The organism is Staphylococcus simulans (assembly GCF_002994445.1).
GTDB lineage: Bacteria > Bacillota > Bacilli > Staphylococcales > Staphylococcaceae > Staphylococcus > Staphylococcus simulans_B.
This window is the reverse complement of record NZ_MRZJ01000014.1, coordinates 1-47,763: the sequence shown is the minus strand read 5'-3', so window position 1 is coordinate 47,763 and position 47,763 is coordinate 1. Positions and strand designations below refer to the sequence as shown.

Annotated in this window: 44 protein-coding genes and 1 CRISPR repeat array; of the genes, 31 read left to right on the top strand and 13 right to left on the bottom strand. The window is 38.3% G+C overall.

Translation table 11 applies throughout. The features are described 5' to 3' along the window. Window positions 1–8: 8 nt before the first annotated feature. A CRISPR array of direct repeats spans window positions 9–834; the repeat unit is 36 nt; unit sequence GTTTTAGTACACTGCAATTTTAGGTATGAGTGATTC. A gap of 207 nt (window positions 835–1,041) precedes the next feature. The 11 genes from C7N65_RS11965 (at window position 1,042) to xylB (ending at window position 13,065) form a co-directional block, all read left to right on the top strand. Beyond that, entirely contained in the window at window positions 1,042–1,500 is a 459-nt protein-coding gene (locus C7N65_RS11965) for an LPXTG cell wall anchor domain-containing protein (protein ID WP_105994671.1), read from the top strand. A gap of 217 nt (window positions 1,501–1,717) precedes the next feature. Next, the gene (locus C7N65_RS11960) at window positions 1,718–2,791 is read left to right on the top strand and encodes a PTS transporter subunit IIC (RefSeq protein WP_105994670.1); all 1,074 of its coding nucleotides are present in this window, start codon (window positions 1,718–1,720) and stop codon (window positions 2,789–2,791) included. Between the two features lie 58 nt (window positions 2,792–2,849). Continuing rightward, a complete protein-coding gene (locus C7N65_RS11955) occupies window positions 2,850–3,920 on the top strand; it encodes a PTS transporter subunit IIC (protein ID WP_105994669.1) in 1,071 nt (356 codons plus the stop codon). 240 nt (window positions 3,921–4,160) lie between these two features. Further along, window positions 4,161–5,234, top strand: coding sequence for a PTS transporter subunit IIC (locus C7N65_RS11950; protein ID WP_105994668.1), 1,074 nt, complete (start codon window positions 4,161–4,163; stop codon window positions 5,232–5,234). 556 nt (window positions 5,235–5,790) lie between these two features. Next, window positions 5,791–6,522: a 5-oxoprolinase subunit PxpB gene (pxpB, locus tag C7N65_RS11945; RefSeq protein WP_105994667.1), complete on the top strand. Its 732-nt coding sequence runs from the start codon at window positions 5,791–5,793 to the stop codon at window positions 6,520–6,522. Continuing rightward, entirely contained in the window at window positions 6,512–7,522 is a 1,011-nt protein-coding gene (locus tag C7N65_RS11940) for a biotin-dependent carboxyltransferase family protein (RefSeq protein WP_105994666.1), read from the top strand. The genes pxpB and C7N65_RS11940 overlap by 11 nt, the downstream gene beginning before the upstream one ends. Further along, window positions 7,519–7,965 (top strand): acetyl-CoA carboxylase biotin carboxyl carrier protein, encoded by a 447-nt coding sequence (gene accB, locus C7N65_RS11935; RefSeq protein ID WP_105994665.1) that lies wholly within the window; start codon window positions 7,519–7,521, stop codon window positions 7,963–7,965. Before C7N65_RS11940 ends, accB begins: the two co-directional genes overlap by 4 nt. 17 nt (window positions 7,966–7,982) lie before the next feature. Beyond that, window positions 7,983–9,341, top strand: a complete 1,359-nt coding sequence (locus tag C7N65_RS11930) for an acetyl/propionyl/methylcrotonyl-CoA carboxylase subunit alpha (protein ID WP_105994664.1) — start codon at window positions 7,983–7,985, stop codon at window positions 9,339–9,341. 1 nt (window position 9,342) lies between these two features. Then, entirely contained in the window at window positions 9,343–10,101 is a 759-nt protein-coding gene (gene pxpA / locus C7N65_RS11925) for a 5-oxoprolinase subunit PxpA (protein ID WP_105994663.1), read from the top strand. A gap of 3 nt (window positions 10,102–10,104) precedes the next feature. Continuing rightward, window positions 10,105–11,334 (top strand): NRAMP family divalent metal transporter, encoded by a 1,230-nt coding sequence (locus tag C7N65_RS11920; protein ID WP_105994662.1) that lies wholly within the window; start codon window positions 10,105–10,107, stop codon window positions 11,332–11,334. A 234-nt stretch (window positions 11,335–11,568) separates the two neighbouring features. Then, window positions 11,569–13,065 carry a xylulokinase gene (xylB, locus tag C7N65_RS11915; RefSeq protein ID WP_105994661.1) on the top strand — a complete coding sequence of 499 codons (1,497 nt, stop codon included), beginning with the start codon at window positions 11,569–11,571 and terminating at the stop codon, window positions 13,063–13,065. Between the two features lie 89 nt (window positions 13,066–13,154). On the opposite strand, the gene C7N65_RS11910 is transcribed toward xylB, so the two are convergent. Continuing rightward, window positions 13,155–13,334, bottom strand: coding sequence for a VraH family peptide resistance protein (locus C7N65_RS11910; RefSeq protein ID WP_105994660.1), 180 nt, complete (start codon window positions 13,332–13,334; stop codon window positions 13,155–13,157). Between the two features lie 115 nt (window positions 13,335–13,449). On the opposite strand from C7N65_RS11910, the gene C7N65_RS11905 reads away from it, so the two are divergent. Next, window positions 13,450–14,025 (top strand): GNAT family N-acetyltransferase, encoded by a 576-nt coding sequence (locus C7N65_RS11905; RefSeq protein WP_105994659.1) that lies wholly within the window; start codon window positions 13,450–13,452, stop codon window positions 14,023–14,025. 111 nt (window positions 14,026–14,136) lie between these two features. Further along, window positions 14,137–14,745 (top strand): metallophosphoesterase, encoded by a 609-nt coding sequence (locus tag C7N65_RS11900; protein WP_105994658.1) that lies wholly within the window; start codon window positions 14,137–14,139, stop codon window positions 14,743–14,745. Between the two features lie 56 nt (window positions 14,746–14,801). Here the strand turns inward: C7N65_RS11900 and C7N65_RS11895 are convergent, their stop codons facing one another. From C7N65_RS11895 to C7N65_RS11875, 5 genes are all read right to left on the bottom strand, one after another. After that, entirely contained in the window at window positions 14,802–15,581 is a 780-nt protein-coding gene (locus C7N65_RS11895; protein WP_105994657.1) for a hypothetical protein, read from the bottom strand. Then, entirely contained in the window at window positions 15,571–15,909 is a 339-nt protein-coding gene (locus tag C7N65_RS11890) for a PadR family transcriptional regulator (RefSeq protein WP_105994656.1), read from the bottom strand. The genes C7N65_RS11895 and C7N65_RS11890 overlap by 11 nt, the downstream gene beginning before the upstream one ends. Before the next feature lie 147 nt (window positions 15,910–16,056). Further along, the gene (locus C7N65_RS11885) at window positions 16,057–16,233 is read right to left on the bottom strand and encodes a FeoB-associated Cys-rich membrane protein (RefSeq protein WP_105994655.1); all 177 of its coding nucleotides are present in this window, start codon (window positions 16,231–16,233) and stop codon (window positions 16,057–16,059) included. Between the two features lie 12 nt (window positions 16,234–16,245). Continuing rightward, window positions 16,246–18,240 (bottom strand): ferrous iron transport protein B, encoded by a 1,995-nt coding sequence (gene feoB, locus C7N65_RS11880; RefSeq protein ID WP_105994654.1) that lies wholly within the window; start codon window positions 18,238–18,240, stop codon window positions 16,246–16,248. Then, window positions 18,233–18,469 carry a FeoA family protein gene (locus tag C7N65_RS11875; protein WP_105994653.1) on the bottom strand — a complete coding sequence of 79 codons (237 nt, stop codon included), beginning with the start codon at window positions 18,467–18,469 and terminating at the stop codon, window positions 18,233–18,235. The genes feoB and C7N65_RS11875 overlap by 8 nt, the downstream gene beginning before the upstream one ends. 756 nt (window positions 18,470–19,225) lie before the next feature. On the opposite strand from C7N65_RS11875, the gene C7N65_RS11870 reads away from it, so the two are divergent. The 6 genes from C7N65_RS11870 to C7N65_RS11845 all read left to right on the top strand — a co-directional run bounded on the left by C7N65_RS11870 (window position 19,226) and on the right by C7N65_RS11845 (window position 25,472). Further along, window positions 19,226–19,930, top strand: coding sequence for a YveK family protein (locus tag C7N65_RS11870; protein ID WP_105994652.1), 705 nt, complete (start codon window positions 19,226–19,228; stop codon window positions 19,928–19,930). A 140-nt stretch (window positions 19,931–20,070) separates the two neighbouring features. Continuing rightward, window positions 20,071–21,954, top strand: a complete 1,884-nt coding sequence (locus C7N65_RS11865) for a polysaccharide biosynthesis protein (RefSeq protein ID WP_105994651.1) — start codon at window positions 20,071–20,073, stop codon at window positions 21,952–21,954. 226 nt (window positions 21,955–22,180) lie between these two features. Beyond that, window positions 22,181–23,047: a UTP--glucose-1-phosphate uridylyltransferase GalU gene (gene galU, locus C7N65_RS11860; protein ID WP_105994650.1), complete on the top strand. Its 867-nt coding sequence runs from the start codon at window positions 22,181–22,183 to the stop codon at window positions 23,045–23,047. A 144-nt stretch (window positions 23,048–23,191) separates the two neighbouring features. After that, complete coding sequence (locus C7N65_RS11855; protein ID WP_105994649.1) at window positions 23,192–23,614, top strand: universal stress protein; 423 nt, start codon at window positions 23,192–23,194, stop codon at window positions 23,612–23,614. Between the two features lie 130 nt (window positions 23,615–23,744). Further along, the gene (locus C7N65_RS11850) at window positions 23,745–24,662 is read left to right on the top strand and encodes a DUF5996 family protein (protein WP_105994648.1); all 918 of its coding nucleotides are present in this window, start codon (window positions 23,745–23,747) and stop codon (window positions 24,660–24,662) included. A gap of 69 nt (window positions 24,663–24,731) precedes the next feature. Next, complete coding sequence (locus C7N65_RS11845; RefSeq protein WP_105994647.1) at window positions 24,732–25,472, top strand: epoxyqueuosine reductase QueH; 741 nt, start codon at window positions 24,732–24,734, stop codon at window positions 25,470–25,472. 29 nt (window positions 25,473–25,501) lie between these two features. On the opposite strand, the gene C7N65_RS11840 is transcribed toward C7N65_RS11845, so the two are convergent. Further along, the gene (locus tag C7N65_RS11840; RefSeq protein ID WP_105994646.1) at window positions 25,502–25,960 is read right to left on the bottom strand and encodes a DUF3021 domain-containing protein; all 459 of its coding nucleotides are present in this window, start codon (window positions 25,958–25,960) and stop codon (window positions 25,502–25,504) included. Continuing rightward, a complete protein-coding gene (locus C7N65_RS11835; protein ID WP_105994645.1) occupies window positions 25,957–26,397 on the bottom strand; it encodes a LytTR family DNA-binding domain-containing protein in 441 nt (146 codons plus the stop codon). Before C7N65_RS11835 ends, C7N65_RS11840 begins: the two co-directional genes overlap by 4 nt. A gap of 1,263 nt (window positions 26,398–27,660) precedes the next feature. On the opposite strand from C7N65_RS11835, the gene C7N65_RS11830 reads away from it, so the two are divergent. The 4 genes from C7N65_RS11830 to C7N65_RS11815 all read left to right on the top strand — a co-directional run bounded on the left by C7N65_RS11830 (window position 27,661) and on the right by C7N65_RS11815 (window position 32,049). Then, window positions 27,661–28,032 carry a DUF488 domain-containing protein gene (locus C7N65_RS11830; protein ID WP_105994644.1) on the top strand — a complete coding sequence of 124 codons (372 nt, stop codon included), beginning with the start codon at window positions 27,661–27,663 and terminating at the stop codon, window positions 28,030–28,032. Window positions 28,033–28,349: 317 nt separating this feature from the next. Next, the gene (gene pflB, locus C7N65_RS11825; protein ID WP_105994643.1) at window positions 28,350–30,599 is read left to right on the top strand and encodes a formate C-acetyltransferase; all 2,250 of its coding nucleotides are present in this window, start codon (window positions 28,350–28,352) and stop codon (window positions 30,597–30,599) included. A gap of 88 nt (window positions 30,600–30,687) precedes the next feature. Further along, window positions 30,688–31,443 carry a pyruvate formate-lyase-activating protein gene (gene pflA, locus C7N65_RS11820; protein WP_105994642.1) on the top strand — a complete coding sequence of 252 codons (756 nt, stop codon included), beginning with the start codon at window positions 30,688–30,690 and terminating at the stop codon, window positions 31,441–31,443. 204 nt (window positions 31,444–31,647) lie between these two features. Continuing rightward, the gene (locus tag C7N65_RS11815) at window positions 31,648–32,049 is read left to right on the top strand and encodes a sporulation protein (protein ID WP_105994641.1); all 402 of its coding nucleotides are present in this window, start codon (window positions 31,648–31,650) and stop codon (window positions 32,047–32,049) included. Window positions 32,050–32,130: 81 nt separating this feature from the next. Here C7N65_RS11815 and C7N65_RS11810 read toward each other — a convergent pair whose 3' ends face one another. Beyond that, window positions 32,131–33,141: an NADP-dependent oxidoreductase gene (locus tag C7N65_RS11810; protein ID WP_199790692.1), complete on the bottom strand. Its 1,011-nt coding sequence runs from the start codon at window positions 33,139–33,141 to the stop codon at window positions 32,131–32,133. Window positions 33,142–33,314: 173 nt separating this feature from the next. Here C7N65_RS11810 and C7N65_RS11805 point away from each other — a divergent pair, with 173 nt between their 5' ends. Both C7N65_RS11805 and deoB read left to right on the top strand, forming a co-directional pair. Further along, on the top strand, window positions 33,315–34,616 hold the full coding sequence (locus tag C7N65_RS11805) for a pyrimidine-nucleoside phosphorylase (protein ID WP_105994640.1): 1,302 nt from the start codon (window positions 33,315–33,317) through the stop codon (window positions 34,614–34,616). Window positions 34,617–34,651: 35 nt separating this feature from the next. Beyond that, entirely contained in the window at window positions 34,652–35,845 is a 1,194-nt protein-coding gene (deoB, locus tag C7N65_RS11800) for a phosphopentomutase (RefSeq protein WP_105994639.1), read from the top strand. A 109-nt stretch (window positions 35,846–35,954) separates the two neighbouring features. Here deoB and C7N65_RS11795 read toward each other — a convergent pair whose 3' ends face one another. Further along, a complete protein-coding gene (locus C7N65_RS11795; RefSeq protein WP_105994638.1) occupies window positions 35,955–36,977 on the bottom strand; it encodes a PTS transporter subunit IIC in 1,023 nt (340 codons plus the stop codon). A 205-nt stretch (window positions 36,978–37,182) separates the two neighbouring features. On the opposite strand from C7N65_RS11795, the gene C7N65_RS11790 reads away from it, so the two are divergent. The 3 genes from C7N65_RS11790 (at window position 37,183) to C7N65_RS11780 (ending at window position 40,691) form a co-directional block, all read left to right on the top strand. Next, window positions 37,183–38,052: a fructosamine kinase family protein gene (locus tag C7N65_RS11790; RefSeq protein WP_105994637.1), complete on the top strand. Its 870-nt coding sequence runs from the start codon at window positions 37,183–37,185 to the stop codon at window positions 38,050–38,052. A 146-nt stretch (window positions 38,053–38,198) separates the two neighbouring features. Further along, window positions 38,199–39,629: a phosphate--AMP phosphotransferase gene (locus C7N65_RS11785; RefSeq protein WP_105994636.1), complete on the top strand. Its 1,431-nt coding sequence runs from the start codon at window positions 38,199–38,201 to the stop codon at window positions 39,627–39,629. Between the two features lie 84 nt (window positions 39,630–39,713). Beyond that, complete coding sequence (locus tag C7N65_RS11780) at window positions 39,714–40,691, top strand: cation diffusion facilitator family transporter (protein ID WP_105994635.1); 978 nt, start codon at window positions 39,714–39,716, stop codon at window positions 40,689–40,691. Between the two features lie 238 nt (window positions 40,692–40,929). On the opposite strand, the gene C7N65_RS11775 is transcribed toward C7N65_RS11780, so the two are convergent. Continuing rightward, complete coding sequence (locus C7N65_RS11775) at window positions 40,930–41,556, bottom strand: FMN-dependent NADH-azoreductase (RefSeq protein WP_105994634.1); 627 nt, start codon at window positions 41,554–41,556, stop codon at window positions 40,930–40,932. Between the two features lie 202 nt (window positions 41,557–41,758). Here C7N65_RS11775 and C7N65_RS11770 point away from each other — a divergent pair, with 202 nt between their 5' ends. Then, complete coding sequence (locus C7N65_RS11770; RefSeq protein ID WP_105994633.1) at window positions 41,759–42,058, top strand: hypothetical protein; 300 nt, start codon at window positions 41,759–41,761, stop codon at window positions 42,056–42,058. Window positions 42,059–42,107: 49 nt separating this feature from the next. On the opposite strand, the gene C7N65_RS11765 is transcribed toward C7N65_RS11770, so the two are convergent. Next, window positions 42,108–42,344: a hypothetical protein gene (locus tag C7N65_RS11765; protein WP_105994632.1), complete on the bottom strand. Its 237-nt coding sequence runs from the start codon at window positions 42,342–42,344 to the stop codon at window positions 42,108–42,110. Window positions 42,345–42,493: 149 nt separating this feature from the next. Between C7N65_RS11765 and srtA the strand changes: the two genes are divergently transcribed. Beyond that, window positions 42,494–43,102, top strand: coding sequence for a class A sortase SrtA (gene srtA / locus C7N65_RS11760; protein ID WP_105994631.1), 609 nt, complete (start codon window positions 42,494–42,496; stop codon window positions 43,100–43,102). Window positions 43,103–43,163: 61 nt separating this feature from the next. Here srtA and bioB read toward each other — a convergent pair whose 3' ends face one another. Next, window positions 43,164–44,177: a biotin synthase BioB gene (gene bioB / locus C7N65_RS11755; RefSeq protein WP_105994630.1), complete on the bottom strand. Its 1,014-nt coding sequence runs from the start codon at window positions 44,175–44,177 to the stop codon at window positions 43,164–43,166. A gap of 796 nt (window positions 44,178–44,973) precedes the next feature. Between bioB and C7N65_RS11750 the strand changes: the two genes are divergently transcribed. Continuing rightward, window positions 44,974–47,763: SdrD B-like domain-containing protein (locus C7N65_RS11750; RefSeq protein WP_105994629.1), on the top strand; the 2,790-nt coding region annotated here is incomplete at its 3' end.

The following is a 47,763-nucleotide window of genomic DNA, read 5'->3' as shown; positions in this document are numbered from 1 at the left end:
AGACCCGCGTTTTAGTACACTGCAATTTTAGGTATGAGTGATTCTTGAAGATGAAGATTATTACAAGGTAGCTGGTTTTAGTACACTGCAATTTTAGGTATGAGTGATTCAACCGAGGAACTGGAACAGCTTATTGATCATGTTTTAGTACACTGCAATTTTAGGTATGAGTGATTCTTATTAAATCGGTAGTGGATTGTAACGCATGTTTTAGTACACTGCAATTTTAGGTATGAGTGATTCATATACAAGCCGATTAATCAGAGAAGAAAGTTTTAGTACACTGCAATTTTAGGTATGAGTGATTCACTGATGAGATGAAGCGTGAAGAACAATTAGTTTTAGTACACTGCAATTTTAGGTATGAGTGATTCCAAATACTTTAATAATTTCTTGATGTTTTAGTTTTAGTACACTGCAATTTTAGGTATGAGTGATTCAGAGTTATGTGAGTTATTACCGAATAGAAGTTTTAGTACACTGCAATTTTAGGTATGAGTGATTCTTAGGTTTGAACTTAATATACAAAGCATTTGTTTTAGTACACTGCAATTTTAGGTATGAGTGATTCACGGCGGCGAAATTATGAATTTAAGCGGTGGTTTTAGTACACTGCAATTTTAGGTATGAGTGATTCTTATTTTGTGTGGAAATTCAGCGGAATACAGTTTTAGTACACTGCAATTTTAGGTATGAGTGATTCAATATCATTCTTTTTAGTCATTGGACAATGTTTTAGTACACTGCAATTTTAGGTATGAGTGATTCGAAAATCGAACGTACTGTGCTTGATAAAATGTTTTAGTACACTGCAATTTTAGGTATGAGTGATTCACAAGCAATGATAGAAAATAGTAATCCATGTTTTAGTACACTGCAACTTTAGGTAGTCAGTATTATATTGTTTGTTGGCAGCTTCGACTGTTTTTTTAATGTCTTATCAAGTTTGTATAGATACTGTAAAACAGGTTTATTCTGCAGGTTGTATCGGTTACTTTAGAAGTGTGTCATTATCATTATTTTAAGGGTAGGAGGCTTATCATGAAAAGATTGAGTATGATCGGTACGGCATTAGTAGCAAGTGCATTAATCTTCAGCGGTATTGAAGATGTGGCAGATGGTGCAGAAGCTTATGCGGCAAAGGCGGTGACAGGTGAAGAGTTGCCGGATTCAACTGATCCAGATGGCGATGGATGGGCAAATATCGGTTTTGAAAATCTGCAGTTAGATGAACCTTATCAATCTCAATTACTCGAGTTAACTAAAATGAAAGATTCTGGCCAACTTGAACAAGCGGAATATAATGAAAAAGTCGCTGAGCTTGTTTCGAAAGCGAGAGAAGTAAGCGGTAATGAAGCGAATGCTCAAGCATCAGCGCAACAGCTGCCGGATTCTGGCGAAGCAAATCAGAATTTAGTTTGGGCAAGTGTCGGTTTATTAGTAGCTATTGCAGGTGCAGGTTTAACGTTCTCTGCACGCACTAAAAATAATAAAGAATAATTATTAAAGCATACTGTGTATTGAATGATTTTAAGATGTGTATTAAACGTATCGATATGATGATAATAATGTATAGAAGATATAAGAGGAGCTGAATTTGTAAAATGCTTCTCTTATTTTATTTTGCACCATTGACTTATACAACAATAAGCACTACAATTATTCTGAAAATTACAAAAACATCAACGTCTTTTTGCATCACGAGAGGAGAATTTTTATGGAACAAACAGCACCTACACGACCTGGGACTAAAATCGGTCCTAAATACTTTCTTTTTAATCTTCTTAATGGGGTAGCAATCGGAATTGTAGCCGGATTGATCCCTAATGCAATTTTAGGTGAAATTTTAAAAGCCTTAGTGCCTTTTCATCCTGTCTTTACTCAATTATTGCATGTTACAACAGCCATTCAATTTGCGGTTCCCTGTTTAATCGGTGCGTTAGTTGCGTATCGATTCAAATTTACACCTCTAGGTATAGCAGTCGTTTCAGCGGCTTCTTTTATGGGGAGCGGCGCAGTTGTCTTAAAAGGACATACTTGGGTTATTACCGGTATCGGTGATTTGATTAATACAATGTTTGCGGCTGCACTTGCTTCATTAATGATTTTATTTATCGGTGAACGCTTTGGCAGTTTGAACTTGATTATCTTGCCGACATTTGTGGCAGTATTAACCGGTTATATCGCTTTGCACACTTTGCCTTATGTTAAATTAGTGACTTCTGCGATTGGTCATATGGTTAACAGTTTCACAGAATTACAACCGATTCCGATGTGTATATTAATTTCATTAGTTTATGCATCTATCGTTATTTCGCCGATTTCCACCGCCGCATTATCGATGGCAATCGGTATAGAAGGTTTAGCTGCAGGTTCTGCTTCAATCGGTATCGCTGCAGTAGAAGCAGTTTTGACTGTAGGGACTTTAGGAGTCAACCGCTTAGGTGTTCCGATGACTATCTTCTTGGGCGGTGTAAAAATGATGCTTCCTAACTTAGTGCGTCATCCTATTATTTTCTTACCGATTACAACAACTGCCGCAGTTACCGGATTTGTGGCGAGTTTGATTGGTATCGGCGGTACGAAAGAATCTGCTGGTTTCGGTATTATTGGTCTTGTTGGTCCGATTAATGCTTTTCGTTTCTTAGGAAGCGGCAACTTCATGATTAAAACCGTTTTAGTTGCACTTGCATTCTTTGTTGTACCATTTATTACAGCAATCATTGCACACTTTATTTATAGCAAAGTGTTGAAATTGTATGATAAAGAAATCTTCAGATTTATTGATTAACAGAAATTGAACGAATCATTTAAGGAATATAAGTTGAAATGTTGAAGGAGCAGACATCATGAAAAGTACACTCACACGACCAGGGACGAAAGTCAGTCCTAAATTATTTCTATTTAATGTTTTGAATGGGGTCGCTTTTGCGATTGTAGCTGGTTTAATCCCGAATGCGATATTAGGAGAGCTATTAAAAGCATTAGCACCGCATTTTAAAATCGCTGTTGTTTTGCATCAAATTACAACTGCAATTCAATTTTCAGTTCCAATGCTTGTCGGAGCTTTGGTAGGACATCGTTTTAAATTCAGTCCGCTTGGTATCGCAGTGGTTTCTGCCTCTTCATTTATCGGCAGCGGGGCTGCAGTATTTAAGAACGGCGCTTGGGTCATTACCGGTATTGGCGACTTGGTTAACACAATGTTAGCCGCATCGATTGCGTCATTATTGATTTTATTCTTCGGTGAACGTTTCGGCAGTTTGAACTTAATTATTTTACCGACATTTGTGGCCGTATTTACAGGCTTTGTTACTTTGGTTACATTGCCTTATGTTAAACTTGTAACGGCCGCGATCGGAACAATGATCAATACTTTTACAGAGATGCAGCCAGTTTTAATGTGTATGCTGATTGCGATTGTTTATAGCATGATCATTATCTCTCCGATATCTACCGTCGCAACATCTATGGCAATCGGTATTGCCGGCTTAGCCGCAGGTTCTGCTTCAGAAGGGATTACCGCTGCAGAAGCCGTACTTGCCTTTGGTACGTGGAAAGTTAATCGCTTAGGTGTACCTGCTACGATTATACTTGGCGGTGTGAAAATGATGCTTCCGAATATGGTACGTTATCCGATTATGTTGGTACCTATCGTCACAACAGCTGCTATTTCAGGTATTATCGGCAGCTTTATCGGTGTCGGCGGAACTAAAGAGTCTGCTGGCTTCGGAATCATCGGTTTAGTAGGACCCATCAATGCTTTCAGATTCTTGCATATAGATGATGTATGGTTAAAAGTGCTTTTAGTATTTATCGCATTCTTTGTCGTACCATTCACTGTTGCATATATCGCACACTTTGTTTATATGAAAATATTCAAACTCTATACTAAAGATATATTCAAATTCTTAGGATAACTCAAAACAATGGCAGAAGCGTATTCTATGTTTCAGCCATTGTTTTTTATTGAGAAAGAATTGCTATTAATTCAGTTTTACAGCTTTCGTTTATACACATTTAGTATCTTCCTACTATTAATCGATAGTTAGTAACATATTTAATTTCGATAGTTATTGACTTTATATTGATTAGATATTAGAATTATCAGAATATTAAGAAATAATTCTAATTCAAATTAATCGATAGGGGGAAAATAAATGACAGCTAGCAATATGACACGACCTGGTACAAAGGTCACTGTGAAAACTTTTTTATATAATGTCTTAAATGGGGTGGCCTTTGCGATTATTGCTGGGCTGATTCCTAATGCGGTGTTAGGTGAGATTTTTAAAGCGTTGGCACCGCATTTTAAAGTGGCGGAAACTTTCTTGCAGATTACGACAGCTATTCAGTTTGCTGTACCTATGCTTGTAGGTGCTTTGGTTGCACATCGATTCAACTTTACACCGTTAGGGATAGCGGTTGTAGCTTCAGCATCGTTTATCGGGAGCGGCGCTGTACAGTTTAAAGAGGGTGCTTGGGTAATTACTGGTATTGGAGACTTAATCAATACAATGCTTGCGGCTTCTATTGCATCACTTTTGATTCTTTTGATCGGCGAACGCTTCGGCAGTTTGAACTTAATCATCTTACCAACGTTTGTGGCTGTCATTACAGGCTTTATTGCCTTACAGACGTTGCCGTATGTACAATTAGTTACAACAGGTATCGGCAATATGATCAATACTTTTACAGAAATGCAGCCGATATTGATGTGTATGCTGATTGCAATTGCTTATAGTATCATTATCATTTCTCCGATTTCGACAGTGGCGACATCTATGGCCATCGGTATCAGCGGTTTAGCAGCTGGTTCTGCATCTATCGGTATTACTGCAGCTGAAGCAGTGTTAGTCTTTGGCACATTGAAGGTCAATCGTCTTGGCGTACCGGTTACAATTTTATTAGGCGGCGTGAAAATGATGCTTCCGAACATGGTACGCTATCCTATGATGTTGATTCCGATTACCTTTACTGCTGCTATTTCAGGTATTGTCGCAAGCTTTATCGGCATCGGCGGTACAAAAGAATCTGCAGGTTTCGGTATCATTGGTTTAGTCGGTCCGATTAATGCGTTCCGATTTTTAGAAACAGATTTGATCTTTGTGAAATTAGCATTAATTATTGTCGCATTCTTTGTAGTACCGTTTATCGTCGCTTATATTGCACATTTCATCTGCATAAAAGTGCTCAAATTGTATGATAAAGAAATTTTCCGATTCCTTGGCTAATCTAACTTTCGGTAGAAAAATAATAAATTTTTTATCTAGAGGAAAACAGCGCAAATCCTGTTATATCAAGCACTACCAAATGGGACTCAATTTAAAGTGAGAAACTATTTCAAAAAAAGACTTTTACTTTAGCGGATTATGTATTATATTATAACAATATGCATGGAAAGGCTTTCAGAAAAATTGTCAGAATACTTTTGCACTTTTAGTGAGATGACACAATAATTAGAAATATTTCAATATCAATTAAGAATTAAAATAAATTTAATATTCTTCTTAATCGATTTGCATGTATCAGAGATGTTATAATGGGATTTGTTGATTATTTTGCCTATAGGTAAAGTCAACAATAAAAAAACGAAATACAACACAAAGAGATAACGGGATTGAATGAAATTGACTGCATGATCGATAGAGGTATCGGTTGATGCGGTCAAGTTAATAAATAAAGGAAAGAACGTACTAGGCATTGTGCTTTCTTTCTTTAATAAACATTGGGGTGACGTCATCATTAAGATGGGTTACAGTCACCGAAATTCAAAGGGGAGGCTATGTGATGAATTACCAAATCATCAGCGAACAAGCGATTTTGGTTCGATTCGAATCGCGCATCGATCCGAAAACGTTTAAGAAAGTACAGCAATTGGTCGTTTATCTTGAGCGCTTAGCACATGATGCGATTAATGAAATTGTACCTTCTTATCGTGCGGTTATGATTCATTTTGATGACCGTAAAACGGATGCAAAATCGCTTATTGAAGATTTGAAGCTGGATACACTGGACATCAGTGATATCGAAACTTCAGAAAGCTCTAAAGTGGTACGTATTCCGGTAATTTATGGGGGTAAATACGGACCAGATTTAGAAGAAGTTGCCAAACACAACAATCTGTCGGTAGAAGAAGTGATTCAATTACATACAGCACCGACTTATTTAATTTACATGCTAGGTTTCATGCCTGGTTTCCCATATCTCGGGGGATTAGATGAGCGTCTGTATACACCGAGAAGGGATGAACCTAGAGTTCGTATCGATGCAGGCTCTGTAGGAATTGCGAAAAACCAAACAGGCTTGTATCCGAAAGATTCGCCAGGCGGATGGCAAATTATCGGCCGCACACCGTTAGATGTGTTCGACTTGGATCGTGAACCGATGACACTTTACGAAGCAGGAGACAATATTCAGTTCTATCAGATTTCGCAAGAAACGTATGATGAAATTATTGAACAGAAAAATGATCCTGATTTTGACATAGAAAGATGGGTGACAATTCAAGATGAGCATTAGAATAGAAAAACCTGGACTATTTTCAACAGTCCAAGATATCGGACGTTACGGCTATCAAAAAGAAGGTTTCTCAAGTGCAGGCGCATTAGACAGATACAGTTACCGCTTAGGCCGCCAATTAATCGGCAATAACGGACCAGCAATCGAAGCAACAATTATCGGACCGACACTTCAATTCTTAGAAGATAATACAGTTGTGATTGCAGGGGCTGAGTTTAAAGCAACACTTAACGGCAATCCGTTTCCGCATCAAACAGTAGTACAAGTTTATAAAGGCGATGTACTGGCTTTAAATGCGTCAATTAAAGGTGCCCGCGGTTATTTATTCTTCGGTCATCCGATTGATGTGCCTGAAGTAGCTGGAAGCTATGCGACACATACACGTACAAAAATGGGCGGCTTCCATGGCCGTGCATTGAAGAAAGGCGATATGGTTCCTGTTCAATATAATGACGACTATCGTAAACATGTGGGCTTTGCCAGCGACTTAGACTTGATTCACGAAGGTACAGATGCCATCAGAGTAGTAGAAGGACCGCAATATGAAAGCTTTCCGGACGAAAGCCATGAAGGGCTTGTTTCAGAACCCTTTGAGATTTCTGAACAGTCAGACCGTATGGGCTTCAGATTGAAAGGACCTTCAATTCCGCCGAAAAACAGTGCGGATATTATTTCAGAACCTGTAGCACTCGGCAGTGTACAAGTTCCAAATGACGGTAATCCGATTGTATTAATGAATGATAAGCAGACTGTCGGCGGTTACACAAAAATTGCGACAGTATGCCAATCTGATTTAAGTGTATTAGCACAAAAGAAACCCGGTCAAAAAGTGAATTTTGAATGGGTAACTGTTGAAGAAGCAATTCAGCATTTAGCAGATTATAATGAAGGCTTTGAAGCTGCTTTAGAAGCAGTAGATAAAGAACCGTTGTTTGACATTCGGGAAATGAGAACAACGTCAAGACGTATCAGCGAATTATTAGAGGGGGATCAATCATGAAATTAGAAGAGATTAAAGATTTAATTAACTTAGTAAAAGAGAACAAAGTCAATAAATTCAAATATAAAGATGAAGCACATGAAATCGAGTTGGATTTCTCAGCGCCGCAACAAGCACAGCCGGCAACACAAATCCAAACACATGCGACATCTAACCCTGCACCAGAAGCTCAAGCAGGACAGCCTCAAGGTGCTGAACAAGCATCAGGCGAAACTGTCAATGCGCCGATGGTAGGTACATTCTTCTTGCAAGATACAAAAGAATTAACAGAACCTTTAGTTAAAGTCGGAGACAAAATTCAAAAAGGCGATGTTATCGGCTATATCGAAGCAATGAAAGTAATGAACGAAGTGACAAGCGAAGTCGACGGCGAAGTGGCAGATATCTTAGTAGATCACGGCACGAATGTCGAATATGACCAGACATTAATTGAAGTTAAGTAAAGGGGTGAGAAATTATCATGTATCGTTGTTTAATTGCAAATAGAGGTGAAATCGCAGTACGAATCATTCGTGCATGCCGCGAAGCTGGAGTGGAAACTGTAGCCGTATATGCGAAAGGAGACGAAAAAAGTCTGCATGTGAGTCTTGCAGACGAAGCCATCTGTATTGGCGAAGCGAATCCGTTAGACAGCTATTTAAATATTCCTCGTATCATCGCAGCAGCAGAAATTACAGGGGCCAATGCCATCCATCCAGGTTATGGATTCTTATCAGAAAGCTCTGAGTTTGCGCAAAAAGTAGAAGAGAATGATATTTACTTTATCGGTCCGACAAAACGTACGATGGAAATGATGGGTGATAAAATCACTGCACGTCAGACAGTTGAATCTGCAGACGTTCCAATTATTCCTGGTTCTATCGGTGCTGTGCATTCTGTAGAAGAGATTGAAGAAATCGCAAAAGATATCGGTTATCCGGTTGTACTTAAAGCCGCAAGCGGCGGCGGAGGTAAAGGTATCCGTATCGTAAAAGACCCGAAAGATTTAGAGAAATCTTTCAAAGAGGCACAAAGCGAAGGCGAAAAATACTTCGGCGACGATCGTATTTATGTGGAAGCCTTTATCCCGGTTGCTAAGCACGTAGAGGTACAAGTTATCGGCGACGGTAAAGACAATTACGTTCACTTAGGCGAACGTGACTGTTCAGTACAACGTAAAAACCAAAAATTGATTGAAGAATCACCATGTGCAGCATTAACTGAAGAAAAACGTACTAAAATCTGTGAAGATGCGGTTAAAGTCGCAAGAGCTTCAAATTACCGCAGTGCTGGGACAATCGAATTCCTAGTAACAGATGATGCATACTACTTCATCGAAATGAACGCACGTATACAAGTAGAGCATACAGTAACTGAAATGCGTGCAGACCGCGACTTGTTAAAAGCACAATTAGACTTATGGAAGAGCGGCACATTACCGTTCAGCCAAGAAGATATTCACTTTACAGGTCACGTGATTGAAGCACGTATCAACGCTGAAAACCCAGAACGCAAATTCCAACCTTCACCAGGCAAAGTGAAAGGGCTGCACTTGCCTCAAGGTTTTAATGTGCGTGTCGATTCATTGTTATATCCTGGCTATGTGGTATCACCTTATTACGATTCGCTTGTCGCAAAAGTGATTGTTAAAGGTGCTGACCGCACACATGCGATCAACAAATTGAAAGCAACATTAGATGAAATGGTAATTGACGGTTTCACAACAACTGCAGACTTCTTATATGCGGTATTATCTTATCCAGCTTACGCAGAAGGAGATGCAAAAGATGTCGATATCAAATTCTTAGATCGTCATCATATTATTAAGGGGGCTTCTTAAAATGCAAGTAGATTTAAATTGTGATTTAGGCGAAGCATTCGGTAATTATTCATTCGGCGGAGACCATCAAATTATTCCGCTGATTACTTCAGCAAACATTGCTTGCGGTTTTCACGCAGGCGATGAAAATGTGATGCATGAAACAGTTAAACTGGCAAAAGAACATGGTGTCGGCATTGGTGCGCACCCTGGCTTTAATGATTTGCAAGGCTTCGGCCGACGCAAAATGGATTTATCGCCAGATGAGATTTACACACTTGTGGCTTATCAAATCGGTGCATTATCCGCATTCTGCCGTATACACGATGTCAAAATCAATCATGTGAAACCACATGGTGCCTTATACAACATGGGTGCGCGTGACAAAGATATTGCTCACGCAATCGCACAAGCGGTATATGACGTGGACCCATCACTCATCTTAGTCGGCTTATCTAATACATTATTAGTATCTGAAGCAGAAGCTGTGGGCTTAAAAGCAGCCAATGAAGTGTTTGCGGACAGACGCTATGAAGAAGACGGCCAATTAGTCAGCCGTAAAGAATCAGACGCAGTCTTAACAGATACAGAAGAAGCAATTGAACAAGCAGTTAAGATGGTTAAAGAAAACAAAGTCACTTCGAAAACAGGTAAAGAAATTGAATTGAAAGCAGATACAATTTGCGTGCATGGCGATGGGGCACATGCATTGGAATTCGTGTCGAAAATCAGAGAAAGATTAACGAAAGAAGGTATTTCGATTACGAAATTAGGGGGTTAACATATGGGAGAGAACAAACAAGGAAAGTCGGAATTCGAGTTCACAAAGGAGCATAAAAGACTCTTATTAGGGTCAGTCTTCTTAATGGCGACATCAGCCATCGGACCTGCGTTCTTAACACAAACTGCAGTCTTCACTCAGCAATTCGCTGCAAGTTTCGCTTTTGCGATCTTGTTATCAATCATTATTGATATCGGAGCGCAAATTAATATTTGGCGTATTTTAGTAGTAACAGGTCTTCGTGGACAAGAAATCGCAAATAAGATGGTTTCAGGATTAGGGACCTTTATTTCCATCTTGGTTGCGATAGGCGGCCTTGCCTTCAACATTGGTAACGTGGCTGGTGCCGGTTTAGGTTTAAACGCCATCTTCGGCATTGATGTAAAATGGGGTGCCGCAATCACTGCAATCTTGGCGATTGCTGTGTTTATCAGTAAGAGCGGTCAAAAAATCATGGACTTCGTTACAATGATCTTAGGGGTAATGATGATTGGTATTACTGCTTATGTAATGGTGGCATCTAATCCGCCGTACTTAGAAGCAGCTGAGAAAATGGTATTGCCTGAACAACCAGGCGCATTAGTATTGCCGATTATCACATTAATCGGGGGTACAGTAGGCGGATACATCACATTCGCTGGTGCCCACAGAATCTTGGACTCAGGTATCAAAGGCAAACACTATCTGCCTTTCGTTAACCATTCAGCGATCGCTGGTATTTTAACAACGGGTGTTATGCGCGGACTTTTATTCTTAGCAGTATTAGGTGTTGTCGCAACAGGTGTTGCATTAAACCCTGAGAACCCGCCAGCATCAGTATTCGAACATGCACTTGGACCAATCGGTAAGAATATCTTCGGTATCGTATTATTTGCTGCCGCTTTATCTTCTGTTATCGGTTCAGCATACACAAGTGCAACGTTCTTAAAAACATTAAGCAAAACACTTATGAAACGCAGTAATATCATTGTGATTATTTTCATTGTAGTTTCTACAATTACATTCTTATTAATCGGTAAACCAGTTAAACTATTAATCATCGCAGGTGCATTAAACGGTTTAATCTTACCAATTACATTAGGTGTTATTTTAATCGCAAGTAAGAAAAAATCAATTGTCGGCGACTACAAACATCCGACTTGGATGTTATTATTCGGTGTTCTTGCCGTACTCGTAACAATTGTGACAGGGTTCTTATCATTCCAAGGTTTAGCGGAATTATGGAACTCATAATAGAAATGTATAAAACACACGGGCTGATTTTGCTCGTGTGTTTTTTGAATGGCTTCTTTTCGCAAATGTTGTCATTTCTTATCGTACACTTGTACGTTTAACATCACATTTTATGACAACTTTAATATATTTATTGTTGAAAAAGCGATATACTATAATCAATTAAGACAGAGACAATTCTTTTCATGATATTACAATAAACCTATCGTTTATCACAGAGAAAGGAAGATGTATATGACAAATGAAGCGGTAATAGGAATCGACTTAGGCACGAGCGCAATTAAACTGATTGCAGTTGACCGCTCGGGCAACGTCATCGGCACACAAAGCGAACCGCTTAAACTTTATCAACCGTATCCAGGTTATTCAGAACAAGATCCGACAGAATGGCATGACGCAGCTGTTTTAGGTTTAAAACATTTACTTAAACAAGAAGCAGTCACAAAGCATGAGATTAAAGGTATTTCATTCTCAGGACAAATGCATGGACTTGTGATGATTAATCAAGATGGACAGCCATTAAGAAGAGCGATTCTATGGAACGATACACGTACAACACCGCAATGCGAACAAATTAAAGCTCGATACGGCGAACAAGTATTAGGTAATCCAGTTGTAGAAGGTTTTACGCTGACAAAATTACTATGGGTAAAACAAAACGAACCAGAATTATGGTCGCAACTTGATACATTTATGTTGCCGAAAGACTATTTGCGCTATAGTTTAACAGGCGAAGTACATACAGAATATTCAGATGCGGCAGCGACAATGTTATTGAATCCGCAAACAAAACAATGGGATAAAGCATTAGGTGCTGCGTTTGATATCCCTGACCATATCTATCCAGACTTGCTTCAATCACATGATCAAGCAGGCAGCCTTACAGAAGCATTGAAGAAAGAGTTAAATCTCACAGAAGACATTCCAGTATTTGCAGGGGGTGCGGATAATGCTTGTGCTGCACTAGGTTCGGGTGTCATCAGACCGAATGATGCGATTTGCAGTATCGGAACTTCTGGTGTGTTATTAATCTGCGAACCGATCGGAGAGGCAGAGGGTTACGGCCATAAAATTCATTTAATGAATCATGCTGTACCCGATGTAAACTATTTAATGGGTGTGACACTTAGTGCTGGCCACAGTTTAAGCTGGTTCAAACGCGAATTCTATCCTGATGATGACTTTAATACATTGATGGAGGACGCAAAAGCATCTGATATCGGTGCACATGGTTTAATTTTCACACCTTATTTAGTCGGGGAACGTACTCCGCACGGCGATGCTTCCATCCGAGGCAGCTTTATCGGTATTACAAGCAGCCATACTCGCGGGGATTTTGGCCGTGCAGTTGTCGAAGGTATTACGTATTCATTATATGATTCTCTGATCTATTTACGCAGTATCGGAAGAAATGTGACTAAGATTGTCTCAACAGGCGGCGGTGCAAAAAATGATTTTTGGCTTCAGCTTCAAGCCGATATCTTTAATGCGGAAATCTATAAACTTAAACATGAAGAAGGACCAAGCATGGGAGCTGCGATGTTAGCCGCATATAGTTTAGGCTGGTATCCGACACTCAAAGATTGTGCAAAAGCCTTTATTCATTATGCAAAAACCTTCCAACCTGATTTGAAACGTCATATGGCATATGAGTCATACTTTAAAATTTATCAACAAGCCTACCAAGCAACACGCCGTATGACCAGCGAATTATTAGAACTGCAAAAATAAAAAACATATCCTCTGATACTAAAAATATCAGGGGATATGTTTATCATCTGTATGCAATAACACTGATCAATTGCTTAGCGCACTTAATATTATTTGCCGTTTTTTTCTAGGTAGTATCCGATCCAAGCTGCTAATGGCAGACCGATAATAGGTGTTGTGATTGCGCTTAATGCGATGGCTGAAACAATCATGATAATACCGTTTTTAGAACCGAAACGCATGTGTTTGACTGTTTCGATAACGTCTTGTACATATTCTTTAAATGACATAAAAAGCCCTCCCTTTAAGAGTTGTTGTTAGATTATTCACATATAATATAACACTTTTTGAAACGTTTAGATAATAAAAGGGTAGTGCCAGATAAAAATAGAAAGAAGTGAAGGTATGGAGTTTGAATATTTGTCTGAAGAGACCGAGCGGTTAATGATTCGACCGCTGGAAGAAAAAGATTATGACATGTGGATGAAAGGGTTTTGCGGCAGAGATGTATCGCAAAATCCATATGACGAAGGAAAGTTGGATATGTCTGTTTGTACAAGAAAATGGTACAAGCAGCTGATAGAAAAACATCAACGCTTGTTAAAAGCAGATGATATTTATATTTTTGGTATTTTCCGTAAGTCAGATGGGGTACATATCGGCAACTTAGATGTTGTGACTTTGTCGCGCCAACATTTTCAGTGGGCTGAATGCGGTTATGCGATACATAATCAATTTTGGAGACAAGGCTATGGTTATGAAGCATTAGCAGCGATGTTGAAAATTGCGGAGCGCCGTTTGAAATACCATCGTATTGAAGCACATGTTAATATCGGAAATGAGCCGTCCATCGGTTTATTAGAAAAAGCGGGTTTTAAATACGAATGTACACGTGAACAATTCTTATTTGAAAATGGGGAATGGACAGATCACTATGTCTATTTTAAGAATTTAAATTCACAACCGCCAATTAATTTCTAAACCTATCAATTTTACAAAAAATTAAGAAACAATTTGCAAAATATTAGTTATACTAGAGACAAGCAGTATTCTTGAAAGGGAAGTTCGAAAAAGGAGGGGCACTCTGTCATCATGAAGGGCAGACTATTAGTATCATCAGACATTCATGGCCATGGAGAAGCCTTGGCTAAATTACTTGAATATGTAGACTATAATCCTAAACGAGACCAATTGGTATTACTCGGTGACTATGTAAATAACGGTCCGGATTCTGCAGGAACACTTAAAATGGTGCAGAAGTTACATAATGAAGGCGCAATTGTCTTGCTGGGGAATCATGATATCCGCTGGATGAAGTCTAAAGAGAAACGCAAACGCAAATGGAAATCCGTATTAAAAGAGTTTGACAGTATGGCTAAGATTGATCATTATCTATTTGTACATGCCGGCGTGAATCCCAAAAAATGTTTATCCAAACAAAAGCTCACAGAAGTGACAGGCTTTGAATCTGATGCAAAACTGTCACGCAAGATTAAAGGAAAATGCGTCGTACACGGCCATGTACCTACAAGACGATATGGTGCTAAGAAACATCGTATTCATGTCGAAGCACATACGATTGATATCGATACCGGTGCAGGACACGGCAAACGACTCTCACTTGTTGATTTAACCCATCAGCATGTCTGTGCAGTAGAAGTCGACCGTTTGAAGAAAATACATGAATACAGTTATGCATAATTAAAAAGTCGAAGCTATCTATAGAATATAGATAACATCGACTTTTCTTTTTGCAATCACTTTTGAGACATCTTTCTCTTATAAGCTTTTAAATAAAGTATTGTAAGGAATATTCCTAATAACATGAGTGATAATTTTGTCATATTCGCACCGGCCGAATCCTTATGGCCGAATATGAGTATTGTTATAACATAAGGTGCGACTAGCGAAATACTGCAGAAAGCTAAAACTTTAGATTTAATAAGTGCTGCGATAATCAAGAAAATGATTACAATCCCAATTCCGATAAAGAAGCTGGTTGTGGGAGAAAATGTCGCAAATACATGAATCGGATATTTTTCAGTGATAGATGCTCCGAATAATAAGATTGATAATGCAACTGCGATATAGACAATAATAAATGTTATAGATTTCGGCGGCTTCTTATGCATGATTTTCCATTCAATGCCCCATTTAGACATGAAATATTTATATGCAATCCAAGTCAAAAGCAGTACACCTAACGTTATAAAGACGTAAATAATGGTACTTAAAGAAAAATTGAAAGGTCCTTCAAAAAAACGCGGCAGTATACGGAAGATAAGTACAAAAGCTAAGAGTAAAGCACTATATTGTATCCACTGTTTATCAAGAGGGACCTCTTTAGAAATTTTATTGATATAGGATTTGACAGAACCGCCCGTCACATCATCAACACTATGTCCATGTGCTTCTGCTTCAGTTAAATGGTCTCTGAGTTCATCTTCGATTTCATTAATGGATTGGTCATCTTTTCCGCGTTCCATTAATGTAATACGCAGTTTCATCAAGAATGATTCTGCTTCTTTACTTAACATCTTTGTCACTCCTTAATAGATTATTCATACCTTGGTTGAGCGCAAACCATTTATTTCTGAAGTTGTCGAGTTCTGTTTGTCCTTCTTGTGTAATCGTGTAGTATTTTCGTCTTGGACCGCCGGTGTCAGATTTGCGTGTTTCGCTTTGGATGTATGCTTTTTTGCTTAAACGCAGTAAGACAGGATAAATACTGCCGTCGCTGATCTCAGGGAAATTTTTTTCTTTCAGCTTTTCGAGTATTTCATAACCGTAAGTTTCGCCTTGTGCAATTAAAGCTAAAATAGCGCCATCCAATAAGCCTTTCATCATTTGATTTGAAATTGTCATAATGTCACCTCGTTAAGATAGAGGAAAGTTTAACTATCTTATAATGTAAGATAGTCTATTTTCTGTTCTTTGTCAACTATCTTATAATAAAAGATAGTAAGATACAAAAATAGCACACGTCCATAGTCTGGGACGTGTGCTGTTGGATTATGACGCTTTATTTTGATGTTTTTTCATGGCTTTCGGCATGGAATGTCCGCAGCCTTTATTGATTTCGCAAGCTGCGCATTTGCCTTGTTTGGATTTCTTGAAGAAGCGGATAATTGTAAATGCCGCATAGCCTAAAATGAGTAGTAGAATAATACCATTGATTAATAATGTCATATTGATTGCTCCTTAACTAAAGAGTTGGCTTGCTTGATAGAATACGAATGCAAGAATGTAGGCAATCGCAATCGGATAAAGCGTTGCGATGGCTGTCCATTTCCATGAGACGGTTTCTTTTCGAATGGCCGCAACAGTGGATAAACACGGAATGTACAATAAGATAAACAACATAAATGCATAAGCAGATGCAGGTGTGAAATGACTGGCAATCATATTAGTCAAACCTTGGCTGTCTACTGCGTAAATGATAGCCATAGCACTTACAACAACTTCTTTTGCTAAGAAGCCTGGGATTAATGTAGCGCCGGTCTGCCATGAACTAAAGCCTAATGGAATTAATAGTGGCGCAATCGCTGCACCGATTAAATGCAAGAAGCTTTGATCCACATCTACACCGAAACCTCCTGGCCCTGCATAGTTTAACAGCCAAATGACAACAGAACCGCCGAAGATAAATGTACCTGCTTTTTTCACAAAGCCTTTTGCTTTTTCCCAAGTACTTCTCCATAATGTTTTCGCAGAAGGCAGACGATACGGCGGCAATTCAATCACAAAGACTGAGTTTTCTTTTTTCAAAATTGTTTTCGTCATCACAAAGCTGACGATTAAAGCAACGACAATACCAATGACATAAAGGCTTAAGACAATCAATGCTTGGTGCGTCTTAAAGAATACACCGACAAAGAGGGCATATACCGGAAGACGTGCTGAACATGACATAAACGGAGTGATTAATATCGTTGTCAGGCGTTCTTTCTCTTGTTCAATCGAACGTGTTGCCATAACACCCGGGACATTACAGCCGAAGCCGATAATCATCGGGATGAACGATTTCCCATTCAAACCTAACCCTTCCATAATTTTATCCATGATTAATGCAATACGTGCCATGTAACCTGAATCTTCTAATACAGAGATGAAGAAGAATAAAATCAAGATTTGCGGTACAAAGACGAGTACTGCACCTACACCGGCGATAATACCATCTGTAATTAACGCTTGAAGGAACGGATAAAGTCCTAAAGCATTCATACCTTGATTGATCCAATCGGTAAACGTACCACCGATAAATGCGTCGAGCTGATCGGATAACGGCGTGCCTATCCATGAGAATGTCGCTTGGAAAATCAGCCACATAATTACAAGGAAAATCGGAATGCCGACATATTTATTCGTTAAAATTTTATCGATTCGATCAGTAAGGTATTGTTTCTTTTTATCTGGATGCGAAATAACATCTTCAATGAGGGTATCGATAAATTCAGTTCTTGAACGGCGCATGCTGTCTACAATAGATAAGTCTAATTGTTGTGCAAGCTGTGTTCTGATTGCTTTTAAAGCGTCGATGTTGTGAGGACTTATAAATTGTTCAATCGCAGGGTTGCCGAGCAGATATTGTACTGCGATGAAACGATGTCGTTTTTCTGGGAGATCTAGATGTTGTTTTAAATAGTGCTGAATTTCAGCAAGTGCATGTTCTACGTGATGTTCATAAGGAATTTTCAGAGGTTGTGATGTCGATAATGTATCTTCTTTTAATAATTCCAAAATACTTTCGATGCCTTGGCCGCTTCTTGCGACAATCGGTAATATCGGCAATTTCAACCGGCGCATCAATAAATTGCGGTCAATCATAATACCGCGCTTTTCAGCAACGTCGCCCATATTCAGACATAATAACAAAGGAGCACCAAACTCCATAAGCTGTGTTGTCAAAAGCAGGTTGCGCTTTAATTGGACAGCATCTACGATGTTGATGATTTTTGAGAAATCATCGTGCAGCAAGTAGTCTGTAACGACAGTTTCATCCTTTGAAATAGGGAGCAAGTCATAAATACCAGGCAGATCGACCAAATCGCCTTGTTTATCTGTTAATAGACCGACTTTCTTTTCAACGGTGACACCGCTCCAGTTTCCTACATACTCATAAGAGCCGGTTAATGCGTTGAAGAGTGTGGTCTTGCCGACATTCGGATTGCCGACAATACAATACGTATTAGACATCAGCTTGCTCCAAAGTGATATTGCATGCATCGCAATGTCTGATTCCGATACATTGTCCATCCATTTCTAATGTGCATGGGCCTTTCATAAAGAATTTTTGACGTACTTTAATCTTACTTCCGACAGTAAAACCAAGTGCGCTTAAACGGTGCGCAAGCTTTGTATTGTCAAATTGCATATTGATAATCTTATAAGTTAAACCAGTTTTTGCGTTCGCCGCATCTATCATAATCAACACCTCTTCCAATACTTCTAATTGATAACTATTATCAATGATATTTTACACTAATTACAAGGTTGCCACAATATAAAATGATAAAATAATTCGAACTTTATTTGAACAATCATTGGAATATTTGTATCAACCCTTTTGATTGAGCAAATGATTGCATCCGAAATCATTGAAATTTAATGTTTTGGTAACTTTAAGGCTATTGCCTTTTTACTTTATCCTATATTATAATTTAGTTTATTGAGACTTAATGTTTTTAAAGATTGAATTCAGGACTGCACTGTCACGCTGGGATAGGTGTCATCTAAGAAAGATTTGGCACATGAAAGCCGTCTAGACTGTTATGTGCAGGTGCTGATAAAGATCTTATTTTGAATGTTTCCATATTACGATGATGTTTTCTGATGCGAAGATTGTTTTGCTGGGAACGCTGGCACATTTGATTTCAGATAATTAACACAAATAGATGTGCAGATGTAGGCAGATTTATATATTGAATGTGAAGCGGATATGAAGCAGACGTTGCGTTATTCTTAATTTGATGTGATTTTAATTGCTATTGTCATTAATTGTGATTAAAGAATGTAAATTAAGTGTAAAACTTATGCAACAATTCAATTAATATGAATGCATTTAGAATGTTTTCTATTATAATGAATCACAAGCGGTCGGATTCGTCGTGAAAGCAAAGCAGCAGCAACGCTTCTGACATGTAGCATTCAATTTTCCGCATTACGGAGGTAACGAAGCAATATGGAAGAAAATAATAATTTTGATTTTTCAAAAACATTGGAGATAATCAAACGCAATTTAAAGTGGTTGATTATTTTACCCATTGTGGGGCTCTTATTAAGTGTGGTGCTGACGGCATTTGTTGCACAACCTAAATTCGAAGCAACATCACAAGTGCTCATTAAAAAGAGCGATAAAGGTGATTTGACAATGGCTGAGAAGTTCCAAGCCGATTCACAAATTGTGGCTACATACACTGATATCGCTAAAAGCCCGCGTGTATTAGGTAAGGTGGCAGAGGAAGTAGGCAACGATGAAGACGCAAAATCTATCAAAGAAAAAGTTGAAGTCAACAATCAGCCTAACTCGCAAGTGCTGAACTTTACCGCAACAGCAGAAAGTGAAAAAGACGCTAAGAAAATTGCGGATGCTTCCGCAGAGGTCTTTAAACAAGAAGTAGGGGATTTATCGCAAGATGGCGGCATTGATATTTTGTCTAAGTCAGGCGATGATGTGAAAGAAATTTCATCTAGTATCGGCAAGAATGCAGTTGTAGGATTCGTCGCAGGTTTCATTATTGCGGTGATTGTCGCATTAATCCGAGAATTTTTGAAAAAGACAAAAACCCCTGCATCACATACAAGCAAACAACAGACACAACATACAAATCAACGCAGACGAACAAAAAGAGAAGATTTAACACAAGATGACTTTGAAACTAGGTAATCAGCTAGTTTATCAATAATCATTTAAGAGGAACAGCGGGTTGGGATGGCAGATATTCCCAACCTTTTCCTGTTCAAACGTACATACTTTATATTCGGCACCTGGTTCAGACAGAGATCAATTAATTGAGGTGAAATATAGTGTCAAAAATTTCAGCAAGACAACAGCGGCTGATGTTACTGCTTGTGATTGACTCCATCATTGTCGCGTTTTCTGTCTTCTTAAGTTACTTAATTCTCGAACCGTATTTCCGCGGTTATTCTTTAACATTGCTTATCCTATCTTCGCTGGTATTGCTCTTCTCGCATCATATCTTTGCCAGTGTGTTCAATCTCTATCACCGTGCATGGGAATATGCCAGTGTCAATGAAATGATCGTCATAGTCAAAGCGGTCACATGTTCCATGGCGATGACAATCTTGATTGTGCCTTTCTTTACACATGAAGGACCTTTCTTAAGATTGTACTTCATCACTTGGATGATGCATGTGCTGTTAATCGGCGGTTCAAGACTGTCATGGCGTTTATTCCGCAGAACATTGAAGACAAAAGGCAAGAAGCGTCAAAATACTTTAGTCATCGGTGCAGGCGAAGGCGGTTCAATGTTAATCAATCAAATGTTGAAACGTCCGACAATGGGATTAGAACCTGTTGTTGTAGTTGATGATGATCCGAAGAAACAAAAATTGACGATTACAGAAGGGGTTAAAGTACAAGGTGTCATTGATGATATTCCGGATTTAGTACGCAAGTACCGCATTAAGAAAATCATTATTGCGATTCCGACTTTAACACAGCAGCGTCTAAGAGAAATCAATGATATTTGCGAAAACTTAAGCGCAACGGTATTGAAAATGCCGAATATTGAAGAGGTTATGTCTGGTAAATTAGAAGTCAGCCAGCTGAAAAAAGTAGAAGTGGAAGACTTGTTAGGACGCGACCCGGTTGAATTAGATATGGAAATGATTTCTAAAGAATTAACACATCAAACGATTATGGTTACTGGCGCAGGCGGTTCAATCGGTTCAGAAATCTGCCGACAAGTCTGCCGCTTCGCACCAGCACGTATCATTTTATTAGGTCATGGTGAAAACAGTATTTACTTAATTCACCAAGAACTTCAAAAGCAATACGGCGATCAAATCGATATTGTGCCAGTCATTGCGGATATTCAAGACCGTTCAAGAATGTTTAAAATTATCGAGCATTATCAACCGTATGTGGTATATCACGCAGCTGCACATAAACATGTACCGATGATGGAATACAATCCAAGCGAAGCGATTAAGAACAATGTTCTCGGTACCAAAAATGTGGCAGAAGCCGCACGTAATGCTCGCGTTTCTAAATTCGTAATGATTTCAACAGACAAGGCAGTTAATCCGCCGAACGTAATGGGCGCATCTAAACGTGCCGCAGAAATGATTGTACAAAGTATGAATGAAGCAGACTGTAAAACAGACTTTGTGGCGGTTCGTTTCGGCAACGTATTAGGTTCACGCGGTTCTGTAATTCCATTGTTCAAGAAACAAATTGAAGCCGGCGGTCCGGTGACAGTGACACACCCTGAAATTACACGTTACTTTATGACTATTCCTGAAGCAGCACGTCTGGTATTGCAAGCAGGCGCGATTGCAGAAGGCGGTGAGGTCTTCGTATTGGATATGGGAGAACCTGTGAAGATTGTCGACCTTGCGAAGAACTTGATTCGCTTAAGCGGTTATAAAGACGGCGACATCGAAATTAAATTCAGCGGTCTCAGACCGGGTGAAAAACTATATGAAGAATTATTAGATGAAGATGAAATTCATCCTGAACAAGTCTACGAAAAAATCTATCGCGGAAAAGTAGAGAGAATGAAAAATGATGATGTACTCCGCATCTTGGACGAAATCATTCATAGTAAAGACTATAAACAAAAATTAATTGATCTTGCGAATCATCGCTATGAAGAACAAAACGGCAAATCGGCGAAGGAAGATGAAGGTAATACAGACATCCCGCCCTTTCGTCTAATTAAATAAAATGAATCAAAAGTATCTGATTATCATAAAGATAACCAGATACTTTTGTTTGTATTTGACTATTAAGGGTTAAAACCCTAATATTAGCAGTGATGTTAACGTAACAAATGAGGTAATATCACAACTTGATAACACATAAGTTAAAGACATTAATAAGTGGTGATAAGTGACTTATACATAAAGAATCAGTTGCGCTTAATACCACCTTTTAAAAAGGAGATTTTTCATGACGAAGATTAAAAAAGCAGTTATTCCAGCGGCAGGTTTAGGTACACGTTTCTTACCTGCGACAAAAGCAATGCCGAAAGAAATGTTGCCGATACTTGATAAACCGACAATTCAATACATTGTAGAAGAAGCCTATCGTGCCGGCATTGAAGACATTATTATTGTTACAGGCAAACATAAGCGTGCCATTGAGGATCACTTTGATAATCAAGTAGAACTTGAAAATAATCTGAGAGAAAAAGGTAAGATGGACTTGTTAGAAAAGGTGCAGCATTCAACGCACTTAGCGAATGTCTTCTATGTCCGTCAGCGTGAACAAAAAGGTTTAGGCCATGCGATTTGGACTGCTCGCCAATTCATCGGCAACGAACCGTTTGCGGTCTTATTAGGAGATGACATTGTAGAATCAGAAACTCCTGCCATCAAACAATTAATGAATGTCTATGATGAAACAGGTAAATCTGTTATCGGTGTACAAACTGTACCAGAGAAAGATACGCACCGTTATGGCATTGTAAAACCTGAAAAACAAAACGGACGTTTATACGAAGTCGAAAAATTTGTGGAAAAACCAGCACCAGGTACAGCACCTTCTAATCTTGCGATTATGGGCCGTTATGTTTTAACACCGGAAATCTTTGATTATCTGTCTACACAAGATAAAGGCAGCGGCGGAGAAATCCAATTAACAGATGCCATCGAACGTTTGAACCATGATGATGACGTTTATGCGTATGATTTTGAAGGTCAGCGCTTTGATGTCGGAGAGAAAACGGGCTTTGTGAAAACAACCATTGCATATGCATTAAAAGATGAAGACATGAAAGAAGATATTAAGTCATTTATTAAATCACTTGATCTATAAACGAAACAAATAGCAGAGGGCTGAGAGGTCCTCTGTTTTTTAGTGCCGTTATACTTAAAGATTTGGTTATATATTAACTTTTTAGGGTATATTAATAATGAATAGATTATGACTAAACTTTTTCATAGAAAGAAGTGAAATTTTATGTATGATAAAATTCTAGTACCCTATGATTTCGGAAACGCATTTAATAATGTACCTGAGCAACTAGCTAAATTAACGAATAATAGTAAAGATGCGAAAATCACGGTTTATCATGTAATTTCTGAAAATGATTTAGCCAATTATGTACGTTATCAAAACAAACATTTTGAAGAAGTAACAAAAGAAAAAGAAGCAGACATGAAACCGTTTATTCAAAAGTTGGAAGAAAGAGATTTGAATTACGAAATTGTCTTTACGACAGGTCCGGCAACGAAAGAAATTTTAGATGAATTAGAGAAAAATGACTATGACGTTGTTGTGATGAGTAACAAACGTTCTCGCATAGAAATTAAACACGTCTTAGGACACGTGACACATAAAGTCGCAAAACGTGCACATGTTCCTGTTCTGATTGTGAAGTAACAAAAATAGCGATGAAATAGATGTACACACGACAATGTTATGAAAGTATTAAGGAAACCGCTTCGGCGGTTTCTTTTATGTTTATGCGTGAAAAAACGGGTAGAGAATATCTAAAGGGGAGGGAATTTCCATGGAAATATTGAAATATAATGAATGGAAAGATGAACAGCAAACATTACAATTAATTACGCAAATCTTAGGCAAATACAAACTCGCTTGCAACTATCAAGCACCGCAATGGGAACATCTGACATTAACGATTACACCAGAAGGTTATACGACAGGTTTGATGTATTATGGCGAAAAGTATTTTTCAATCAGTATCAACTTATTAGATGACCAGATTGAAGTACGTGTTAATGATGAAATGACCACATTCCCATTAAAAGACGGTAAAACGATTCAAGATTATTATGAACAAATCACAGGAACTGTAAAACAATATGATATTCAAGTAGAACTGAACAAAGTACCGCAAGAGATGAACACAACAACACCATTTGATGAAGATACAGAACACCATCACTATGATCATGATATAGCAGTGAAAGCACTGCAATTAATGCAGTATGCCAATCGTGCATTAGAACGTTTTGTAAATCCGCTGCGTGCAAGAATCGAAGGACCCGGCTTATTCTGGGGTACTTTTGATATTTCTGCCATTGTGGTATATAACGAAATGTATGAAACATTCAAGCCGTACCAAGTGATAGAATACGGCTGCTTCGATGAAAGGTTTGTGGAATTCGGCTTTTGGTTCGGCGACGATAATTTTGAAGGTCCGACTTTCTTCGTCTTGCCTTATCCGTTTGTGGACAGCGATTTCGAATATGAAGGCAAACTGCCTGAAGGTGCTTACTTTGATCAGCAGCTGACAGAGTTTGTTTACGAATTGAAACAAGGTGATTTAGCAGAACTTGATGTCATTGATGAAACATTCAAACGCGGCTTTGACATCTTCAGCAAGCATCAAGGATGGGAAGGCACAGACCATTATACCATTCCGCTCAGAATGCCGAAGAATGCTTTATCAGATGATGAGGCATAGCACAGTGAAATAAAGTTCGATATAATAAAGATAATAACGAATCCACCTAAGAGAAGGAGCGGCACATCAATGATAGAGATGGATGGCATTGTAGCCAAAATGAAAAATCAAAAGATAAACTATGATAGAGTACTAAAGAAAATGATTAACCAATGGGAACGTGCAAATGAACGTCCTAAAATTATGCTGCACAGTTGTTGCGCACCTTGCAGCACCTATGTATTAGAATTCTTGTCTGAATATGCGGACCTTGCGATTTATTTTGCGAATCCGAATATTCATCCAAAGAAAGAATATGAACGCCGTGCCTATGTACAAAAGGCATTTATCGAAGAATTCAATGAAAAGAACGGTACACATGTCCGTTATATCGAAGCACCTTATAAACCGCATGAGTTTATGAAAATGGCTAAAGCGAAAGGTGTCACAGACGAACCAGAAGGCGGTCTCCGCTGCAAAGCCTGCTTTGAAATGCGTTTAGATATGGTCGCAGAAGCGGCAGTGGAATACGGTTTTGATTACTTCGGCAGTGCATTAACGCTGTCACCGAAGAAAAATGCGCAAATGATTAACGAGTTAGGTGCAGAAGTTCAAAAGCTTTATGATGTGAATTATCTGCCGAGCGACTTTAAAAAGAATAAAGGCTATGAACGTTCGCTTGAAATGTGCAGAGACTACAATATCTACAGACAATGTTACTGTGGCTGTGTCTTTGCGGCACAAGCGCAAGGTATTGATTTCAAAGAAGTGAATAAGTCTGCACAAGCGTTCTTTGATGAACTGAAAGCAAATGAAGCAGCACGTCCTTAAGTGGGCGGCTGCTTTTTTATGTTGTATGCTTATTTTAATTTTTGGTTCACCATATCGATAAAACGTTTGTTCTTCACATAGTTGATCATCCAAATGACTAAATAGACCAGTATAAAGATGAGCGTGAAAACTAAGAAATTCAATATATCAAGCGGAAACCAGCCGGCTAAAATTGCGAGCGGCAAGAAGCCTGCATAACTTAAAACACTGTGAATGAGCGTCATTTTAAGGAGACTCCAGTCTGTTTGCGTAAAGATGAAATCTGTTAAAGTAAACAAAATACCGATACATCCCCAGATTATGACGCACAGCAGCATAATCATAGGTTCTGACAAATGCTGATGGTAAATTTCACCCATGGTTGAAACGGGAGATAGCGGTACGTAATGTCCTTGACCAAAAATAAAAGAGAATATCAGCGACAATGCAATACCGATAGTGATGCCAATCATGAAACCGGAAGCTAAAGATTGCAGGAATTGTTTCATTGGAATAACCTCGCTTTCAATTGTTTAAGATAGCGGCGTGAAGAATAAGTGTCGTCGCCATGTTTCATTTCAATATGAATCATACCGTTCGGACTTAAGCTGAGCTGACGGATATTATGCATATTGATAATTTCAGATTTAGATATTCTGATGAACTGATCTGGAAGTTTGATTTCAAGCTGATATAGGCGCGCTTGTATATGAATGCGGTGCGACTTTGTATAGGCAAATAATTTTCGCTGTTCTGAACGGATGTAGAGAATCTCTTCGATTGGGAAGCGGTAAGTCTTATCGTTTTGTTTACCGCAAAGTGCCGTAATACCAGGGGGTGCTGTGGCAGCGTTAATTATCGCATCTACCATTTGATTATGTGTTTGTGCGTAAATATCAACATGCTCATCTTTATGGCTGTGATCAATATATGTGTTGACTTTCATTGGCCTGCCTCCTTTGTTAATTCCATTAAAGCAGACATTCAATCTGTTGAGAATACTTTTAACACCAACGGTATAAAGTGTATGACGAACGGCAAAAGAGAAAAGAAAAACAAAAAAGAGAAGGTCTGGGGAAACCTTCTCTCGATTACAGTGATTTCAAAAATGATGGGGAGTCATTTTTGGTACTTGTAATAACAATATCAATTTTTTATAAGGAGTTTGTTTTAAGTGAGATACATTCAGGGGAAAACGTATCTGCACTTTCTAACTGTGTATATTTCTATAAGAGTTCATCAATATGATTGGTTATATTTTTCTTCCGATACTTACTTAGCCTACAATTTTTAAGGAGTGGATTGAGCGGTTAATGAGATGCAAGACGTTGAATCCTCTATCATCCAATCTATCTGTATCATTAACACTCAACTTTTGAATATACCAATTACTCATTTTCAGAGATAAGCCGTTCTTTGATTCAATATTGTTTTGGGCACACAATAGATCGCGCTGTATACAATAAGTTGGGAGTGGAAAAGCAATAGGTTGGGGAGCCTGTCTGCTTTTTTTCAACACGTATTCTATTGAGTTTGAATGCTTTGAGCGTCAGGGGAAACGCTTGTTCATTTTATATTGAATCACTTGCGTTGGTATTGAATCTGAGATGGGGTAATCTCATTTTTGATTCATCAACCTGCTATGCACAACTCACCTCCTGAAATATACTGCAATTGATGCACAATCATTTCAGATGCGGGGAACATCATTCATGATCGATGCAGCAACATGACAGAAATCCTACCACAGACTAACTGTCATAATGACATTTCTAGGTGTTGTTCTGAGATGTACTCGTTCACTGTAAAGCGTCGCATTATTGTCTATTTATAATGCCGCCAGATTAAGAGTTTAAATAGATAGCGTTGTTATAAGCGCTTATCTATCCACTGTTCATTTCTCTAGGTCTCTTGAACAGCAACATCGCTTGCAACAACTTTGTTATCTATTTCACATACTACAATAACAGACTTTGTGATTAAAATCACTAAATATGGTGCATAACTTTTTAGAGTTGTGACATTATTGTGAATCTGTCCGAGCAACTGTTGTATTGTGTAAGCGCTGTATTACCACAGAAATATAGTGCACAATGGGAATGTCAGGAGTTGTTTCCTATTTATATAGGGCTGAATGCTTGTTTGCAGGGGATAAGACAGGGTAAATTAGAAATGAAACAATGCTGTAAATGAAAGGATGAGGAGATTTATGGCAATCAAAGTGAAACGTATTTATGAAGATAAAGCAGAAAATGACGGTATCAGAATATTAGTCGACCGTGTTTGGCCGCGCGGTATATCAAAAGAAAATGCTAATCTAGATGAGTGGATAAAAGAAATCGGACCTACTAAATCACTCAGAGAATGGTTCAATCATGATCCGGATAAGTTTGAAGCGTTTGAAAAGAAATATATAGAAGAACTTAAAAATAATGAAGAACAGAATGAAGCATTTAAAACGCTAGAAGGAATAATTAAAAATGCGCGCAAAGATGTTGTGTTATTATTCGGTGCAAAAGATGAAAAACACAATCAAGCAGTCGTACTTAAATCTTATTTAAAAGAATTAGGTTATAAATAAGTATTAACTTTCATTAAATCCTAAATACATTGAGTTGAAAAGAAATAGTATACAGAAATCGGTGTGAACAGTTCGTCCGGCCTTGCAGTTACTGCATTGCCGGATTATTTTTGTTTTGAAAACAAATCAACAGCTGTTCTAATACACATGATATAGAATGTAACACTGACTCTAACAGATTCACAGACTCGTCACATGTTGCATGAAACGCTTTCATATTTTAGTGATTTATTTCACAAAGCACGATATAATAATATGTGAAAAGGTGAACAAAGTTAATAACCTAAAAATACAAACTATCCATCGGAGGGATAATCATGATTGAATCTAAATCAAAAAAGCAATCAGCATGGTCAGGTTTTGCGACAGGTAAATGGACTTCAGAAGTGGATGTAAGAAACTTTATTCAATTGAACTACACAATGTATAACGGAGATTCTTCTTTCTTAGAATCACCAACAAGAGCAACAAGTGATCTTTGGGAACAAGTTATGCAATTAACAAAAGAAGAACGTGAACGCGGCGGCATGTGGGACATGGATACAAAAGTCGCTTCAACGATTACTTCACACGATGCAGGCTACTTAAATAAAGATAAAGAACAAATTGTCGGTGTTCAAACTGAGAAACCATTCAAACGTTCAATGCAGCCGTTCGGCGGTATCCGTATGGCAAAAGCAGCTTGTGAAGCATATGGCTACGAATTAGATAAAGAAACAGAACGTATCTTTACAGATTTACGTAAAACACATAACCAAGGTGTATTCGATGCATACACTAAAGAAATGTTAGCTTGCCGTAAAGCAGGTATCATTACTGGTCTTCCAGATGCATACGGACGCGGCCGTATTATCGGTGACTATCGTCGTGTAGCTTTATACGGTGTAGATTACTTAATTGAAGAAAAAGTAAATGACTTCAATAACATGTCTAGTCAAATGGATGAAGCAACAATCCGTTTACGCGAAGAATTATCAGAACAACATCGTGCATTGCATGAGTTGAAACAATTAGCTGAAACTTACGGTTATGATATCAGCAAACCAGCAACTAACTTTAAAGAAGCGGTACAATGGTTATACTTCGGCTACTTAGCAGCAATCAAAGAACAAAACGGTGCCGCAATGAGTTTAGGCCGTACGTCTACTTTCTTAGACATTTACGCTGAACGCGACTTGCAAAATGGCGACATTACTGAACGTGAAGTACAAGAAATTGTGGATCACTTCATTATGAAATTACGTCTTGTAAAATTCGCAAGAACACCAGATTACAATGAATTATTCTCAGGCGATCCTACTTGGGTAACTGAATCTATCGGCGGTGTAGGTATTGACGGACGTCATATGGTAACGAAAAACTCATTCCGTTTCTTACACACTTTAGATAACTTAGGACCAGCACCAGAACCAAACTTAACAGTTTTATGGTCACAACGTTTACCAGAAAACTTCAAGACTTTCTGTGCTGAAATGAGTATTAAATCTAGTGCAATCCAATACGAAAACGATGACTTAATGCGTGAAAGCTATGGCGACGACTACGGTATTGCATGTTGTGTATCTGCAATGCGTATCGGTAAACAAATGCAATTCTTCGGTGCACGTGCGAACTTAGCAAAAACATTGCTTTATGCAATCAACGGTGGTAAAGATGAAAAATCAGGCAAACAAGTCGGACCAGAATTCGTACCTGTAACTTCTGAAGTGTTAGACTATGATGAAGTTTATGCGAAGTTCGATCAAATGATGGAATGGTTAGCAGGCGTTTATATCAACTCACTTAACATCATCCACTACATGCACGATAAATACAGCTATGAACGTATTGAAATGGCATTGCATGATACAGATGTATTACGCACAATGGCAACAGGTATCGCAGGCTTATCTGTAGCAGCTGACTCTTTATCAGCAATCAAATACGGTGAAGTGCGCGCAATCCGCAATGAAGAAGGCTTAGCAGTTGATTTCGAAACAACTGGCGACTTCCCTAAATACGGCAACAACGACAAACGTGTCGATGATATTGCGATTGAATTAGTGAAAACATTCATGAAAAAATTACGCAAACACAAAACTTACCGTGATTCAGAACACACTATGAGTGTCTTAACAATCACTTCAAACGTAGTATATGGTAAGAAAACTGGTAATACACCAGATGGACGTAAAGAAGGCGAACCATTCGCACCAGGTGCTAACCCAATGCACGGCCGCGATGAGCACGGTGCTTTAGCATCATTATCATCAGTTGCGAAGATCCCTTACGAATACTGTAAAGACGGTATCTCAAATACATTCAGTATCGTACCGAAATCATTAGGTAAAACAGATATGGAACAAAACCATAACTTAGTTTCTGTATTAGATGGTTATGCAATGCAGCAAGGTCATCACCTTAACATTAACGTATTTAACAGAGACACATTATTAGATGCAATGGAACATCCTGAAGAATATCCGCAATTAACAATCCGTGTATCTGGATACGCAGTTAACTTCATCAAATTAACAAGAGAACAACAATTAGACGTTATCTCAAGAACATTCCACGAAAGAATGTAGTCACTAACAGGGGATTAAAAGCCGTCAATCATGCGGCTTTCCCTTTTAAATAAAGCATAAGGATCACATAAATAAAGAAAGGACGATTATTATGGAAGGAAGAATTCACTCAGTAGAAAGTTTAGGGACAGTTGACGGACCAGGGCTTCGCTACATTATATTTACACAAGGGTGTTTATTGAGATGCCTGTACTGTCACAACCCTGATACTTGGGGGTTAACAGATGCACCGCGCAAAGCAACTGTTGACGAATTGGTGGATGAAATTCTTCCTTATCGTCCTTACTTTTCAGTTTCCGGCGGCGGTGTCACTGTAAGCGGCGGAGAGCCGCTGCTTCAAATGCCGTTTATCGAAGCACTATTTCAAAAGCTTAAGCAAGCAGGTATTCATACATGTATTGATACTTCGGCAGGATGTGTGAATGAAACCCCTGCATTCCTTTCCCATTTAGACAATCTGCTTGAGCATACGGATTTAGTTTTGCTGGATTTAAAACATATGGATGAAGCAAAGCATATTGAGCTTACAGGCAAACCGAATACGCATATTATTAAATTTGCGAAGATGCTTTCAGAACGCAAGCAGTCTGTATGGATCCGTCACGTCCTTGTGCCGGGTTATACAGATGATGAAGAACATTTAAGAAAACTAGGCGAATTTATCAATACTTTAGATAATGTAGAACGTTTTGAAATTCTGCCTTACCATCAATTAGGTGTGCATAAGTATGAAGCTTTAGAGCTTGCGTATCCGTTAGAAGGTGTACAAGAGCCGACGAACGAAGAAGTGGTACGTGCTTATAATTTAGTGAACTTTAAAGGACTTACACCTGTAAGTGTATAATCAAATGAAACAGACGTTGGGCATCAGTTTGCTCAGCGTCTTTTTTTAACCTGTCTTTGTTGACAAGAAATCTGTGATTTCTTTAAAATACTTGTGTTATTGAAATATATCGTCATTTCATGAATGAAACACCTTGCTTACGGGGAATAGAGGTAGGGTGAGTAGTGATATATCAATTTCATCATTTCAAGGAGGATTCTCATCATGTTTGAAAAATTACTAACATCTTTAGGCGTTGGGGCTTTAACAATCGAAACACGCCTAGAAAAAGAAGCATTTGATGCTAATGAATTAATTAAAGGGAAAGTTGTGCTTAAAGGCGGAGACGCTGATCAGCAAATCTCTAAAATTAAATTGTCACTGATTGAACATGTTAAAAATTCAACAGAACATAGTGACTTTGATGAAATGGAAAACGTGTTGCAAGAATATGAAATTCAAAGCAAACAAGTAGTTGAGGCTGGAGAAACTACTGAAAAAGCATTCGAATTCCCATTAGAAAAATTTGATTTCGAAAAAGGCACAGATGCACTGACATTAAGAACTTATGTCTATATCGACAGCGGTGCAGATGCTGAAGAAGATGCTGAAATCAGAATTCAATAAATTGAAATAGAAAGACACCGTCTTCCTTATAACAAACAGATGCGTTTGTAAGGAAGACGGTGTCTTTTGTATACATAAAGCTTAACGTGACATACGGATTACTACTTTGCCTGCAGCATGTCCTTGTTTAAGATAATCCAAGGCATTGTTTATCTCTTCAAAATCAAACGTCACATCAATTACTGGACGGATTTTTCCGCTTTCTACTAATTGACGCAATTTATTAAGCGTTTTTCGGCTGTTATGCATAAAGAGAAAATGATATACGGCGTGATGTTCGCGTGCTGTGCGATGGATTTTGCGTGCTGACCATTGCAGCAACCATCTTTTCCATAACGGCATACCGAATTGGATTGCATTTTCACCGTCAGGTTTACCGTTGATAGAAACGACTTTTCCGAGCGGTTTTATTATTTTAAAGGCATCTAATAAATGTGTGCCGCCTAATGTATCTAAGACACCATCGTAGTCTTTTAAGATTTCAGTGAAGTTTTGACGGTGGTAATCGATAACAATATCGGCACCTAGCGCTTTAACTAATTCTCGGTTTTTAGCACTAGTTGTTGTCGCAACATGTGCACCCAATACTTTTGCGATTTGAACAGCTAATGTACCCACACCGCCAGAACCTGCTTGAATTAAGACGTTCTGGCCGCGTGTGACATGCATCGTATCATTGAGTGCTTGATACGCTGTTAAGCCTGCCATAGGGAGCGCAGCGGCGTGTGCATAGCTTAAATTGCGCGGCATGGCAGCTATTTCATTTTGTGTTGCGGCAGTATATTGTGCTAAGGCCCCTGGTTTTGTGCCGTACACTGCATCGCCGATTTGAAACGCAACAACATGTTTGCCGACGGCGACGACTTCGCCTGCAAAATCATGCCCCATAATATACGGTGTTTTATAATTAAAGAACATACGGATAGCGCCGCCTTGTGCAATTTTATAGTCTACAGGGTTTAAACTTGCCGCATGGACTTTGACTAAGACTTGATTGTCTTCAATTTTCGGGCGTTCTACTGTTTCAATTTTTGCTTGTTGTGCTTTTTTATATTTATGTATCACTACAGCTTGCATTTTATCGTTTGTCATGACTCACACTTCCAATTTCCAATATACTTCATTATACACCCCAATTCCCTTTGGAGAAGTTGATTAATCTAGAATTCACCAGTTTGTGAAATTGTATTTCATGCATGGTAAAATAGAGGTAAGGCAAGTCACAAAGAACAGATGAAAGAGAAAACTTTAAGGAGTGACAGATAATGAGAATGGTGGATTTGATCGATAAGAAACGTGATGGGAAGGCATTGACGACAGAGGAAATGAATTGGATGATCGAGCATTATACCAATGGAGACATCCCTGATTATCAGATGTCGAGTTTTGCGATGGCGACTTATTTCCAAGATATGAATGATGAAGAACGTGCCGCATTAACGATGGCTATGGTGCATTCGGGAGATGTGATTGACTTATCCGCAATCGAAGGAATTAAAGTAGATAAGCATTCGACAGGCGGTGTCGGCGATACAACGACATTAGTATTGGCACCTTTAGTTGCGGCTGTGGGTGTACCTGTAGCTAAAATGAGCGGCCGCGGTTTAGGCCATACAGGCGGTACGATTGATAAATTAGAATCTGTAGAAGGATTCCACGTTGAAATTTCAGAGGATGAATTTATCCGTCTTGTAAATGAAGATAAATTAGCAGTTATTGGACAAACAGGGAATTTAACACCGGCAGATAAGAAGATTTATGCACTGCGCGATGTGACAGGGACAGTTAATTCCATTCCATTAATCGCATCTTCGATTATGAGCAAGAAGATTGCGGCAGGTGCTGATGCGATTGTATTAGATGTTAAAACAGGCAACGGTGCCTTTATGAAAACATTAGAAGATGCGAAAGCTTTAGCACATGCGATGGTAAAAATCGGCAATCATGTCGGCAGACAAACAATGGCGATTATTTCTGATATGAGCCAACCGCTCGGTAATGCGATCGGCAACGCTTTAGAATTACAAGAAGCGATTGATACATTGCGCGGCAAAGGTCCAGAAGATTTAACAGAGCTTGTGATGACTTTAGGTTCTCAAATGGTTGTATTAGGAGGTAAAGCAGAAACTTTAGATGAAGCACGCACACTGCTTAAAGAAGCCATCGACAGCGGTGCAGCTTTAGATAAGTTCCGTACATTCTTGCAAAACCAAGGGGGTAATCCAGAAGTAGTGGATAATCCAGAATTATTGCCGCAAGCAAAATACCATATTGAACTGCCAGCAAAATCAAGCGGTGTAGTGACTGAAATTGTCGCAAATGAAATGGGTATCGCATCCATGATGCTTGGCGCAGGCCGTCAAACAAAAGACGATGACATTGATTTGAGTGTCGGCTTGATGCTGCATAAGAAAGTCGGAGATAAAGTGTCAGAAGGCGAAAGCTTAATGACTATTTACAGTAATAATGAAGACATTGATGATGTCAAAGCGAAACTTTATGATAATATTACGATTGCACAATCAGGTGAGACACCAACACTCATCCATACTGTGATTACTGAATAAACGTATGAAATTAAGATAGATAGGAGCGAGTGCGTATGACAACGCCATTTAAACGTATACATTTAATTGTGATGGACTCTGTAGGTATCGGTGAAGGCCCGGACGCGGCCGCATTCAATGATGAAGGCAGCCACACTTTAAAACACACATTAGAAGGATTTGAACAAGATTTACCGAACTTAGAAAGATTAGGATTAGGTAATATCGATAAGCTTCCAGTCGTGCATGAAGTTGAACACCCAGAAGCATTCTATACTAAGATGAGCGAAGCTTCTGTAGGTAAAGATACGATGACAGGACATTGGGAAATTATGGGCTTGAATATTATGCAGCCGTTTAAAGTTTACCCTGACGGCTTCCCAGATGAGTTAGTTAAAGAAATCGAAGAGATGACGGGACGTAAAATTGTCGCTAACCGTCCAGCATCTGGTACGCAAATCATTGATGAGTGGGGCGAACACCAAATGAAAACAGGTGATTTAATCGTCTACACTTCTGCAGACCCTGTACTTCAAATTGCGGCGCATGAAGATATCATCCCGCTTGAAGAGTTATATGATATTTGCGAAAAGGTACGTGAACTGACTAAAGACCCTAAATATTTAATCGGACGTATTATCGCACGTCCTTATGTTGGAGAACCTGGCAACTTTACACGTACTTCTAACCGTCATGATTATGCTTTGAAACCATTCGGACGTACTGTAATGAATGAACTTAAAGATAATGACTATGATGTGATAGCTATCGGCAAAATCAATGATATCTATGATGGCGAAGGTGTCACAAAAGCGATTCGTACTAAAAATAATATGGATGGCATGGATCAATTGATTGATGTCGTACAACAAGACTTTAACGGCATCAGCTTCTTAAACCTTGTTGATTTTGATGCCTTGTACGGACATCGCCGAGACAAAGAAGGCTATGCACAAGCCATCAAAGACTTTGATGAACGCTTGCCTGAGCTCTTTGAGCACTTGCATGAGGATGATTTAGTGATTATTACAGCGGATCATGGTAATGACCCGATTGCGCCAGGTACAGACCATACACGCGAATATATCCCTGTATTGTTCTACAGCCCTAAATTAAAAACAAAAGCACATGAACTCAGCGGCGATACAACGTTTAGTTCAATCGGTGCGACAATCGCAGATAACTTTGGTGTGAAAATGCCTGAATTCGGACGCAGCTATTTATCAGAAATGGGTGTAGATAAACTATAGAATCAGCGCATCAGAAAGCTGAAGTGAATCATTGAAAGCATAAAAAATAACGTTTCATCCCTTCGTTGGGTGAAACGTTATTTGTATTTAGGAAACCATTATTATAGCGTTAACTTGCAGTTTTCTTGTCTCCGATATGAATCTTTTGATCGCCGTCTTTAATCCAGCCTGCATTGCGGCATACTTTATAAAGCAAGTAGCTGACAATGGCAGGTAATGCGATTTGGAAGATGATAATCAATAACCATGTTTTGGTAGAAGCACCCATAGTATTGATGGTCATGATTTGTCCAATGAATCCGCTCGTTCCCATACCAGCACCTGCCGCATTGTTTGTCATTGGGAAGAGTGTTGTCATGATAGGTGCGACAATGGCACTTGTGACAGTCGGCGGAATCAAAATGGCAGGGTTCATCAAGATGTTTGGAACTTGCAGCATACTTGTACCGATTCCGATAGAGATAATACCGCCAACGCCATTATCTTTATAGCTGGTTACCGCAAAACCGACCATTTGTGCACAACAGCCGATCGTTGCGGCACCGGCAGCTAAACCTGATAAGTCGAGCATTAAAGCTAAAGCTGCACTGGAAATCGGTGCTGTCAAAGCTAAACCGAAAATGACTGCCACTAAAATACCCATAACCAGCGGACGCTGATCTGTCGCAAGCATAATCATTTTGCCTAGTGAAACCATAAAATCATTTAAGAAGGGTCCGATAAATTTAGCAACTGCGCCCCCGATAATTAAAGTGAGCAGCGGAGAAATAATAATATCTATTTTTGTTTTAGCTGCATAAAAACGACTGAGTTCAGTTGCGATTAACGTCGCCACAAAAGCACCGACAGCACCGCCTCCGAATTTATCATAGCCGAGAGAACCGACGATAATACAAGAAAAAATAACTAAAGGCTGTGCACCTAAACCATAGGCAATGGCACCCCCGATAGCAGCGCCGGTTAACCCCATTGCGACTGTTCCGATATCAGATAAGAAATGTAAATTTAAAGCAGGAACTAAAGTTTGTTTACCGATAGTCTGCAGGATTAAACCAATAATGAGTGAACCGAACAGACCTAATGTCATATAACTTAGGCCTTGTATAAACCAACGATGTAGAAGTTTTTTCATTTAGGATTTCGACCTCCATTTATTTGCCATTAGTATAGCATAAAAGCAAACGTAAAAAGGATTGTTATTTTGAATAACACATCATTGTAAAATGAAATAAATAAAAGTAATAAAGTGTGAACGGCAAATAGGAGAAGAAAAGTTATAAATATGAGCAGGGTGGTATATATTATATATAGAACAATTAAGAACGGGGGAAGACATGATGGACAAGTTATGGCAGCAAAATCTACCAATCTCTGGTATTAAAGATATCGTACCGATTGCCGGCGGTGATGTGAATGATGCTTACCGCATTGATACAGAAGCAGGAGAGGTTTTCTTTTTACTTGTACAACCTGACAGTCCTTATGATTTCTATGCGGCAGAAGCAGAAGGGTTAAAAGACTTTGAATACGCAGAAATTACTGCACCACGTGTTATTGCGAATGGTGAAATCGGCGGAGACGCTTATTTGATTTTAAGCTGGTTAGAAGAGGGACCGCGCGGCAGCCAAGCAGAACTTGGCAAACTCGTCGCAAAACTGCATGATTTCCATAATCCGGATAAACGTTTCGGTTATGATTATCCGTATGAAGGCAGAGACATTTCATTCAATAATGAATGGACCGATTCTTGGAAAGAAATCTTTGTGAATCGCCGATTAGATCATTTAAGAGAAACAATCGTAGAAAAAGGTTTATGGAATGTAGATCAACTTAATAAATTCGATAACGTCCGAGAAGTGATTGTACAGGCTTTAGACAACCATAAAAGCAAACCTTCTTTATTGCATGGCGACTTATGGGGCGGCAATTATATGTTCTTAGAAAACGGAGAACCTGCCTTATTCGACCCAGCACCATTATATGGCGATAGAGAATTTGATTTAGGTGCGACAATTACATTCGGCGGCTTCTCAGAAGAATTTTATGAAGCTTACGATAAAGCATATCCTCTAGATGAAGGCGCTTATCAGCGTATTGAATTCTATAAATTCTATTTACTGCTTGTTCATTTAGTGAAATTCGGTACGATGTACGAGGGCAGTGTGGATGCTTCAATGGATAAAATTTTAAGTGATACAAACTTTTAAAAGAAATGAATGCATCGGGCGGCTTGCTTTGATAGTGAGCTGCTTTTTTTATACATAATGATTTGTTGAGTGGAATTTTACTCATTTGCGCAATTCAGTCTGAAAAAGTGTTAATTTAGAAGTAAGTTTATAAATGGGGTGAGAATATGTCAACTAAGATTAAAGACCTTGAGTTAAAAGCATCTGAGCTAACAAGAACAACGCATCAGCTAGGGATACCGGTTATGATTGTATTCGAAGGGGTGCCGGCAGCAGGAAAGACACGTTTGTCTAATGAATTACTACTTACATTGGATGCTAAATATTCCAGCTTTATTGCGACAGCATCGCCGACTCAAGAAAATCTGCGCTATCAATTTCTTCAAAAGTATTGGAATACCTTACCGGGCAAAGGCGAAATCAATATCTATTTCAGAAGCTGGTATGCACACTATATTGATTACAAAGTCAATGGTATAAAGCATCTACAGTATAAAGATTATGATGTGCTGCGCGACCAGATCGCAGGCTTTGAAACTATGCTTGAAAATGACCATTACGAAATTATCAAATTCTATATTGAAATTGATGAACAAAAACGACAAGAACATATTTTACAAACAAAAGAGAATCCGTTGACACGCTGGAAAGCACAAGAATATGAAAATGTTATTCCTGATGATATTTATCTTGAAGAGATGAGCCGTATTTTAAATGATCCGAAACAAAAAGATTGGCAAGTGATTGATTATACGGATAGAGAAGCGGCTACGATTCGTATGTATGAACATATTATCAAACGTTTGAAAAAAGCGATTAAAGCTTTTCACGAACGTGTCAAAACACGTGACGGTTTATTTACACCTGACTTTAAAACAGATTTATTTGATAATCCATTGCCTAAAGTCAGCAAAGCAGATTATAATGCACAAATTGAAAAGCTGCAAGCACGTATGCTGGAAATTCAATTTGCGTTGTATGAAAGAAAAATTCCATTGATTTTAGTCTTTGAAGGTATGGACGCAGCGGGTAAAGGCGGCAATATCAAACGTATTCGTGAAAAATTAGATCCGACAGGTTATGAAGTTAGTGCGATTAGTGCACCGACTGATGTAGAACTGGCACATCAATATTTATGGCGCTTTGCGCATGATATGCCAAGAACTGGACATATTGAAATGTTTGACCGCAGCTGGTATGGCCGAGTACTTGTAGAACGTGTGGAAGGTTTTGCGACTACAGACGAATGGCAGCGTGCGTATCATGAAATTAACGACTTTGAAAAAATGTGGACAGATGAAGGTGCAATCATCTTGAAATTCTTCCTCAGCTTAGATAAAGATGTACAGTTGGAACGCTTTAAAGCGAGAGAAGACAATCCAGATAAACAATGGAAAATCACAGATGAAGATTGGCGCAACCGTGAAAAATGGGATTTATATTTAGAAGCTAGTGCGGATATGGTTAATAAAACGAATACTTCTAATGCGCCATGGTATATTGTACCTGCTGATCATAAGAAAACAGCACGTATAGCGGTATTGAAACGTATTATTAAAACATGTGAAACAGCGCTGTGGGGCGTACATCACGATTAATAAAAATCGAGTATAATGGGTGTAGCTAACATACATTCAAAGTGATAGATTAATTTACGGACTATGTAAACGGGAGGGCAAGTAATGGCAAGAAATTATTCTAGGACTTATTATTTCCATCATGTGGAGCATCGAAAAATTCAACAAAGCTCTAAAAAAACACTATGGTTATCATTAATCATTACATTGTTCTTCACTATTGTTGAATTCGTCGGAGGGATTGTTTCCAATTCCTTAGCACTATTATCAGACTCATTCCATATGCTGAGTGACGTATTGGCATTAGGTTTATCAATGGTCGCGATTTATTTTTCAAGTAAGCGGCCGACAAATCACTTCACTTACGGCTTTTTAAGGTTTGAGGTAGTTGCCGCATTCCTTAATGGTTTGGCATTAGTAGTCATTTCATTATGGATTTTCTATGAAGCAATTATGCGTATAATTTTCCCAAGGGAAATCGAAAGCGGCCTAATGTTTTGGATTGCGGTCATTGGATTGATCGTCAATATCGTGTTGACATGGTTGTTGTATCATTCATTGAAATCTGAAGATAATATCAATATCCAAAGTGCGCTTTGGCATTTCTTAGGCGACTTGCTTAACTCGGTCGGTGTCATTGTAGCGGTAATTTTAATTAAAATTACCGGTATTCAAATGATTGACCCGATTTTAAGTATTGTCATTTCATGCGTATTATTAAATGGCGGTTATAAAATTTTGAAGAATGCTTGGCTCATTTTAATGGAAGCAGTACCGAGCGGTTTAGATGTGGATCAGATTATGGAAGATATGAAGAAAGCAGAACGTGTCATCGATGTGCATGAATTCCACCTATGGAGTGTCACTTCAGACCAATATTCATTATCTGCACATGTGGTGTTAGACAGCAAAGACAGTCAAGATGCATACAGTATCATCAACCAATTAGAAAAATTGCTGAAAACAAAATACGGTTTGCATCACACAACATTGCAAATTGAACATCTGGATTTAAACCATTTAGATGAGAATTATTTTGAGCAATTCGAAAATGAAAAAGAAGAAAAGTGTGTTATTGAATAAGAAAGCGGGTAAACTAAGAAATAACATTCAGTATTGAAACCTGAATGATGAAATTTGCCTAAAGGAGGCTTATTCAATGGCTGAAGAGAAAAAAGGTTCTATTTCAGGTCGTGTTGTAGAAACGACAAAAGAAGAAGCAAAGAAACAAAAAGAGAAGTTAGAAAAGAAAAACGATAAGTAGCACATAAAAAAACGGGCAGTTCCATTATTAAGGAGCTGTCCGTTTTCATGTTTGAGATTAAAATTCTTTTGCGAATGATTGAGCGTTTTGAATTGCATTTAATTTAATTTCTTCAGCGTTTTCAGGTTCTGCGTTATGACCTTCAATTGCGATCAAGTTAATGTTTGGTACACCCATGAATGCTAGGATAGTACGTACATAGCGGTCGCCTAATTCAAAATCTGCAGCTGGGCCTTCGCTGTAATAGCCGCCGCGTGATTGAATGTGTAATGCTGCTTTATCTGTAAGCAATCCTTGTGGTCCTTCAGTAGTGTATTTGAAAGTTTTGCCTGCAACTGTTACAGCATCGAAGTAACGTTTAACAGCAGGAGGGAATGATAAGTTCCACATTGGAGTAACAAAGACATATTTGTCAGCTGCTACGAATTGATCAACAAGTTCAGTTAAGCGATTTACTTTTTGTTGTTCTGAATCAGTAAGTGTTTCGCCAGATTGTAATTTGCCCCAGCCTGAGAAAACTTCAGCATCGATTTCTGGTACATCGTCTTTGAATAAATCGATGTGAACCACTTCGTCTTCAGGGTGTTCTGATTGATAGCTTTCGATAAAGGCTTTACCAACTGCCATTGAGTTTGAAACCATTTCATCTAATGGGTGTGCAGTAATATATAATACTTGTGACATTAATAATCATCCTTTTACATGTAATTTAAGGTATATTTATTATACCAGATACATTTTGTATATGTAAAGTGCAAAGTTTACACTTTTTTCAAATTTAATGTTGTGTAAAATAGGAAGTTTTGGTGAACAATGGTTTTGGATGATACAAATTGCTTTGTTAAGGCGTATAATACTTGTGATATGAAATAGCAGAGGTGAAGAGATGAAGAATTTGCTGATAGGAACGTGTCTATTCCTGCTCGTAATCGGATCAGGTTTATATACGATTAAGGCGGAAATTCATAATGATGCAGAAGCCGCATTGCATCAAAAGAAAAAATTAAAAGGGATAACATCTGAAAAACAATTAAAAGCATTTTTCAATGATGCGAAGAAAACTGAAGCACAAAAATTAAGCGCTTATGAAAGTGCCGTTGAAAATAAGGTCATTCCGCGCAGTCCGCATTTTCAAAATGCAGATGCCGCATATAAAGAATCGATGGATTTGAAACATCATCATTAAAAAAGCAATCATTTATTGAGTGTGACAGACTCTGTAAATGATTGCTTTGCTATAGATTAAAGAATGCTTTGATTTCATTGTATGAAGGTAAGTGGTCAGCAGCGTGCTGCAAGTTTTGCAATGATGGCATATCGTTGGACCATGTTTGTATTTGATTGAAGAAAGTGCCGTCGAAAATGCTGCTGTAAAAATTTAGAAAGTTATTTAAATAATTGCCGTCTTGCCATACTTTATAGGTACCGATCAGTGCGAGTATAAATATGAGCCCTTTAAATAAATTCCACATCGTCTTTCTCCTTAAAAACATTTTAGTATCTAATTAATTGTATAACATTTTAATCCTGATTGCCAGTGCATACTAAAGGATATATGTAAAGTAAAAATCATGGTATAATAGATGAAATTCACATCATGAACTTAATTAGGAGGTTGACAATGGGCAAGTGGAAATCACGGTTATTTACGATTATTGGAGTCGTACTGATTTTAGTTGGTATCTTCATAGTGTTTAAACCGCAAATCGATCATTATATCGCTGGAAAACAAAATGATGCAAAAATTGAACAATATGATAAAAAACAAGCGCAACAGAAAAAAGATAAAAAAGAAGTACCGAAAGTTCCTAAAGATAAATCACAATTAGTAGGCTATATCGATATTCCGAGCGTTAAAATCAAGGAAGCAGTATATCCTGGTCCTGCCACACCAGAACAGTTGAACAGAGGTGTCAGCTTGGCAGAAGAAGATGAATCGTTAGATCAGCAGAACATTGCGATTGCCGGACATACTAATACCAGCGGCAATTATCAGTTTACTAACCTGCACAAAGCTAAAAAAGGTGCGAAGGTAACATTTAAAGTAGGAAACGAAACAAGAAAATATAAAATTACTTCAATAAGAGATGTAAAACCTGACGAAGTCAGTGTATTAGATGAACATAAAAATAGTAAAGAGCAGCTTACATTAATCACTTGTGATGATTATAATGCGCAAACAGGCGAGTGGGAGACGCGCAGTATCTATAAAGCAGAACGTGTAGATTAAACAAATGAAACAGACCTGAGACAGTATGATAGATATATCATGTCTCAGGTCTATTTGTGTGTTATTGAACTTCTAATTCTTTTGTGATTTGTTCAGCAGTATCTTCTGGCAAGTTGCTGTTGTCGATTTCAAAACCTAAATCTTGAATCATTCTAAAGTCCATATCATTAGGTTGGCCGCCAGTGATAAGATAATCGCCGACAAAGATTGAGTTCGCAGCAAGCAATGCAAGCGGCTGTAATGATTGTAAATTGACTTCTCTGCCGCCAGCGATACGAATTTCTTTTGTTGGATTTACCAGTCTGAATAATGCGATGATACGTAAACATTTCATAGGTGTTAACTCATCCATGTCGCCGAACTTAGTACCTTGAATAGGGTGAAGGAAGTTGATTGGAATACTATCCGCATCAAGTTCTTTCAACGCAAAGGCCATATCAATTCTGTCTTGTGCTGTTTCACCCATTCCGCAGATAACACCTGAACAAGGTGAGATGTTATGTGCTTTCATAATTTCAACCGTATTCACACGGTCTTCGTATGAATGTGTTGTAACTACTGTGTCGTGATAGTTTTCGCTGGTATTCAGGTTATGGTTATAACGATCAACACCCGCATCTTTTAAGCGTTGTGCTTGTTCATCATTCGCAATACCTAAACAAGCGCAAATTTTTAATTGCGGATGATTGTGTTTGATTTGTTTCACGGATTCAGTAATATGGTTGACCTCTTTATCACTAGGCCCTCGTCCGCTCATAACAATGCAATATGTACCGATTTGATGTTCAGCTGCCGCATCTGCACCTGCAATAATGTCATTTTCTGGAATTAAAGCATAACGATCTTTTCGTTTCATATCTCTTGATTGACCGCAATACCCGCAATCTTCAGGACAAATACCGCTTTTTGCATTCAAAATCATATTTAATTTTACTTTCTTGCCATAGTAATGCTTTCTGATGGCGTAAGCCTCATCTAATAGTGTCATCGTATCGATAGATTCATCTGTATATAAATCATAGGCTTCTTCTTTTGTTAACGCGGTGCCATTTAAAATCTTATCTGCTAATTCCATTTTTCCTTCCCCCTTAGAACTATAAAAATCTAATTGTTAACTTATAAACTTAAAAAGATTACATTTACCTTGTTGATTTTACATCAAATCAGTTGGATTGCCAAGTATTGCTCTAATAATGTAATTTGATGATGCTTATTACACTTCGGAGATAGGATTTTATGTAAAAGTGAAAATTAAATTCAAATAATGATAAAGCAATCTGTGAAATAGAATAACCAAACGGATGTCGTTTTATCATAGAAACGCTTTAATAATTGGGTACTTTTTTGTTTGAAAGGGTGCAGAGGGTTTAAAATAATTTAGTTCTAAAAATACATTAATAAGAACTTTTTACATATAAAATGATAACTATTCATATTAATGTGGATAGTTATCTCCATAAATGTGTCCAATTTGTGACAATTGTAAACGTTTTATTAAGTGTATTATGTAACTTTTAATAGGGGAAAATGTCAGTTTTCGCTATAACAAAACCTTATTTTCAACGGGAATTGTATAAATATAAAATTGATTGAACTCAATTGCATTGCGTAGTCTAGCGTACTTTATTTAGGTAAAGTATATAAGAAAATTATGTTATGGATTACAAAATTGTATATCAAAAATTATTTGATAATAAAAAGCGTTGTGACACAAAAATTTACGAAAAATGGATAAAAGACTTAACTAAATTGATTGGAAATGTGCTACTATTTACTTGTACTAATTTTTTGACAATTTTAACAAAGTAGTGGGCTACATTTATAACGTTAACAAGTACAATTTTCATATCTAGAAAGGGGTTATATCTTTTATGGGAAATAATTCACGTAAAAACAGTTTTGATGCAAGACGTCAAAACAAATATTCAATCCGCCGTTTTACAGTCGGCACAGCTTCTATTATTGTGGGAGCAACCATTTTATTTGGTATTGGAAATGAAGCAAGAGCTGCAGAATCATCAACTTCAAGCAGTACTACCTCATCTGCTGATCAAACGTCAGGTTCAACAACACCTGAATCAACCGACCAGTCAATAGGAACATCATCTAATTCAACTGACCAGTCAGTAGGTGGAAATACTGAATCACCATCACCAACTGCAGAACAAACACAAACAGCAACTGAACCTGCAACTTCAGTTGAGGCACCAGCAAGCACTGATACAGTACAACCCACACAAGATACGACTACAAAGGACAGTAATGTAACATCTACAACAGAAGCACCGACAGCAGATACTTCTTCACCAGATACTGCATCTGAGCCAGCACCAGCACCTGATACATCTTCAACAACAGAAAAAGCATCTGAGCCAGCACCAACAGGAGATACATCAGCTGCGGATAAAGTGTCTGAGCCAGCACCAACATCTGATACATCTTCAACAACAGAAAAGGCATCTGAACCAACACCGACTGAACCACCAGCACCGTCTCCAACATCGGAAACTACTTCAGGTTCAACTTCAGAGCCAACACCAACTACTGAACCAACATCATCAACTGCTAAAGAACCAACTGCTGAACCAACGAACTCAGTAATTACTGCATCTGAGCCGACAGAACAAGTTACAGCAGCAAGTTCGAATACAACAGGTACGACAAATACAGATACATCAACATCATCAACATTAGCTGAACAAGCAGGTGTTACATCAACTGATTCTCCTGAAATAGCAACTTACAAATTGTTGCAGCAATCATCAGACAATAAAGATGCAAATACAATCCAAACTACTGCTGAAACTACACCTACATTACGTACTTTCAGTACTTTTGCGGCACCAACAACAACTACTTTGGCAGCTGCAACTGGTACAAATGTAAACAGTTTGGTGACAATCTCTAATGCACAAATCTCTGAAACAACGATTGATCCTAACCAATCAGGCAACTTCCGCTTAACTGCTGACTATACAGTGAATGGAGATGTGAAAGCTGGAGATTACTTTACAATCCAGTTACCTGATTATGCAAATATGAATGGAGATTTTGATTATTCAGAATCGAATAATCAAATGCAGACAGAATTATATTCACCAGCTGGTTTAGTCGTAGCTGACGGTGTATATGACACTCAAACTAAAACTTTAACCTACACTTTCACTGATTTTGTAAATGGAAAAGATCATATTGCTGGTAGCTTTGATTTAGCACAATTTACTGATAGAGAAAATGCACCATACAGCGGAACGTATGCATTAAATTATGATTTAGCGGGCGAAGCATATAATACGCAAATTACTTATGCATATGACACACATAATAATATCTCGTATCCAGCATCTATTGGAACTATGATTACTGAAGTAGACGCAACAAACACTACTAACACATTCAAGCAAGTTATATATGTGAATCCGACTGACGAGAACCTCAGCAGTGCTTTTCTTACAATTGCGCCAAAAGATGCTAATAGCAGTGCAGTTATCAATTACAATGATACTCAATTACACATTTACAAAGTTAATGATCCAAATGCTTTAACAGACAGCTATGCATTTGACCCGACAGTCTATCAAGATTTAGCACAAAATTTTTATAATAATGGAAGTATCTATACAAATAATGATGGGCTTTTAGAAATCAACTTTGGTCAAATTGATTCACCTTATGTAGTTGTGATGGAAACTCCATTCGACCCGACTTACAGTGATGAAATTACTACTAGAGATACTTTCTATGCTACTGATTATGCTGGTAAATCATCATCATACTATTATGATAATGTTGTTGTTAAAGAAACTAGCGGCGGCACAGGTGATGGAACAGTTGAAAGTTATCGTTTAGGCGACTATGTATGGAATGATACAAATCACGATGGTATTCAAGATATCGGAGAAACACCTATTGAAGGTGTAACGGTAACGCTAAAAGATACGAATGGCACTGTTTTACAAACTGCTGTAACAGATATGTATGGAAACTATTTATTTACAGACTTAGCGAACGGTGACTATGTGGTTGAATTTACTGCACCAGAGGGATATGTATCAACTACTCGAGATGCAGGTACAGATAATGCTAAAGATTCAGATGGTTTAGTTGTACCCGTAACTATTAATGGGGCAGACGATTTAACAGTAGACTCAGGTTTCTATGTTCCAGTTCCAGCAACATATAACTTAGGCGACTATGTATGGGAAGACTCAAATAAAGACGGTATCCAAAACTCAAACGAGGTTGGCATCGAAGGTGTAACAGTAACGTTAACGAAACCAGATGGCACAACAGCAACGACAGTTACAGATGCGACTGGTAAGTATAACTTCGCTGGATTAGAGAACGGCGAGTACACAGTAACGTTCACACCGCCGGCAGGTTATGAAGCATCACCAGTGAATGTAGGAGATGCAGCATTAGATTCAAACGGCTTAACAACAACAGCGACAATCAATAACGCAGACAACACAACGATCGATTCAGGTTTCTTCAAACCGACGGTTGAACCAACACCAGTTCCAGCAACATACAATTTAGGCGACTATGTATGGGAAGACTCAAATAAAGACGGTATCCAAAACTCAAATGAGTTAGGTATTGAAGGTGTAACAGTAACATTAACTAAGCCGGACGGCACAACAGCAACGACAGTTACAGAT

What these genes read in the sequence shown, in the direction of transcription:
- xylB (WP_105994661.1), top strand. Translation starts at nt 11,569, where the DNA reads ATGACAAATGAAGCGGTAATAGGAATCGACTTAGGCACGAGCGCAATT.
- C7N65_RS11830 (WP_105994644.1), top strand. Translation starts at nt 27,661, where the DNA reads ATGGCAATCAAAGTGAAACGTATTTATGAAGATAAAGCAGAAAATGAC.
- C7N65_RS11955 (WP_105994669.1), top strand. Translation starts at nt 2,850, where the DNA reads ATGAAAAGTACACTCACACGACCAGGGACGAAAGTCAGTCCTAAATTA.
- pxpA (WP_105994663.1), top strand. Translation starts at nt 9,343, where the DNA reads ATGCAAGTAGATTTAAATTGTGATTTAGGCGAAGCATTCGGTAATTAT.
- C7N65_RS11845 (WP_105994647.1), top strand. Translation starts at nt 24,732, where the DNA reads ATGATAGAGATGGATGGCATTGTAGCCAAAATGAAAAATCAAAAGATA.
- C7N65_RS11900 (WP_105994658.1), top strand. Translation starts at nt 14,137, where the DNA reads ATGAAGGGCAGACTATTAGTATCATCAGACATTCATGGCCATGGAGAA.
- C7N65_RS11890 (WP_105994656.1), bottom strand. Translation starts at nt 15,909, where the DNA reads ATGACAATTTCAAATCAAATGATGAAAGGCTTATTGGATGGCGCTATT.
- C7N65_RS11910 (WP_105994660.1), bottom strand. Translation starts at nt 13,334, where the DNA reads ATGTCATTTAAAGAATATGTACAAGACGTTATCGAAACAGTCAAACAC.
- C7N65_RS11950 (WP_105994668.1), top strand. Translation starts at nt 4,161, where the DNA reads ATGACAGCTAGCAATATGACACGACCTGGTACAAAGGTCACTGTGAAA.
- galU (WP_105994650.1), top strand. Translation starts at nt 22,181, where the DNA reads ATGACGAAGATTAAAAAAGCAGTTATTCCAGCGGCAGGTTTAGGTACA.
- C7N65_RS11965 (WP_105994671.1), top strand. Translation starts at nt 1,042, where the DNA reads ATGAAAAGATTGAGTATGATCGGTACGGCATTAGTAGCAAGTGCATTA.
- C7N65_RS11770 (WP_105994633.1), top strand. Translation starts at nt 41,759, where the DNA reads ATGAAGAATTTGCTGATAGGAACGTGTCTATTCCTGCTCGTAATCGGA.
- C7N65_RS11795 (WP_105994638.1), bottom strand. Translation starts at nt 36,977, where the DNA reads ATGAAAAAACTTCTACATCGTTGGTTTATACAAGGCCTAAGTTATATG.
- C7N65_RS11840 (WP_105994646.1), bottom strand. Translation starts at nt 25,960, where the DNA reads ATGAAACAATTCCTGCAATCTTTAGCTTCCGGTTTCATGATTGGCATC.
- pxpB (WP_105994667.1), top strand. Translation starts at nt 5,791, where the DNA reads ATGAATTACCAAATCATCAGCGAACAAGCGATTTTGGTTCGATTCGAA.
- C7N65_RS11895 (WP_105994657.1), bottom strand. Translation starts at nt 15,581, where the DNA reads ATGTTAAGTAAAGAAGCAGAATCATTCTTGATGAAACTGCGTATTACA.
- deoB (WP_105994639.1), top strand. Translation starts at nt 34,652, where the DNA reads ATGACAACGCCATTTAAACGTATACATTTAATTGTGATGGACTCTGTA.
- C7N65_RS11780 (WP_105994635.1), top strand. Translation starts at nt 39,714, where the DNA reads ATGGCAAGAAATTATTCTAGGACTTATTATTTCCATCATGTGGAGCAT.
- C7N65_RS11930 (WP_105994664.1), top strand. Translation starts at nt 7,983, where the DNA reads ATGTATCGTTGTTTAATTGCAAATAGAGGTGAAATCGCAGTACGAATC.
- accB (WP_105994665.1), top strand. Translation starts at nt 7,519, where the DNA reads ATGAAATTAGAAGAGATTAAAGATTTAATTAACTTAGTAAAAGAGAAC.
- C7N65_RS11960 (WP_105994670.1), top strand. Translation starts at nt 1,718, where the DNA reads ATGGAACAAACAGCACCTACACGACCTGGGACTAAAATCGGTCCTAAA.
- C7N65_RS11835 (WP_105994645.1), bottom strand. Translation starts at nt 26,397, where the DNA reads ATGAAAGTCAACACATATATTGATCACAGCCATAAAGATGAGCATGTT.
- C7N65_RS11790 (WP_105994637.1), top strand. Translation starts at nt 37,183, where the DNA reads ATGGACAAGTTATGGCAGCAAAATCTACCAATCTCTGGTATTAAAGAT.
- C7N65_RS11815 (WP_105994641.1), top strand. Translation starts at nt 31,648, where the DNA reads ATGTTTGAAAAATTACTAACATCTTTAGGCGTTGGGGCTTTAACAATC.
- C7N65_RS11765 (WP_105994632.1), bottom strand. Translation starts at nt 42,344, where the DNA reads ATGTGGAATTTATTTAAAGGGCTCATATTTATACTCGCACTGATCGGT.
- bioB (WP_105994630.1), bottom strand. Translation starts at nt 44,177, where the DNA reads ATGGAATTAGCAGATAAGATTTTAAATGGCACCGCGTTAACAAAAGAA.
- C7N65_RS11810 (WP_199790692.1), bottom strand. Translation starts at nt 33,141, where the DNA reads ATGACAAACGATAAAATGCAAGCTGTAGTGATACATAAATATAAAAAA.
- feoB (WP_105994654.1), bottom strand. Translation starts at nt 18,240, where the DNA reads ATGTCTAATACGTATTGTATTGTCGGCAATCCGAATGTCGGCAAGACC.
- C7N65_RS11850 (WP_105994648.1), top strand. Translation starts at nt 23,745, where the DNA reads ATGGAAATATTGAAATATAATGAATGGAAAGATGAACAGCAAACATTA.
- C7N65_RS11805 (WP_105994640.1), top strand. Translation starts at nt 33,315, where the DNA reads ATGAGAATGGTGGATTTGATCGATAAGAAACGTGATGGGAAGGCATTG.
- srtA (WP_105994631.1), top strand. Translation starts at nt 42,494, where the DNA reads ATGGGCAAGTGGAAATCACGGTTATTTACGATTATTGGAGTCGTACTG.
- C7N65_RS11870 (WP_105994652.1), top strand. Translation starts at nt 19,226, where the DNA reads ATGGAAGAAAATAATAATTTTGATTTTTCAAAAACATTGGAGATAATC.
- C7N65_RS11905 (WP_105994659.1), top strand. Translation starts at nt 13,450, where the DNA reads ATGGAGTTTGAATATTTGTCTGAAGAGACCGAGCGGTTAATGATTCGA.
- pflB (WP_105994643.1), top strand. Translation starts at nt 28,350, where the DNA reads ATGATTGAATCTAAATCAAAAAAGCAATCAGCATGGTCAGGTTTTGCG.
- C7N65_RS11885 (WP_105994655.1), bottom strand. Translation starts at nt 16,233, where the DNA reads ATGACATTATTAATCAATGGTATTATTCTACTACTCATTTTAGGCTAT.
- C7N65_RS11920 (WP_105994662.1), top strand. Translation starts at nt 10,105, where the DNA reads ATGGGAGAGAACAAACAAGGAAAGTCGGAATTCGAGTTCACAAAGGAG.
- C7N65_RS11785 (WP_105994636.1), top strand. Translation starts at nt 38,199, where the DNA reads ATGTCAACTAAGATTAAAGACCTTGAGTTAAAAGCATCTGAGCTAACA.
- C7N65_RS11940 (WP_105994666.1), top strand. Translation starts at nt 6,512, where the DNA reads ATGAGCATTAGAATAGAAAAACCTGGACTATTTTCAACAGTCCAAGAT.
- C7N65_RS11775 (WP_105994634.1), bottom strand. Translation starts at nt 41,556, where the DNA reads ATGTCACAAGTATTATATATTACTGCACACCCATTAGATGAAATGGTT.
- C7N65_RS11875 (WP_105994653.1), bottom strand. Translation starts at nt 18,469, where the DNA reads ATGATAGATGCGGCGAACGCAAAAACTGGTTTAACTTATAAGATTATC.
- C7N65_RS11855 (WP_105994649.1), top strand. Translation starts at nt 23,192, where the DNA reads ATGTATGATAAAATTCTAGTACCCTATGATTTCGGAAACGCATTTAAT.